Below are 42,762 nucleotides of genomic sequence, written 5' to 3'. Positions count from 1 at the left end.
CCGGGCAGGCATCGCATGCGTCGCCGAACGCGTCGCCATCGGCGTTCGCTTGATTCGCGTTCGAAACAGTCGGGCAGTTGTCGCAGGCGTCACCGCGGCCGTCCCCATCGGTATCCTGCTGACCCGGATTCGCGATCGCCGAGCAGTTGTCGCAAGCGTCGCCGCGGCCGTCGCCGTCCGCGTCGGCCTGGTTCGCATTCGCCACCGTCGGGCAGTTGTCGACGTTCCCGCAGACGCCGTCGCCGTCGACATCATTCAGCGGGTCCGCCGGACAGGCGTCGCACAGATCGCCCAAGGAGTCGCCGTCCTGATCGGCTTGATCGGGATTCGCGACCGACGGGCAGTTGTCGCACACGTCGCCGTGCCCGTCGGCGTCAGTGTCGGCCTGGTTGGCATTCGCCACCGTCGGGCAGTTGTCGCACGCGTCGCCGCGCCCATCGGCGTCGGCGTCGGCCTGATTCGGATTCGCCACCGTCGGGCAGTTGTCCACGTTGTTCGGGATTCCATCTCCGTCGCTGTCAGTCCCACCATTCGCAGCGCTCACGGTGATGACCACGGTGTCCGGGAGGCTGTCGAGGAATCCATCGTTGACGACCAACTGGAACGTCAGCTGCGTGTCCGCCGAAAGCCCGCTCGGTGCCGTGAACGTCGGTCGGGCGGCGGTGGCGTCGGACAAGGCCACCGTAGGACCGCCGGTTTGGCTCCACTGATAATGGAGAACGTCGCCGTTCGGATCCGAGCTCGCCGTGCCGTCGAGCTGCACCGTCGCGCTCTCGGCCACCGTCTGGTCGGAGCCGGCGTTCGCAACCGGTCGCGCGTCGAGGTTGCCCATGACCTGAATCTCGGCCAGGCCGACGTTGGATGTCCCCGGGCTTACGCCGGTGATCGTGAACCGCAGGCTCGTGATGGTCTTCGGCGAGAAGTTATAGGTCGTGGCGGTGGCGTCGTTGTTGAGGGTACCGATCGCAAGGGTCGACCCGTCGCTGAACTGGATCGTTCCTGCCGTGATCTGATCCGACGAGTTCGGACGGTCGTAGAGGATGATGCTATTGACCGAGAACGCGCTGCTCCAGGCCAAGTTGAGCCACGCGCCGGCTCTCTCGCCGTTCGTCGCCCACTCGTGTGATGGGTCACCTGGGGGACCGCTGTCGCGATAGCCGTCGATGTAACCGTCGACGGCTTTGATCGCCAATTGGCCGAACTCCGGCGTTTCCGATGATGCGGTGACTGTGGCGAGCGGGGCGACGTTCGTCGGCACGTCGGGGCTGGAGGCGATGACCGTGACGTTGACCGTGTCCGGGAAACTGTTGTAGTGACCGTCGTTCACGACGAGGCTGAAGGTCAGAATCTGGTTCTGAGCGAGCCCCGTCGGCGCCGTGAAGGTCGGTTGGACCGCGGCCGGATTCGACAGAACGACCTGCGGCCCGGCGGTCTGTGTCCATGTGTACTGGAGCACGTCGTTGTTGGGGTCGTGACTGCCCGAGCCGTCCAGTTGAACGAGGACGCCTTCATTGACCGTCTGGTCCGGGCCGGCGTTTCCCACCGGAGGCAAGTTGCCACCGGGCAGGATCACATCGGGCACCTCGAGCTCGGCCAACCCGATGTTTTCCGTAGCCGGATCGACCTGCGTCACGGTGAAGCGCATCCAAGTGACCGACCGCGGAGTGAACTCGAATCCCGCGTCCCTGCCCCAGTTGTCGAGGGCGCCTATTGGGACGGACGAGCCGTCGCTGAACGTCAGTGTGCCCGCGAGGATGTAGTCGTTCGGGTTCGGGCGGTCGAACAAGATCGCCTTGCCCACCGTCACCGGGGCCGACCACGTCAACTGGATCCAGGCGCCGGCGCCTTCACCCTGAGTCGACCATTCCTTGCTGCCGTCCCCGGGATTCCCGAGGTAACCGTCGGCGACGCCGTCGACCGCTTTCACCGCCTCCTGGCCCGACGACTCCGAGGACGCGCTGACCGTCGCCAAGGGCGCGAGGTTGTCCCCGTAAACCACCTGGTTCGGCGATGTCACCGTGACGTTCACCGCGTCCGGAAGCGTCGTGAATGATCCGTCGCTCACTCTCAGCTCGAAGATCAGGGTGTCGTTCGCTGGGAGATTCGTCGGCGACGTGAACGTCGGGTGCGCCGTGGCAGCGTTGCTCAACGTCACCGGAGTGCCGGCAACCTGCGTCCACACGTAGGTCAGCGTGTTGCCGTCCAGATCGAAGCTTCCCGAGCCGTCGAGCGTCACGGAGGCGTTTTCATCCACCGTCTGATCGAAGCCTGCGTTGACGACGGGCGGTCGATTCGTCCCCTGGCCCTGCTCGACCCAGTAGAACTCATCCTTGTGTACGAACAGACCGAGGAACAATTCCGGACCATTGTGCGATCGGTGCTCCCCGAGCCCTTGGTACTTGTTGTTGCCCGGGTAGAAGCTCGACTGCAGCGCGGGCGCGACATCGAGACTCTCGCGCTGGTTCCACGTAAAACCGGGGAAACAGGTGTCCGGAAGCGCCGCGTAGTACGTCGTGGCGTCGCACGCATTCGGCCAAGACGGCACGCAGTACACCCACACCACCGTCTTTTCGATCGTCGGGTTGTACGTCGGAGAACTCGCGAACACTCCGGTCAGCGCGGACTTGAGCACCTGGTAAGACGTCGTGTGATCTGCGTGACCGTCGAACTCCGCGGTCACCAAGATGTGATCAGGCTGGAACGTCGCGATGATGTCTTGAAGATCCGCGATCATGTTCGGCTTGTTGTAGTTCGCCGGCGCTCCGAAGCGGTACGTGTGGTAATCGGTGTGACCCAACCCACGGGACGCGTAGGTCGTCGACCTTCCGGTGAACGAGCTGGTGAACGCATCGCTAGGCTGCGTGTACTGCTGATAAACGGTCTGAAGATATCCGTCCGGGTATCCGAGGAAGATAAGGTTGTTCTCTGGCACGCCGAGGTGAGCTTGCCCGGCTACCGATTCGTTCTGGCGGGTCGTGCCGATGCCCAGACCTTCGGAATCGCCATTGGTCATGAAGACCACGCGCACCGGCTCGCCGCGTTGAATGGCTTTGTAAATGACGCCGCCGGCCGTCAAGAGGTCGTCGTCAGGATGCGGAGCGATCACCAGGATGTTGGCGCGGAGAGGATCCGCGCCAAGCACCAGGCTGATCAGCAGCAGAAGGAAGGATGCCGCGACGCGCGTCACTTGCGGACGTGGCCTGCTCGACTCCCGAGGAAGAACGGCTGCGGACCAAATGAGCATGTTGTCTTATCCTCTGCACGAGATAGACGTAGACTCATCAGCGTCCCCCCCGCCGCACCAGCGCTCGACTTCTCAGACCCAATCACCCCGTGCGCGCGTAATATACCGCGATCCACCCACAATGCCGGTCGGACTTGTTCGGACTTGTTCCGTCGAGGTTACAGACTTGTCGTCTTTGACGGCGGCGTCCGACCGAACCCCGGAATTGACCTACGAACTCCGCCGCTGAGCCACGTCAGTACGTTTTGGACACCGACAGGGGCGGACCCGCTATCGTCGCGTCAGGATGTGATTTAGGACGGAGACGTAGCCTTCGCCGGTTCGATCCAGGGTGAACCGGTTCATCACGCTGGCGCGCCCGTTCGTTCCCATCCGGTTGCATTCCTCGGGGCGATCGAGCAGTTCCGACATCGCCCGGGCAAGCGCACCAGAGTCGCCAGGGGGTACCAATCGCCCGGAGTGACCGTCCTCGACCGCTTCCGGAAGACCACCTACGCGCGAGGCGACGATCGCCTTGCCGAACAACTGGAACTCCAGCGCGACGCGCCCGAAGCCCTCGTTCCGTGAAGGGATCACGCCGAAGAGTGCGCCCGCATACAGGTCCGGTAGGCTCGAAGGCTCCAGGGTGCCGAGACGGACGACCCGACCTTGAAGCCCGAGCCGTTCAATGCTGTTTCGCAGCTCGTCTTCCATGGGGCCACTCCCCACCATGAGAAGAGAGACATCCGGATACCGATCCTTGATTTCGGCGAACGCGTCGATGGCGACGTCGGGCCCCTTGTCGGGTGTGGCCCACGCGAGCGTCAGAATGTACTTGCCGTGCACACTCGCGTTCGTGCTCTTCGTTCCGTCGCTGAACGACGGGTCGACGCCGATGTGCACGACGCGCCGGAACGCCGGGAGTCGTGCGAAGGTTCGCTCCGCACTTTCCATGAGCGCCTGGGAGCACGCGATAAACCCGTTCGCGCGTTGCACGATGGTCCGGACGGCCCACCGCTTGAGCGGTGGCTCGTCACCGAGCCGATTGACGTCGCTTCCGTGAACACACACGCAGTACGGCAGATCGAACAGGAGCTCGAGTGCGGTGAAGTATGTCTCGTAGCTCGACGGGTAGTTGATGATCGTCACGTCGATCTCGTTGCGATCGATGAAACGCTTCAATTCGACCATCGTCGGAACGAAGTGGACCAAGTACGACACGAGGGCGCGAGCGCGTCCCTTCTCTACGAAACCGGAGCGCATATCGAAGGCGAAAAGCGGCACGCCTTCATCCGACCCAACCTGCTCGATTCTCGGACTTTCCCCAGGCCTCAGCACCCAGACGCGATGACCGCTGCGTACGAGGCTCTGCGCCACGCGCTCAACCGCGAGCACGACCCCACCGATCAGCGGCTTGTACCAGGGCACGACGATCAGAACGTTGATGTGTCCGCTCCTAGATGGAAGCGCGAGCTCGCGGCGGCTAGTCCAGCCCCAGTTCCTTCATCTCCTTGGGATACTTCCATCGGAATGCCTCGGGCACCGTCTCCTCGTAGCGTTCGATCGCGATCGTTTGGAACTTCCCCTCCGCCTTGCAGCTCGCGAAATGCTCCTTGTCTCGGTACCCGATGATCTGCGCGGGATTGCCCAGGACGATCGCGAGCGGGGGGACGCTCTTCGTCACGACGGCGCCCATCCCGACGATCGCGCCTTCGCCGATCTCGACCCCCGGCATGATCATGACGCCCGCTCCCGTCCAAACGAACTCGCGGATGATCACAGGCTTGAGCTCCACGACATTGTCGAACGGAATGCTCCGCGCATTCCGGTAGCGATGTTGTGTCGTGAAGATCGTGCAATCGTATCCGATGCCGGTGTTCTCACCGATGTACAACCCACCGGCAGAGTTGATGAACGATCCGCGATAGATCGAAACACGATCCTTGAGGACCACACGTCCCGGCATCGTGATCCGCACTCCCGGCTCGATGACGACGCCTTGGCCGAATTCTCTGAACTCGTCCGGGCGACGGATCGCCGCCTGCTCCTCCTGATAGCGGCCTACCAGCCACGCCGCGAATCGGTAGGGCGCGGTATTTCCGAACAGTCGCTTCGCGATCTTGCTCATGATGCGCTCCACCTACCTCGCTTTCGTCGCCACCACTCGAACGATGTCGCCCAAGAGTCGCTCCTCGCCTTCGAGCGATAACGCAAGGCGACGACCATTCGCGGCGATCGTGTTCCGCAGCGCGTCGTCCGACCATAGCCGTCGCATCGCATCCGCGAGCGCGGCAGGATCGCCGGGGGGCACCAGAACGACCTCTTCGTCGCTGAACACTCCTCGCGTCGCAGGCCCTTCCGAGACGATGACGCATTTCCCGAGTGCCATGGCGTCCAAGCACGTGCTGATGCCGGCGTTGGAGATCGTGCCGCTCTGGATCGGGACGACCACGAGTCTGGCGTTGGAGATGAACTCCAGCCACGACGACCGCTTTCCGTCGTGCACCTCGTCGCGAACGTTTGCCGGAAGCTTCAGGTCTCGCAGCGGAGTTCCGTGGTACTCGAACACGTCGTTGGATTGGTGAAGGAATACGGCCGGTAATCCCGACTCTTTGCACGCCTCCAGAAAGGTCGGCACGTCCCGAAGCGTACGCCCGCTGAAGAGAATGGTGCTCCCTTCTCGAACAGGATGCGGGGGCGAAGGAAGGGACTCCCACGTGTTGACTTTGAACGGAACGTAGACCGACCGCCGAGGGGAGATGCCGTAGTAGCGCTCGTACCCTCGGAGGTCCTTGAAATACAGGATGAAGAGGTCGACCCGCAGCAACAGTAGCTTCTTGAATACGGCTTTGATCCGTTCGCCGAACGAGCGCGGTCGCAGCAGCAACGTGTCAACGGAGACCAGCCGCACCTTCCGCCACGGCAGTAGGATGAACATCAAGCAAAGGATCATCAGGCGACCCGTATCCGTGTTCACGAGGACGAACTCTCCGCTTTGAGTCCGCCAGGCGTCGCGTACTGAGTCGAAGAATCCAGGCTCCGGTGAAAGCCGGCTGTGAACGACCTTCACGTCCGGAAACGAAAGCTTGTCCAGGCTTGCGAAGTTCGATCGGATCCGAATGACGCTCATCCCGTCGACTCGCGCTGAGCAGCGTCGGGTGACGACGCCCCGAAGCTGCGATGACTCCTCGTTGGATTCCGAAGCCACATCCTCAAGCGCTGCACGCCTCCTTGATGCCGAGCCGTTCGCCACGATAACGCAGGGACACGGCCGACTTTCTCTAGAAATCGCTCTCTCTTGCCCCTATCCTGACTCGGAAGATCATCGAGGCGTGGGGCGACGGCGTGAGAGAGCCATGACGCGTGCGTCAAGAAGTGAAGAACTGGCCGCTGCGCGGAGTCGAATTCGCCGGCGTGTGGTCCCTGACGCGGATTATCACCAAAACAGATATGCGAAAGCCCTCGACGAGTTCGTCCGACCAGGGTGTCGATGGTTGGATCTAGGTGCCGGACATCAGCTCCACGGGGGATGGGTTGGTGCGAGTGAATCCGATCTCGCCCGTCGGGCTGGGCTGCTCGTGGGGTGTGACCTGGAAGCCGACGCGTTGAAGATCAACCCGTCGCTGACCCTCGCGGTGACGGCGAACGCCAAGGCGTTGCCGTTTGCCACCGGGACCTTTGACCTCGTGAGTGCCAATATGGTGGTCGAGCACCTCGACAATCCCGATGCCGGCTTCGCTGAAATTAGGAGAATTCTCGCCCCCGGTGGCGTGTTCGTTTTCGTGACCCCGAACAAGGCCAGCATGGCCGTGGGGACGGCCTCGTTGCTACTTCCCCAGGGAGTGCGAAAGCGGATCGCGGAAGCCATCGAGGGTCGCAGCGAGGCGGATGTCTTCCCCACGTACTATCGGGCCAATACTGCGTCGGCAATCCAGCGGCTCGCTCGCGCAACGGGGTTTCGTATCCGGGTGCTGGACTTTTTCAGTACCTTCCCGATCCCGAACCAACCGCTCACGTTGCTTCGCGTCGAATGCCTCTGGATCCGGATTTTGCGTCTCGACGCGCTCAGTAGGTTTCGGTCGAACGTCGTGTGCTGCCTCGAAGCAGCTTGAACCGGATGGGCGGCTGGATCTGGCGGCGACCGTCAGTGCGCGTCGGTTCGCGTCAAGCCAGTGACCGTCGAAGGGCTTGTCGACGTTTGTGAGCCGCCGTACGCGTTGCAGGTTGGACTGAATGTGCAGCCTATGTTCTCGGTCCCGGTGACGTAGGCCCCCAAGACCGTTGAATACGAACCACCCCGTCCACCGGTGAGTGCGGGACTCCCCGCCTGCAAGCGCCAGTTCTTCGAAGCCGCGTTCACGAAATTCGGATTCGCCCATTTCGACGCGTTCTCGGTAACCGCGGGAAGGGTCGGATATTCACTCGAGAGGCGAGCGGTCCAGGCCGCGAGTGTGTTCCCGACGTTCGCGCCCGCTTCCCACCATTGCGCCGTCGATCCAGCAGGGTCGTAGTAGAGATTGTTGTTGAGGTACGTGAAGTAGCTGGAGAGCGGCGACGATCCGTGAATCGGAAACGTCAGCTGGGGGTAATTGCCCCATCGGATCCAATAGCCCCAATGGCCCATGGAAAGGTTGTTGAAGAACTCGAGGCTGGTGACGCCCGTCCAGGTCGCATCGTCGGCATGCTGAGCGACGTAGTCCCCGGTTCCGGTCGAACGAAAGAACGTGTTGTTGTAGACCTTCGTTCCCGTCGGCCCCTGCGACACCGACCCGGAGACAGGCGCACCCCAGTACCAGATCCCCATCTGCGTGCCGTTCACGACGTTCTGGTAGAACTCATTGCTGCCGCTCTTCGTCAATGTGAGGGTCGACGATGGGTTGTCATACCCCGTGCGGAAGGCCGCCGCGGTGCTCGCGTTGTCCTCGATGTAGTTGTATCGGATCTTGTCGTGACCATCCGAGTTTTTCAGGAAGATAGCCTGCGCCATGGGGACCGACGTGCCAGCCGCGAATCGAAAATCGTTGTTCTCGATGACCCAGTTGTAGGTCGCGTAGAGCGTCATGGTGCCGCTGTGTTCGAAATTGCAGGCTGATGTATGCCAGCTGTAGTCGCAGGTGCTGTCTTCGAGGAAGAGATTCTCGTAGATGTGGCCGTCGTTCGCGGTCGTGCGAGGCTCGGTGTTCGATGAGTCCCCGAGCTGCGTATAGATGTGTGCGTTGTTCGTGCAGTAGTTGTCGCCGATGGTGAGGCACTTGATCGTGCTGTGATGGAGCGCAAAACCCTGCGGAACGTTGTACCCGCCGCCGCTACAGTCGGGACTGCTACAGATGGTGATCTTGCCGTAGATGGTGAGATACGCGAACTGGAGGTAATGCGCGCCGCCTGAATAGCTTCCAGAGGTGCCGCTCCCGCCCTTGACCTGAAGCGTGCCGTTGATGTCCGTGACTGAATTCGGCTTGATGATCGCGACCTCGGATTGGTAGCCACGGATGACACAAGGTGCCGCTGCGGTGCATCCCCGATCTTGGCCGAAACCGAAACCGCCGGCCGGAGCCGTGTACGTCCCCGCCCGCAGGTTGCAATTGTCACCCGCTGACATCTGCCCAAAGCAGTATGTCGGCGTCTTGCACGGCGCGCTGATGTTGGAACAATTCCCCGTGTCCGTCCCCGACGGCGACACGTAACGGTCGGTTGCCATCGCCATCACTGGGAAGAGCCATGCGAGCGCCACGGCAGCGGCGAGGGTCAGTCGCTTCACTCGGCCCGTCGAAACGCTCACTGCCGTCCTCCCCAATCCGAAGAATTCGGCGCCCGCCCCTCTGGACGGAGGTGCCGAGCCCGAGCACTTTTTAGCAATACGCGCGCCACTTACGATACGTCTCAACCTATTCCCAGTCATCGGCTCCACCACGATGGTCTGACGACATCGTAATACTGGCTTCGATTCCGTGACAAATCCCCGTGCGGTGAAAAGTCCAGCAGACGTTGCGTTCACCCGGCCACGTGCATCGGCGGGCTCGTCATAGCGTCGTAGCTTTCGCTATCCGGTCCCTTTTTGACTCGCCATGCGGGAAAACAGGGAGCGAAGTTTCAGGATCCTCCTGTACGGACGAGCCAACGGCACTCCGCGGAACTCGTCGAGGTAGGCCGTCAGATATCTCCCGCCGAGGTGCTCGATGTGCGGTTCCGTCCCGATTTCAGGAGCCCCCCATCGCCGAATCGCGCCAGGGTCTTCTCCCGGCCGATTGCGTAGCTCGGGCTGGTCATGCGAGCTCAGCGAAGATGCTCGGTAGTACTCACGCGCCAGAACGCGGAGCCGATCGTCGTAGCCACCACCAGGCCAGCACAGATAGTTCACAGCCTTCCCGACCTGAGTCTCGATCTTGGTCTTGGAGTCCGCCAGCTCGGCAGTCTGTCGCGCAAGCCGGTCATGATCGCTTTCGAAGACATCCGAAATCCCATGCTGCCTTCTGAACTGGGTCAGGCACTCCGAGAGCTGGGCATTCCAATCAGGCGAGTCGAAGAATCGCTCGTCTCCGCGGGCGTGGACGAACTCCGCGAGCGCTTCCTGCTCCCCAGGCCCGGGGATGTACCTCCGGGCCACGATGGCTTTCGCATTCTCATAGACGGGCGAGCCCCACGGAACCACGCTACGCTCCGGATCCTCGAGGTAGAGCGACTTCTGTCGTGGAGCCACGTTCCAATCCAACCAGTAGTGACCGTCTCCGGGACGATGAAAATCGACAATCTTTGGCCCGACCGGGTACCACGTGTGGGTCGTGAGATGCGACTGCACCGACAGAGTGCCGCGTTCCGAGACTCGGCGAAGCTCCTCCCAGGACATGAAGCCCCGGTTCTGTAGCACGCTCTCGGTGGTGTGACCGGACCATACGTCGCTGAGGGTCGGTCGAACCACGTCCCGGGTGTCCACGAACTCTGTGCTGACGAAGACCGTTCCCGTACAACCGTACTTCTCGAGGAGGGGTGCGACGAACGCCCAGTTGTCGAGATATCCGTCGTCGAAGGTCAGCACGACGCTCTTGGGAGGAAGCGATGCCTGGCCTGCGACGTGCCGGTGAAGGCGCTCCAGATCGACGGTCGCGTATCCGGCGCGTGTGAGCCATTCGAGGTGGTCCGCGAAGACCTCCGTCGGCGTCGTGAGCGAACTCCATCGCCATCGCGGGATGGGCGGTCCCACGCTGTGGTACATGATCACGGGCACCGCTGATGCGCCGCTCAATCGATGCCCATCTGATTGATGACGAACCTGTGTTTGCCGACTTTCGTTCGCGGAATCGACGAGACCACCCGAGCCACGAGCTCGACCTCGTGTCCCATAAGGGAACGAAGGCTTGGAAGTAGCTCGGCGACCAGAACGCCGACCCGATCGCGGCCCGTCCCCGCGTCCACCAACTCGAGGAGCAATTGCACTTGCCCCGGAGATTCCTGCCGGAACTGATACTGACGGATCCAGTCGCGCCCGTAGAGCTGCCGCACAAAGAAAGTCGGATAGATCTTCTTGCCGTTGGGCGCCAGGAAAAAATCGCACTGCCTTCCGGCAATCCCCTCCATGAGCGGGTAGCCGCGGCCGCACGGACAATCCGCGGCGGCGGGCCGGGCAAGGTCCCCCAGGTCGTAGCGGATCAAGGGCTGCGCACGGCGATAGAGCGGCGTGATGAGGATACGACTCGCTCCGTCGCCGTCTTCGGTGGGGCCGGCGTACTCGACGCGGTTGAGATCGGAGAACACATGCAGGTTGCCGGCCTCACACTCGCAGGCCACGGCCGGTGTTTCGCGGCTGCCGTACTGGTTGAAGACCTTGCAGCCGAACGCCTCCTCGATCGTTGTCCGGAACTCGGGCAGCAGCATCTCCGCGGAACAGAAGACGCCTTTCACGCCGGAAGGGCGTTTCCGCTCCGCGAGCAACCATCGCGCGAAGTCGGCGGCAACCGAGGCATACGCGTAGATAACGGTGGGGCGGTACCGCTCCATCGTCTGCCACCAGAATGCCATGGCGCTCTCGTCGTAGGCATAGACAGGGAGGGTCACGTTTCCGGAGAGCTTGGTCTTGAGACGTTCCCGGAGGCCGCTCGAGGGTGAGAGGTTGGCTTTCCCCCCCCACAGCGAGAGGGCCGGCTCCCCGAACCTCCAGCCTGACCAGGAGAACGCCAGGGCGAGGATCGCCTCCGCGACATCGAATTGGACTTGCTCGACCAAGAAGCTCACCGGCTCCCCGGTGGACCCGCCACTCGACATCACGAGCGGGACGCCGCGCACAGGCTCGTTCGAGTACAAGTCCTCCGAGTGCGTGCGAAGGTCTTCCCGCGTTAGGATCGGCAACCGTTCCCAGTCGTCCGGGAGGACCATCGTCTCGGGGACGACGCCGTGCCGTTCGAACAGGTCTCGGTAATAGCTGATCTTCGTCGCTGCGAATGTCGCCAGATCACGGGTCCGCCGGTCCTCGAGCTCCGCCAGCTTCTGCCTCGGCCACCACTGCCGCGCCTCGAGCTCCCGGACGATCCGCACGACGCCCGGTTTACGGACCCGGAAGATCGCGGCGGATACGGTGCGCATGACCCGCGTCAACGGACTCTCCCCGCAAGCGCGCCTTCGTAGAGCTTCTCGTAACGCTCGACCGAGCTGCGGAGCGAGAACCGGTTCACGACGGTTTCCCGTGCCCGCGTTCCGAGCGACGAGCGGAGTGCGGAATCGCTCAGCAGACGACGAACCGCAGCGGCGAGAGCTGCGGGATCCCCGGGCCTGACCAGGAGTCCATTCTCGTCGGTCTTCAATACCTCCGAAATGCCTCCGACATCGGTCGAGACGACGGCGAGCCCAGAAGCCATCGCTTCCAAAATCACGACCGGAAACCCTTCCCGCGCTGATGACAGCACGAAGATGTCGGCTTCTCGGAGAAACCGTTGCGGATCGGTTCGCGCGCCGGCAAGCGTCACAAACGCTCCGAGGTTCCGTCGCGCGATCTCCGCCTCCAGCGACGCCCGGAGCTCTCCGTCACCGACGATGACCAGCTGGACGGACTCTCCGGCTTGCCTCAGGAGATCGACCGCGGCGATGAGGTTGGAATGGTCCTTCGCCTCTGTGAGTCGCCCGACGGTGATCAGCCTGCGTCCGTCCGCGTCATTGCCCACATCTGATGGTGCAGCGCCCGGGTGAAAGAGACCGACATCGACACCGTTCGGGATGACTTCGATCGACTCAGGACGAACCGACAAGTCATCGACAAAGTAGCGTTTCAAGTCTTCCGAGACGGTGACGAAGAAATCCGCGACGTGTGCCGCTCGACGAACCTCGTTCTGGAGGATTGCGGAACGAGAGATCGAGAGCTTCGCATGCTCCGTGCAGCCAATGACCGAGACGCCGGCAAGGCGGGCCGCCCGGTAGACGTCCGCGAACAGCGGAACGTGGTGCACATGGAGAACGTCGAAGCGAAGTCGCCTGAGCTTCGCGGCAAGATAGAGAGGATTCAGCCGCCTCCGGAACCCGAAGTTTCTCAGCCGATGGAACGCAACCCCCTTCTCCTCCAAGTACCTCGGCAGCACCCCGGGGCCGTCGACCATCGAAACCACGGATGCCGCGTAGGAGCGAGAATCGAGCCCCCTGCAGATCTCCGCCGCCACCGCCTCGGAACCACCGAGAATTCGGCAGTAGACGAGGTGGCCGACGCGGACCGGGCGCGCCGATGCGATCCCTGCCGCGGAAGACGGCGAGCCGCTCACTTCGGCTTCCTTTCGGCCAACGCGAGAGTGGCCGCGAACATCGATGTCGTCGACGACATGTTCTGATGCACGTTGATCCTCGGAGTAAGGGCGGGATCCGACCCCGGAGACCACCAGCCTCCTCCCGCCATGACGCTCGCACGGAAGATGCTGCCCGCGAGGGTAGCCGCCTCGAGATTGTGAAGACCGAGAGGGTAAGCGAAGAGTTCACACGGACGCCCGCTCCAGTCCTCGACCGCTGCTTTGGATGATCTCATCTCGACTTCCGCGGAGCCGAGGTCCACTCTGTCGAGCTTCGCGTGTGTCGCGGTGTGCGCGCCGAATTCCATCCCTTCGGTGGCGAGCATCTTGACATCCTTGGGGCCGAGAAACTCGCCGTGGGAGTTCGAACCGGCGGCTACCCATTCCTTGACGAGGAAGATCGTGGCGCGAACGCCGTGATCTCGCAGCACCGGCCACGCGTGCACGAGATTGTCGCGCCAGCCATCGTCGAACGTCAGGACCACCGCGGGCGACGCATCGAGGTCCGGCGGGTGAGCGATGACTTCGCCAAGGGTCCGGATCGGCCACCGCTCCTTGACCCATGCGACCTGTCGCGCAAACGTCGATGCCCGAACATACATTCCGGGCAGGACGCCCGCGGCCGATTCCTGATCGGAGAGCACGCGGTGGTACATGAGGATGGCGACCTGGCCACGGCGTCGATTCAACTCACGCGTCGTCCACCCTCCCGCGAAGAGGGCCTCAGCGCGAGCGCGGTGAAATGTGAGCGCCGCCAGATCTCGTAGCTCGCTCAACATGACTGTGTGACCTCGTCGAGCACTTCCGCGAGTTTCGCGGTCAATCGGCTTCGGTCGAAATCACGCACGAACGCAGCCGTGATCTTGGGCGCGGCGTCCTCGCTCTCCGCGCGGGCCTTCACGATCGCGGCCTTCACATCGGCGACATTTCGGGAGGTGACGACGTACGGATCCGCCGCGTACTCTCGAACGATGTCTGCATTGTCACCCGGCGGACACTCGGCGAGAATCGGCAGGCCGGTCGCCAAGTACTCATAGGTCTTCGCCGCAACCGCCGTGTACTCCCGGACCTTTTCTTCCCACCCTTGCTTGAGATAGAGGAGTGACGCGGTCTTCATGAGCTCGAGCGCCTCTTCCCTCGGCAGGTTCCCAGCATTCTTGACCGTCACGTTGGACAGGTGTTTCGTCTCGAAGGGCGCTCCGACCTGAACGAATTCTATTGTGGGGTCGTCCAGCTGGGCGAGCGCTTCGAGCAGGGTGTCTGGTCCGCGGGAACCGTAGAACGTCCCGACGTGCATGATCACGAAGGGATCTCGACCGGAGCGACTGCGCTTGGGCGCCACGTCGAGGCGGTCATAGCCGTTGGGAATCGCTACCACCTTTTGCCCCCACTCCGGGTAACGCCGTCGGTACAACGATTCCGCGCCGCGGGTGTTCACCACGAGCCGGTCACATGCGGAAACCGCGAAGCGCTCGAGGCGTCGGATCATCGATTCACGGGGGGCAATATCGTTACTGTTGGGGTTGAGATACCACGTGTCGCGGAAGTCGAGAACGAGCGGTTTGCCCGTAAGCCTCTTGATCAACGCGCCACTGACCGCCGAGCTGAAAGGCGAACAACTCGCGTACACGGCGTCACATTCTCTCGCCAGTCTCAATCCTCGTGCGGTTGACCACCATGCGATCTGCGGATCGGGCATGCACAGCATCTGCCTGTAGTAATTTCGGGTCAGATCGACACCGGCAACCTTGAGCAGACGACGGGTGGCGCCGTGGAGAACGTCGACCGTCCGGGAGAGATTCCACTCCGGTGTCCGGACGATCGTCAGGCCCTCGGGCACCACCTCGCCCGTCTCCGTCCATGAGTCTTTGGAGTCTTCGACCGTCAGGATCGTCGGACTCCACCCCATCTCGGCGAGACGCAAGGAGAAGTGAAGGCTTCGGCTACTGCCCGAGGCGCGCAGCGGCGGGAAGTAGTAACAGATCATCATGACCCGCTTCGCGGGCTTCCCGCTTCCACGCGCACCTGCGACTTCAATGTCGGCTGATCGCATGTCGCAACGAGCCCTAGGCGGATGCCCGCGCATTCGCGGCTTCGACGAAGGCGGAACAGATCCTCTGCAGGTCTTGCTCTCGGAGCCCCGGGTAGACGGGAAGCGTCAGAAGTCGATCGGCGAGCGTTCGTGCCCCCGGCGCTCGTTCAGCGGGATTCGCCAGGTGTGGCGCGATCGCGGGGATGTCGAGAATCGTGCCGGGGTACATCGGACTCGCCGACACACCGAGCCGTCGGAGCTCTTTGATGACGCGGTCACGCTCCAGCCTCGATGGCGCGAGTACGGGACAACGGATGGGGCCCTCACCCAGCGCCGGCGCGGGAAGGCGCCATCCTTGGCACGACGACGCGGCCTGCCCGATTCGGGCAGCGGCTCGGCTCCTCGCCTGCGACAATTCTCCCAAGCTCGCCAGGAGATCCGTGCCAAGCGCCCCTTGCCAGTCATGGAACTTCCTCGTGCGATCGAACCCGGGATCGTACTCGGTCGTACCGATGCCGAGCCACGGGATCGCCGAGGGAATCCGATACCACAATGGTCGCGCCATGATGTCGGTGGCAACGAGCTCGGCCGCCCGAATCCACCCACCGGGCCGGGTCGTGCTCGCACTCGGTATCGACGTGCCACGGCGAAGGATCGCCCCACCGCCCCCAAGCGGCAAAGGCTTTCCCCTCGCGAACGAAAGCACCGTTGCGTGGGCCCCGGTATTGATGCGTTCGGGCCACGCCTGGGCGGCATCTTCGATGACGGCCACGTTTCCGCCGAAGCGATCGACGACTCGCTGCATATCGCACGAGCGTGCGAACAGATGCGCTCCGACCACCGCCACGAGACCTTCTGAATTCACGCGATCGAGAGACGCCTGGTCGAAGTCCAGAGAGTCCGGGTCAACGTCCACCGTCCGGACCCTCAAGCCTGCGCTCACAACCGCCGCGGGGACGCTCCAGCACGTGTAGGCCGGAACCAGGACGTCTCCCGCGCGGCCGCGAACGACGTCCCGCAGAACGCTCGCGAGAGCAGCCTTCCCGCTCCCGTGGAGCGAGACATGCGATGCATCCGTCGAGCGCGCGATCGCCTCCGCCAATTCGCGGCATGAATCGGGGCCCGCGCGCATCAGATGGCGCAAGACGCCCATCCTCCCGGCCGGAACGGCGACTGGCGGAATGAGGCGAAAGGCCATCGTCTCAGGTCTGGGGGACGACGACGCCGTGGGCGGCCACGGGGATCCCGTCGGGCACTCGAGTCAGCCGGATGCCTCTTCCTTCCCCTTCGAGCATCAACCTGGCCCACAACTCGCAATTGGCGAGCGACCAAAGGACCTCGGAATGATCCACTCCCGAGCGATGCTCCTCAACGATCCTCAGAAGCGCTGCCCGATCCCACCAGCCCCTTTCGAGTGTTCGAGGCTCGCAGAGCATCTCCAAGAGGTGGGAGAGCGAGCCGTTTCCCCGCATCCACTCGCCAACCGGCACACCGAACCCTGACTTCGAGCGGCTCACGTTCGTCGGCGGCACGAGCGCCGCCGCGGCATCGCGAACCACGGCCTTGTTTCTGAGGAACGGCATCAACACCGGCGTCGGTAACCTCAACGCGAACTCGACGATTCGGTGATCGAGGAATGGGACTCTCGCCTCCAAGCCCGCCGACATGGTCATCTTGTCCATGCGCTCGAGAACGTTGTGAAGATACGTCTCGATCTCGAAAACTCGGAGCCGGGTCATGAGATCCCTGCCGTTCGGCGCGCGCGACATTCGCTCCCCGAGAGCGGTCCCGCCGCAGACCGCATGAACGTCGAGGTCGGGGGTGTACCGGGCGTTGTCGGCGAGGAGGTGCGCGTCGGACCGTCCGAGGGACGACCGAATCAGGTCGGCTTTGCGCCCCCGGGAGAATACGAGCGGCAGTGCGACCAGCCGCTCGAGGCCAGTGCCCCAGCGCCGGATCTTCTCGAGACCCCTCACAAGGCGATACCGCGGATACCCACCGAACAGCTCGTCGGACCCTTCCCCGGTCAGCACGACCGTGACCTTCTCCTTGGCGAACCGACTGAGCAGTGCAATGAATACGGAGTTGGCGTGATTCAGGGGCTCGTCGTGGTGCCAGATCGACAGCGGAAGATCGCGTGCGAACTCCTGTGGGTCTCCGACGATCTCTTCCTGCACCGCTCCGACGTGCGACGCCAACCTTCGGGCGTGCGGACGCTCGTCGTAGGATTCCTCCGCGAACCCGACCGAGAATGAGCGCAGGATCCCCGGCACGTGACGCTTCGCGAGAGCGGTCACCACGCTCGAGTCGAGGCCGCCGCTGTTGAAGGTCCCGAGCGGCACGTCGGAAACGAGCTGCATTTCGACCGAGCTTTCGATCAGCGAGCGGAAGTCGGTCGCGGAACGCTGCGGCGTCGTGGAAACGCTCGGATCGGCCACCGCGCCGGGACTCCAGTATCGGATCACCTTCGACCCGTCGGGCCCAAGCACCCTGAGACTCCCCGGCGTCATCGCCTCGATCCCGTCGAACATCGTCCGATATCCACTGAGCTGCCGGAACGCGACGTACTCGGCCAGCGCCTCCTCCCGCGGTCGGTTCGGCGCACCTGGGTGGAGGAGGATCGCCTTGATCTCCGACGCTGCGATCAACGTTTCGGGACCGTCCCAGACGTAGAGCGGCTTGATCCCGAGGCGATCGCGCCCAAGAACGAGAGAGCCGTTGCGCTGGTCGAGAATCGCGAACGCGAACATTCCATTCAGACGGTCGACAAACTCGAGGCCGAACACCTCGTAGCTCGCAAGCACGACTTCGGTATCGGACGTGGTCTTGAATCGAACGCCCCTGCTGACGAGCTCCTTTCGGATCTCTCTATAGTTGTAGACCTCGCCGTTGTAGGCGATCCAGGTCGCACCCGAAGGCCCCGCCATCGGTTGAAGGCCGAGCTCAAGATCGAGAACCGAAAGGCGGCGATGGCCGAGACCTATCGGACCGTCCACGAGGATCGCGCCCTGGTCCGGTCCGCGGTGCCTCAGGATTTCCGTCATCGCGGCAAGCCGGGTCGGATCCACGGGGCGCCCGCGATCCTTGTTGAACGTAGCGACAATCCCGCACATGTCGGAACCTCTACGCCGAACGGCGTCCGCCGCGCAACATTTTGTCGGGAGACAACTTAGTTCCTGGGACGATTCTAGGCTGCGCGTAGACCGCGCGACGGCCGCCGCTCACTAAGAGTTGGTCGCCGAAAGGGGATCCCGTATCACCGTGTTCTTTTCGCGGAGCGACCGTAAGTGTTGCGGTGTCAGGAAGAAGTAGTTCACGCTCCGATCGCCGCGCCCGCGCTTCCGCAGGGCGGTTCCATCGAACCAGAACATCTCATAACCGCTCTCCTTCAAGACACCCACCAGCGCGGCGGCCGCGGAATCCTGCGCATCGGGATCCCCCGAGACTTCGATCAGCCATGCCGGCCTGCTGCGTCCAATCGTTTCGGTCGCCCCTCGAATGCAGCTCAGCTCGTGCCCCTCGACGTCGCACTTCACGAACGAGGGTGGACGGCCGAGGGAGGACACGAGCGAATCCAGCGTTACCGCCTCCACATGGACTCGCCTGAGGGAAGAAGACGGTGCATCCGTCACGATCCTTGCCTGGTAAAAGTTCTCCCCGCCCTCGTCGTAGGGGGGAACCTCCATCGTCAGAGTCGCCGCCGCATCCGAGATCGCTCGGTTGCAAATCTGAACGTTTTGGAGACGAAGCGCCTTCACGCAGTATTCCAAGATGAAGAAGGTCGGCTGGACCGGCTCGATGCTGAGCACATGACCCGTCTCACCGACGAATTCCGAAAGGCACTTCGTGTAGGCCCCGACGTTCGCGCCGATGTCGACGACCTGATCCCCTTCTTTGACCAGCCTCGAAACGATCTCGAGATCCCTTTCTTCGAGATGTGAGAACGTCCTCAACGTGCGGGCGTAATGCCGCTTCTTGATACCGAGCAACAATCGCTCCGGCAGCAATGACAACGCAAGGTGCTTTGCGCGAATCGTCATGACGGGGTCTCGAGAATGATTTGGCGCGTGGACTGTAGCCCGACGCGAGCCATTACGGCAACGCCCTGCCTCGATCACGACTCGCGCGGAGCGCCGCGTCGTACGCCATCCTCAGACGCTCCCCGATGTGCGGCCAGCCGAACCGCTGGACGACGAAGTCACGCCCTGCATCGGCCAGAGACCGCGCTCGATCCCGGTCCTCGAGGAGTTTCACCACCGCTTCTGCGAACGCCACCGGCTCGTCCGCCAAGAGCGCGTGTACGCCGTCCTGCAGAGGAATGCCCTCCACGGCCATCCGGGTGGCGACGAGCGGCTTCCCCTGCGCGAGCGCGTCCAGAATCTTCAGGCGCGTGCCGCCGCCATCTTGCATGGGGCAGACGTAGACGTCGGACTCGGATACGAAAGGACGAATGTCGTCCACCTCGCCGGTGAGCCGAACGGCGCCGATCGCTTCTGCTGCGCGAGCGATGTCGGCCGGCGGATCCTTTCCCACGACCGTGAGAACGCACGCAGGGACCCGCGCGCGAATGCGCGGGTAAATCTCGTCCAGAAACCATCGGACCGCTCGGCTGTTGGGATACCAGTTCAGCCCTCCAACGAACACGAGCGAGGGCGTGCGGTTCTGTCGATCGACGTGCCGTGGCGCGAAGTAATCGACGTCGACCCCATTGGGCACGACCACCACGCTTGCCCCGGGAGCAACCTCACGGAGACGCGTCGCGTCGAGATCCGACACCGTGAGGTGGGCGTCGAAGCTCGAGGCGGTCCGCCTCTCGAGGTTGAGGAGTCGCCGGGCCTGAAGCGCGAGAACCCTCCGCTTCGGACTCGATGACTCGTTGTCCGCCCGACGGGACATCATCTGCGATTCGATGTTGTGGTGGTTCAGCACCCGTCCCTCGTGATTCATCTCGTCCAAGTACTGCGCCAGCCCGACCGTATCGAAGTGCACGACGTCCGGCTGGAATGTGCCCTGTTCCTCACGGATCGTACGGCGCATGCCTTTCGAGGCCATCCACGCCTCGTCGTAGCTTCCCGTAATCAGGCTTCTCAACGCTGCGCGCTCCTGTGCCAGCGGCCAGCGCTCACTCTCCATCGGCAGGATGGCGACGCGGGAGCAGTGCTTCGCCAGCTCTTGCCTCGCCTCCTCGATCTGTTCCCGGCTACCGAGCAGTGCACGCTGGTTCAGGCCGACGAACGACAATTCGTTTCCGCGACATGCTTCCCGCACGAGGTGGTGGCTGCGAATGAGGGATCCGCCGCGAAGCGGCCAGGGAACGAAATGACCGATCCAGAGGATTCTCACCGCATGTCGCCTGAGGTCGTCATCCTATCGAAGCGCTTTCTCGCCGACTTGATGGTCGCCTCGCACTCTACAAATCACCCAGCGGAACTTACCGCTCGCTTCGTGCTCGATCCTCTCTTCCCTCTTGAGTGTGATCGAGACCGAGTCGCCCATCCTCTCCCGTAGCGCGGCGAGAAGAGAACGCTCTTGTTCGGCATCGAATGCTTCGTTCGCCTCGAGGCGAACGATGACGGACGAAATCGTCTCCTGGACGATCTGCGAGCGAATGACGCCCTTCAGCGGCTTGAAAGGGTGCGTCAAGATCGCCGGGCTGACGAAGCGGCCTTCCGGCGTCACCAACATGTCCTCGCACTTGCTCCTCACCGGTGCCAATCGCCGGCTTGTCAGGCCGCACGCGCAAGGCGCATCGATCACGTGGGTATCATCCGCGATCAGGTACCGGAACAGGGGCATGCCACGATTGGTCAGGCCCGTCGCCACGATCCCCTTGGGGGCGTCGCCCGCTTGGCCGCGATCCGGCTCGACGTAGCCGAACCCCTCGACGAGATGGAGCCCGTCGTGTTTGCCACACTCCATCGCGAAGGCAACACGCTCGGCACATCCGTAGTAGTCGAAAACTTCGGCCTGAAACGTCTCCTGGATGATGTCCCGCTGGAACGGGAAGAGGGTCTCGGTGGTCGTCAGCACCCGCCGAAGACGTACGGGCAGGTTCAAACGTCTGGCCTGGAGAGCGAGTACGTAGGCGACCGTCGGGTAGGTCTCCAGCGCAACCGCTCCGAACTCGCTGATCCGCTCCAGATACTGCTGGGCGGTCGCGGGTGAGAGGTGGAACGCAGACAACCACAGCTCTCTGTCGGGCAGGTTCACCATCCAGAATGGTGGCCGCGTCCGAGCGCGCGGCGCGAGCCTCCTGCCCCAGATCACGGCGACTCGCTCATCGAGACGCAGGCCCGCCCGTAACCGCACGAGCTTCTCAGCGGCCCGGCTCCACACGCGCTGTCGCCGGTCGTACCGCAGCTGGAGCGGGCTTCCCGTGCTTCCGCTCGTTCGGCCGGGGTAGAGCCGGATGCCGCGAGCGAACATCGCAGTGCCTGCGGCCCGCACGGACGGCTTTGAGCACGAGGGGAGCGTGGCAAGATCCGAGAGGGATTCGATTCTCTCCGGCAGCTTTCGTTCTGTCTCGGCCTCTTCGGCGACGTACGGAACGCGCGTCCTGGCCCACTTCAAGAGGTCGTTGATCCTGGTGAGCTGAAAGGCATCCACCGAGGCCCGATCCGCCCGGTCCAACCGGTCGAGAACTTCCAGGCATTCGGCGAGCTCACGCCCCTCGCGCAGCCATCGCAAGTAGAAGGCGTACACATTGAATGCGGCCGTCCGGACCGCGTGCGGGCTCGCCAGAAAGAGGGTTTCTTTGATGTCGCTCATGATTCACTCGCGCTTGTGTCGGCTTCGGCGCGGCCGCCTCCCAATCTCGCGCGGACGCTGGCGATCTGGCGACCGACGAGAGCAACCGCTTCGCGTGCCTCCTCCCGTGTCAGCGTCCCGATGACGACGAGCCCCGGGAACCACAGCAGCATCAGCGCGACGCGGACGGCCACGTGATCCACTCCCACCATTGGCAATCCCCAGCCGCCGGCCCACACGATCGCCGAGGACATCGCGACCATTCGGATCACCTTTCCCCACTCGTAACCGACGCGCACGAACCTGTTGCTATCGACAAGATTGAGGACAGCGGAGAGAAGATAGGTCAACGCGGTGGCAATGGCAGCCCCGTGCCCGCCGAGAAACGGGATCAGCGCGAAATTCGCCGCAACGTTCGTGACGGCCGCGATGATCCGATTACGTGCGATGAGGCCGGTGCGCTTGACGTTCAACAGCACCTGCACGACGAACTGCGATATCGCCAAGCAGAACATCCCGAGCAAGAGCACCGGGACCATCCCTCCGGCCCTGGCGTACTCGGGGGCGGCGATCAGCTTCACGATATCGACGGCGAAGAGAGCGAGCGAGGTCCCGGCACAGCACCAAACGACCATGAAATACCGGAAGACATCCTTGACGGGACCGTACTCTCCATCCTCGTGCAGCTCGAAGCCCTTCGTCGCCCAATACGTCGAAAAGGGGCCCGTCAGCATCGAACCGAGTCCGAGCGCCAGTTTGTAAGCGAGACCGTAGATTCCGATCTCGGTCAGTCCCGAGAAGATTCGCAGCACATAACGATCGCCGAACTGTAAGGCGAAACTGCCCAAGCCATTGAACGCGAGGGGGAACGCGTAGCCGAACATCCTTCTCGCGAGTGCCTTGTCGTAGCCGAATCCCGTCGAACGCCAGGTCACGACCGTCAGCATCACCGCCATGATCGACTGGGTGATGACACCACTGTAGAGAACCCCGTAGATGCCCAGATGCCGAAAGACGACGAGGTAGATGTTCAGGCTCAGACCGAGCGTCGTCGAGACGAGCGTCCAAGCGACGAATCGCGCTGGTTGTTTCGCCGCCCTGTACCGGATCAGCGCCGCTTCGACAATGCCGGAGGCCGCGGTCGTCAGGAAGACGATTCGAAAATACCCCGCGCTTTCGGATCCCCCCAACAGAACGATCGCCAGCGCCGGCGAGAGCAGCCAACCGACCGCGAGCAAAGCGCTGCTGGCCGCCGCGGAGAGCACGAAGCCCGAACCCATCACCTTCGAGACGTCGTTGTTGCTTTCCTTGTCGTAGTAGAAGCGCAAGATTGCGCCGCTCATCTGCATCGAAAAGAACGTGGCCAGCAGATCCGCCGTGAGCACGACCATGTCGATCGTGCCGTATTCCGACGGCTTCAGGTAATGCGTGTAGACCGGGACCATCAGAAAGCCGACGAATCGGTTGAGAAGGATGCCGAGACCGTAAATGACGGAGTGCCCGACGGCCTCCTTGAAGATGGATTTCATTCGGATCATCGTCGTCCCCGAAACCGCGAGGCAGACAGCAACCGTCCGAACGGAACTTCCTCACGACGCCGCTGCAAGCTCGCTCTCCCGCTCGGTTCCGGAAACCGCGTCCAGTGACGCGAATAGAGCTACGAGGACCCAGACGATGGGGTAATAGAGGGACGACAGAAAAATACTCGACACCATGAACCCAACCAGGCCTGCGACGATTCCAGATCCCAAGAGCGCGCTGGATCGCCGGCGAGGATCCGTCGGTGCTTCCTTCCACGCTCGAAGCAGCCGTCGATGGGCCTTGACAACCCAGCCGAGCATCAGAAGAACCAACGATGTTCCGACGAGGCCGTGCTCCGCGAGAAGCGTGATGGGAAACGAATGGGCGGCGCGCCCCCACGCATGGTCGCCATTCTGAGCGCGGCGCTTGTCTTCGTACATGTATACCTGGATCGGGAAGTTTCGCGTTCCAACCCCGATGACCGGATTATCGAGAAACATCTTCCAGCCAAGTCCCCAGTAGTAGAGCCGCTCCTCGCCCGTATCACCGACCTGGTCGGCAGTCTTGATGGAATCTACCTCGTGCCAGAACGTCGGCCCTGCGAAAAGGACCAGCACGATGGCGAACCCGGCGACCGCGGCGAGCGCGACGCCACGTTTGGGACTGAACACGACAAGGTAGGCGCCCATGGTCGCGAGTCCGACGAACCCCCCCCGGGAAATCGTGGAAACGACGCCGGTCACCATGACCGCCATGGACGCGAGGATGAGGAACCTGCGTCCCGCGCTCTGAGCCTCCATCGCGAGATACATCCCCACCCCGAGGGCCGCATTCAATCCGAGGGCCAGGTCGTTTTCGTCGGCGATCCATCCCCCTGCCCCGGTGCCCTCATACATGAGCCCGTGGATCGCCATCGGGACATGCAGGAAGAAATAGAAAGTCATCAACTTACGCACGGAGTCGACGTTGCCCGGAAGCACCGCGAGGGGCAGCACACACCCGAGGATGAAAATGGCGTGTTCTTCGAATCCCCAGAATGCCCACGCGTTGTTCTTCGCCCAGGGGACGCCCCAGGCCATCGCCAGGAGGAATGCGATCATGTACCACATGGGTTTGGGAATCGGTCGCTTACGAGAGCTGATCGACGCGGCGAAGCCCCAGAACGCGGCGACCATCCCGAGTCGCAGATACTCCAGGGCCGGGATCCAGTCCATCGGCCTGCCGAAGTCGACGATCAGATAGAGCAGGCAGGCGCCATAGCCCGTCGCGCGAGCGGTGGGCGTTTGTCGAGCTCCATCGCCGTTTCCCCGCGCGGCCGGCTTCGACGCAGTCGAGCCCATCACCGTCGTGTTTGGACCCCTCATGCCCTCGGACCCTCAGAGCCACCGGGAGAGGCCGTTTCCACCTCGGCGGTCTTCCGAGCCCGACTTGCCAACATGTCGCGGTAGATCGCATGTGTCCGATGGATGAGCATCGACATGTCGAACTTCGCTTCGACGTGCCGCCTGGCCGCCATCGCCCTGTCCTTCGCGTCGCCGCGTCGCCTGAGCGCATCAGAGATCGCCGTTGCGAGTGCCTCGGCATCGCCCGAAGGCACGAGCCACCCTGTCTCTCCATTGCGAACCAACTCGGGAGTCCCGCCTACGGCAGTCGCCACCACGGGGACTCCCAGAGCCATCGCCTCCAGCACCACGTTCGGCAATCCTTCGGTGAAGGAGCTGAGCACCAGGAGATCGAGGCCGCCGAATACCTCGCGGATTTCGTTGCGGTGCCCCAAGAAATGGACCACGGGCTCGAGCCCGAGCGCCGTCACCCGATCGCGGAGGTATCGCTCGTCAGGGCCGTCCCCTGCGAATGCGAGACGCGCTGCCGGCACGCGCTCGAGAACTTTCGGAAAGGCCTCGAGAAGGACTCGCTGTCCCTTCTCTTCGCTGAGTCGTCCGATGCATCCGATCACGAGGTCGGAAGCCTGGAGGCCTGATCCCGCCTTGAGCGCCTCGGAGCGATACCCAAAGGGATAAGCATCGAGGACGATGCTGTTCCGGACAATATCGATGTTTCGATCATCGATGGACTGGCGAAGCAGGAATTGCCGGGTGGCGTCGGAAACGACAAAGACCCGCTTCATCCTTCGGAGGAGCGAGAGATGGGCCTTGGCGTAGATTCGCGATTTCGGTCCCAGGACGATGAATCCGTGGACCGTCGTGATGGGAACCGTGTGCGAAAGCGCTGAGGCAAGGATCGTCACGGCATCGGTCTTGAAATCGTGCGCGTGAACGATCGATACCCCGTGGCGGTGGATCCACCGGGCCAATTCGAGGGCCGCCAGCGGCATGAGAGTCCGATTTCCCGGGAGGCGAAACGTCTCACAGAGATTCGACGCCTCCTGAAGAAACAAGTTCCCATCGAACGAGCCAAACGCCCCGACCGAGTAACGGATGTCGGGGTCCCGGTTGTTCCGGATGGTTTCGAGAATCGTCTTGCCTGGGCCGCAGATCCTCACGGTGTCACGAAGATGAAGAACGTGGATGACGCTCTCGGATGGCGCCGTCTCGTTCTCCATCCGGATGACCTCGTGCACGGCGTCGACCTCCGTCCTTCGCCTCGGAGCCTGTCTGCGCGGCAAGAGCTTAGCCGCTGTACACGTGCCTCGGCACGCCTCGCCACTCACACGAGCCTTGGAGCACCCAGAAAGGCGCTCAATCAATGTAATGTTCGCCAAACCGGAGGCCACCTTGGGGATTCGATTGGCAGAAGGGCTTGCGTGGGCAGGGGTTCTCTGGACTGCCTATGTCTATGCCGGCTATCCCCTTCTTCTCTTATTCCTCGCCCGTCTCCGCGGACGACCGGTGCGGACGGTGACCGTTCCCTCTCCCGAGGTCACGGTGATCGTCACCGTCCACAACGGGTCTTCAGGAATCCGGCGCAAGCTCGACAACCTGATCGATCAGGACTACCCGCGTGACCGCTTCGAGATCGTCGTGGCCGACGACGCTTCCACGGATGGCACGGACCGGATCGTCGAGACCGAATATGGGAATCGAGGGGTGCGCCTCGTCCGCCTCGAGATACGCGGCGGCAAGGAGCGCGCACAGCAAGCGGCCGTCTCGAGCAGCCGCGGTGAGATCCTCGTCTTCACGGACGTCGGCACCCTGCTCGACCCAGGAGGCATCGCTGCGATCGTTCGGCCTTTCTCGGATTCCCTGGTGGGCGCGGTGAGCTCGGTCGACCGCTTCGTCACACACGACGGATCGCCCGCCGGAGAAGGGCTCTACGTCAGGTACGAGATGGCTCTCCGCAGCCTCGAATCGAGGGTCGGGTCTCTCGTCGGCCTGAGCGGCTCGTTGTTCGCTGCAAGGCGCGCGGTGTGCGTGGATTTCTCGGATCAGCTCGCGAGCGACTTTCGTACCGCGCTCGTCGCCGTGCGCCTCGGCTACCGAGCGGTCAGTGACGACGCCGTCCACGGGTACTACACGGACCTGGCACGCCGCGGCGGCGAATTCGATAGAAAGGTGCGGACCGTCATCCGGGGCCTGACGGTCCTGTTCGCCGAACGCGAGCTCATGAACCCTTTGCGCCACGGGATATTCGCGTGGCAGCTCCTATCCCACAAGGTCGGGCGGTGGACCGTCCCACTCGCCCTGATCGTCACGCTCGTGGGCAGCGCTCTCGCCACTCCCGTGTCTCTCAGCGCGGCGCTGCTTCTCGGCCTTCAGCTCATGGCCTACGCCGGGGCTGTTGTCGCGGCCGCCGTGCCGTTACTCGGCGAGACGGGCCCCGGCCGCCTTCTGAGGTACTTCGTGGAAGTCAACGCCTCCATCGTCGTGGCATGGACCCGGTTCCTTCGAGGTGAACGCATCGTCGCCTGGAGCCCGAGTCGCCGCTGACCGCGAGACGAAGACGTGACGAAGCTAGGCCTTCTCCGTCCGGTCGAATGCGCTACCGGCACCCGCGAGACCCTTGAACGGCGCGAGGTCCTGGAATGGGATGACCGATGGGCCGCCCAGCCCCGACAACACCGTGGACAGGGGAGCGAAGGGAAACTCTCGAAGCAGAAGGCGCAACCTGCCCGCTGTCTTCCCGATGTTCAGTCGGTGACGCAGGTTCTGGAGCGTCTTCGCCGGAACTCGAGGTTGACCGGGATCGAGCTCCCATGGGTGCACGTAGACCAGAGCAGCGCGCCCTTCGACACCGTTGATGCGACGGATGGCCGTACGCGTGAGGGCCAGTGGCAGCGCGCGCAAATAGCCACCCCCGGCGCAAGGCAGGTTTGCCCCGAACAATCGGACCGCGGAAGGTGGGAACTCGACGAACTGAGGTTGATGTCGTAACGGTCGGTACGGGCCGAGCGGGGCACCGGACATCCCGTACCGATCGTGCGTGATCGGATAGATGCTGCTGTCGATGAGGATCCCTTCCTCGGCCAGGATGTCGAGCGCCCAGAGACTCGCCGGGGTGATCGAGTAGCTCGGAGCTCGGTACAACGTCGATGCGACACCGCAAGCGTCACGGATGGCGGAGAGCGCCGCTCTCAAATCATTGCGAAACGCTTCGGGCGTCATCGTGTAGACGAGTCGATGCTCGAGACTGTGGCATCCGATTTCGTGTCCGGCCTCCGCGATGGCCCGCACGAGGTCCGGGCGCTGGCGCGCAAGCCAGCCCAAGATGTAGAAGGTTCCCTTGACCTGGGCTTCGGCCGCGATCTCCAGCAGCGCCCTGACGCCAGCGTCGACGCGCAACTCCACCTGTCCCCACTGCTCGCGCGGAAACAGCGCTTCGAACGCCGAGACCTGGAAGTAGTCCTCGACGTCGACGGTGAATGCGTTGAGCTTCCGCTCAGTCAAGGATCACGCTCCCGACACCGTCGCTCGGCCTTGGAGCTTCCGGCGCACGAACGCAGCCGCGCTGCGGATCGAGTCGAGATTGTCGGGGACCAACTCTTCATCCAGCACTTTGAGGCCGTATGTGCTTTCCAGGAAACCGACGAATTCAAGGACACCGGTCGAATCTAAGACCCCCTTGTCCATCAGCGAATCCTCGTCGCCAAGACGGCCGTCGTCGGAGAACAAGAAGTTCTTCGTGATGAACGCCCGCACCATCTCTTCCTCGGTCATCCACTCCTCCTGCAGTCAGTTCCATCGAAATTCAACGCGCGCGCTCTCTTCCCGAGGTCGAGAGCCCGACGGCCAGGGCCAGCTTATCGATCTTGCCCGAAGCATTCCTGGGCAACTCGGCGACGATGTCGATCCGCCCCGGGACCTTGTGAAGCGGGAGCTTCCGCCGGCACCAGTCGGTCAGGACGTCGGATCGAGCGTCCACGGTCCCCGGCCTCGGCGTCACGAATGCCATGATCGCCTCACCCAGGATCTCGTCCTCCACCCCCAACACGGCCGCCTCGTCCACCGCCGGATGCTCCACGAGCGTCTCTTCGATCTCCTTCGGTGAGATGCGGTGGGCGCCCGACTTGATCATCTCCCGCTTGCGGCCGACGACGTAGAGGTCTCCTTCGTCATCGCGCCGTCCGAGATCGCCGGTGTGATAACCGTGCGTATCGAGCACGGCCGCGGTCTCGACCGGGTCGTTCCAGTATCCCTCCATGAGGTTCGGTCCCCGCGCCACGATCTCGCCGACCTCGCCCACTTCCGTCTCGGTGCCGTCCTCGCGGAGGATCTTCAGCTCGACCCCCGGAATCGCTTTGCCGATGCTGCCGACCTTGCGGGGCAACGCCTGTGGATCGAGATACGAGAGCCTGGCGGCAGCTTCGGTCGCACCGTACATGATGAAGATCTGCTTGCCGGGAAGCGCCGCCATCAGCCGGCGGGTCAGCTCGGGCGCCATCGCCCCGCCGGCCTGCGTCACATACCGCAGGTCGGGCCAGGGCCGCGACGCGAAGTTCGACTTGTTGAGCAGAATGGCGAACGTCGACGGAACGCCGGAGAGCCCCGTCGCGCGCTCGCTCTCGAGACGATCGAGCGCCCGCTGCGGGTAGAGGAATTGGTTCTCGAGAACGACCGACGCTCCGACAGCCACGTGGGTATTGAGGATCGACTTCCCATAGACGTAGTGGAAGGGCAGTACGACAAAAGCGCGATCCTCCTTGGTCAGACGGAGATACGCGACGATCGACCTGATGTTCGCGACGAGGTTCGCGTGGCGAAGCACGACACCCCGTGGCTTCCGAGTGCTACCGGAGGTGTAGACGATCGCGGCGCGCTCGTGATCGCCGATGGTCAGCGGCGGTCGCGGTTCCGACACCGCGACCGCGGCATCGAGATCGACCAGTCTGGGCCCTCTCGCGCTGGAGCGGGCGGCGGCGCAAAGATCCCCGGGAGCGAAGATCGCCTCCAGGTGCGGCGCCGTGACGAGCGTGGCCAGGGCGCGCCGTTGCCGCGGTCCGACGATCGCCACCTTCGCGCCGCAATCGCTCAGTGGCTCGCGAAGGGTATCTCCCTCGGACGCCGGGCTCAGCGCGACCACGATGGCGCCCGCTTTCAGAATCCCGTAATACGCGACGACGTACGCGATCGAATTCTCGGCCACCAGGCCCACGCGGTCCCCGCGCGCGACACCTTCTTCGGCCAACGCGGCCGCAACGCGCGAGGAGGCGTCGTCGATCCCGCCGTACGTCCCCCTCTCGGTTCCGTCGATGGCGAGAAGGGCCTCCGGATGGTGGGCCGCCGACCGGATGAGCAAGTCATGGACGAGCGGACCCATCATGGGCCCGCGCTCACTTTTTCCCGTCGCGGTTGTAATAGGCCTGATAGTACTTGTCGTAGTAATGGCCTCGATCGGCGAGGGAGTAGGTGGAATCGTTGAGGACGGAACCGAGCACACGCACCGAGGTGAGCATCCCGACGGCCCTACGGTAGTGGTTCTTCGGAGTCGAGCCTTGCCGGACGACGAAGAGCGCGCCGTCCGCGTTCCGTCCGATGACGTCCGCGTCGGTGAACGGGAGCGCCGGTGGGGTGTCCACGATGATCCGTTCGTAGCGAGTCCGGAGCTGCGCGAAAAGATTCGCGCAGACCTGCGAGCCGAGAAGCTCGACCGGCTCTTTCGCGCTCTTCCCGGCAGGCAGCACTTCGAGCGACGTGTCCTTGAGGTGGAGGACCGTGTGCTGGAGCGGGACCTTCTCTTCCAGGAGGTCCGAGAGGCCGAGCGTGGGCTCGGGCGTGATGTAGCGGTCGAGCGCGGGCCTCCGCAGGTCGGCGTCGATGAGCAGCGTACTGGTTTCGCCGTCGGCTGCGAATGCGAGCGCGAGGTTCATCGCGACGAACGATTTCCCGTCGCCCGGTATGGCGCTGGTGACGATGATGACCTGCGGCGCGGCGGCGACGTCCGTCGTGAGGACGGTTCTCAGGCGGCGGAAGCGCTCGGCAGCCGGCGACGTGGCATTACCGCGGAAGAGGAGATCCGGCGTCTCGATGAGCTTACGCGGCACGATGCGCGCGAGCGGAACGCCGACGGCCAGCTTCTCCGCCGGCTGTTCGGCCTTCTCTGGCGTCTTGCGGCCCTCGGCGCTCGTCCATCGGAATTTCATCGTCGGCGGCCTCCGGCACTCAGCGGTACATGATCGACGCGATGATCAGGATGACGACCGAGACCGCGGATGCGGCGATGTTGCGTGTCAGGCCGGCACGAAGGGACCGCGCGAGGTCATCGGTCATGAGGCGCGGAATGGCGACCAAGACCGGCACCTCGGCGGCCTCGCGGAGCCCGGTCTCGGAGGAGATGAGCGGCTCGAGAAGTGCCAGGACGAGGAGGGGTCCGACGAAGAGCACGAGGCCACCGATCGCACCGGCCGCGTAAATCATCATCGGGACGGGGCGCACGGGAATCGCAGGCGGCAAGGCCCTCTCGATCACCTCGAACCGCTCGCCCTTCTGAGTCTCCTCTATCTTCTGCGCGCCCCGCGCTTCCTCGACGCTTCCTGCGCGACGGTTGTACTGCTCGACGAGGACGGAATACCCCTTCATCAGATCTTGGAGCTGCGCCTCGTACTTCGGCGTCGCCTCGAGACGACGCTTGAACTCCGCGATGTCCTTTCTGATCTGAAGCTCGTCGGCCTGCAGCCTCTGCACCTCGCGCTCGGCAGAGCGAATTCCCGCCTGAAGCGGGCTCACCGCCGCATCGCCGGGGGTCGTCCCGGTCGCCGGCATCTGCGCCTTGAGGTTCTCGATCTCATGGCGCTTCGCGATCACTTCCGGATGGGTATCCGTGTACCTGTTGCGGAGATTCACCAGCTCGCCCTCGGCCTTCGTCAGGGGATCCGCTTCCAAGGCAGTCCCCGGCGAGTGGCTGAGCACGGACTGTTGAGCCTTGAGCGAAGAAAGCCGGTCTTGAGCGGCGGCCAGCGCGACGGCGTTCGTGTTGAGATCCTGCTGGCGGCCTTGGAGTTGCGACACGTTGGAGTTCTGCTGGTCCGCGATCTCGTAGAGGTGCTCGCGCCGGAACTCGGTGATCAGCTTTTGCTGCGCCTCGAGCCTCGCAGAGACGTCGCCGGCCAATCCTTCGACCGTCTTCGTCGTGCCTTCCGCCTGCGCGGTCCGCGACGAGAGGTTTTGCGCGATATAAGAATCCGCCAGCGCGTTGACCATCGCGGCGGCGCGCTTCGAATCGCTGTCGTAGTAGCTCAAGCGGAAGGTGCCGCCGGTCTTCCCAGAGCCACTCATCGCGACCCCGATGACGTCGACCTCGACGCGCGAACGGATGTCGTTGACGCGCATCTCGAGCTTCACCGGATCGTCCGTGTGGCCCAGGTAATCGTTGGCGAGCTGTTCGAGGTACGGCCGGCTGAGCACCGACTCCTTGAGCGACTGCAGACGCATCGACATGTCGTCGGTGACCGTGCTGCGCACGAATTCCTGCGGCACCGATTGCGGGGCGACGAAGATGAGCGTGCTGGCCTTGAACGTGCGAGGAAGGTAGTGCAAGGTCGCAACAGAGCACGCGAGCCCGACGCAGAGTCCGGCCACGACGGTCCACCACGACTTCCGTAGCCTGTCGACCACCTCGAGGACGATGGTCGCGTTCGATCCGGAGCTCATCGATTCATCCTCGCGCCTGTGCCGCCCGCTCGATCGATCTTCTCGCCGTCACAGCGTCGCCGCCATCGAATCGTGACCAGGGGTTTGACGCTTGCCGCCCTGCCCACGACGCGCCACTGACGTGTCTCATTGTGGACGATTCTGACTCCGTGCCCGCTGACGTCGACGCATGCTAACTGATACCTTTGACCGTGAACCGGGTCAAGCGGAAGGAACGACGAACGACGAACGAGATCGGCTGATTTCGGCGCTCTACGGCGAAGCGGGATTTGGGTAGCGTGACGACAGGTCGAACGATGATTCGTGTAATCGGCTGCGCTGCCGACAACCACGACAGCATCATCTAAGTCATTAATATAACAATAGCTTAACCGTCGCCTTGCCGTGGAGATTTCGTTGACCTGGATCGGTCACCTTCGTAAACTTTGAACGTACGGTCGAACATAACCGCAATGCGCTTGTACTTGGTCTGAGACGCGCCAGTTCGCTTTGGCTCGGGGTGGAGTTCTAAGACGATGAGTCTGATCAGGCTGGGTAGGCCTCGTATCCTGGTGTCTCTTGCGTTCGAGGCCCTCCTTGTGACCGCCGTGATGTGGTTGGTCATGATTCTCAACTCGCAGGTGCTCGCCGCGCTCAACTCACAACTGCTCTTGGGCGGCGGCGGCGACGCGGAGCTCCGCGGGTACCTTCTTGGCGTCGGCATCGTCTTTCTCGTCTCGGTGATCGGCATGCGCCGAGTGCTACTCGGGGGCGAGCCGAGCCTCCGCCGCGAGATCGGTGTGATGATCGTTCTCTCGCTCTGCCTCGGCGGAATTGCCGTGCTCATCGCTCTGGCCGCATTCCCTCAGTACCGTTGGTCGCTCCTTCCCATGGTGCTCGTGCAGGGCGCACTCGCGATCCCGATCACGATGACCGGCTGGCGCTATGTCGCCACGCATTTCGAGGTTCTCGATGCGTACCGCGAGCGCGTGCTCGTCGTCGGGTCGGGACAGCTCGCGCGGCAGTCCGGCCGATGGCTCGCGGAGCATCTTCGCAGCGACTACCGGCTCGTCGGGTTCGCCGACGAAGACCGCGCCCGCGTCGGCGAGGTCGTCGTCATGGGCGCCCGGATTCAAACCGGCTTCGACGGCATGTCCGAATATTGCGCCTCCCATGTCGATCGGATCCTCGTCGCTCTCGATGAGAAGCGCGGAAAGCTGCCGATCCGCACGCTGATGGAGCTTCGCCTCCGCGGCGTCGAGATCGAAGACGTCACCTCCTTCTTCGAGCGCACCACCGGGAAGATCAACATCGAGGGGATGTTCCCGTCGTGGCTCATCTTCTCGGACGGCTTCAAAACATCGCCATGGCGCAGTTTTCGGAAGCGGGCCATGGATATCACCTTGTCGCTCCTCCTGTTGCTCCTTGCCGCTCCGGCGATGCTCTTGATCGCGATTGCGATCCGTCTCGACTCGCGGGGTCCCGTCATCTACCGGCAGCGCCGCATGGGCCTGAACGGGCGCGAATTCGACATCCTCAAGTTCCGGTCGATGGCCGAGGACGCCGAGAAGCACAGCGGGCCGACCTGGGCGGGCGACAACGACTCCCGTATCAGCCGCGTCGGGCGAATCTTGCGCAAGCTGCGTCTCGACGAGCTGCCCCAGCTCATAAACGTCCTGCGTGGAGAGATGAGCTTCGTCGGACCGCGCCCCGAACGGGCGCACTTCGTGGAGCAGCTCGAGAAGCAGATCCCGTACTACACGCTGCGCATGGTCGTGCGCCCCGGCGTCACCGGATGGGCTCAGGTCTGCTACCAGTACGGCGCGACGGTGGAAGATGCCCTCGAGAAGCTGAAGTACGACTTGTTCTACATCAAGAACTCCAGCGTGTTGCTCGACCTGTGGATCGTGCTCAAGACGGTCCGCGTCGTGACCTTCACGTCGGGGGCCCGGTAGCGCCAACCGACAGAACCGCGTCACGCGAACCCTTCCGCCCACGGTGGCCCCGAGCTTGTTGGTCTTGTGGTCAGCAAGAACCGGACTGCTCCGATCCGTTGATCGTGCTCGAGTGAGTTCTTGTAAGTTCAGGCGGCATGACGGAGCCTGAGAGCCGGCATTGAGGGCGTCCAGCGCCTCCAGTAGAGCGCGCGGGCAGACTTCGAGAGCTGCTCTCGCGCCGGGAACAGCCGCGGGGTGAGGATCCGGTCCCACTCCCAACGTTCACTTGCGAGTCCGAGGCGCATGGCAGGCGTCGAGCGGTCCGGTCGCCTCTCGGTTCGTCGCTTGATGAAGTTCTTCCACACAGCGACGAAATTCGCCCGTCCGATGATCGACTCCAGCCGCCGTCCGAATGCGATCGTCTCGCGCTTGTGATCAGGTGTGACGGATGAGCTGGTGCAGCTGATCGACGGGGAACATGGCCCCGTCGCGGAGCATGGCTTCGGCGGATCGCGGTGACCCCGTCGGTCCCAGCTTCGGGTTCGGGTAGACGCTCAAGCGGACTCTCGAAGCGAGAGTTCCCATGACGGCGGCCGGGTAGTCGACCCGTCCGTCGACGCGGCAATGAAGTCGCTCCGAGGCGGAAACCTTCGGAAGAAGCGACTGAATCGTGCGGCGGATGCTGCGAACGTACGCCTGGTTCGGGCGTAGCAGCGTCACCGGCTTCCGGTCGGGCCGCCTTCCACTCCCGAGGTGAAGAGCCGGGTCGATGTCGTAGATGAACCACGAGTCGGCTCCGACTGCGGTCCCGATGCCGAGTGCCTGGTCCTGCCTCCCGATGAACGTCTCGAAGTGGTCGTGGACGATCGACTCGGAAATCCGATCGAGCTCACTAAGACAGCGCGCGTGAAACAAGATCGCGTGGCGTCCGAGCCGATCGGCCATCCGACTGACGGTCGTCTTCGCACACTTCTCCGAGCGAGAGATCTGGCGGTGGCCCGAGCCGGCGACGAGGCCCGAAGCGACTCGGCCGAGGAGCTCCGGCCGTTTCAAGTAGTAGGTCGCCGAGAACGTCTTGCGAGAGCACGTGCGACCGCAGGCTTTGCATGTGTACCGCGGGATCCGCGTCGGGTCATCTTTCAGGCGGTACGTCCCCGCCTTCGGAAATCCCTTCGACGGTCCCCGATGCGCGGAGCAATCAGGCCACTGGCAGAACGGCGGACGGAACCGCGAATGACGTACCGATTCTGCGGGATGTTTCGGCCAGCGCACGAACCGACGAAGAGCACGGCCGATACCAGTCGTGATCGCGCGTCAATCCGCTATTTTGGTGTCCGATGACCGTCCGCGTCGTCCGCTCAGGCGGCCGCGTGAAACAACAAGCTCGCGGCCACCGTGGGGGCGGTTATTCGTTCTTGCCAGGGGGTAGGGAGTTAGCCAGCGTGGCGGATTGAGCGCAGACGCTTGCCGTGACCGTACTTCGCTTGCATAGCCGACCATACGAACGGAACGAGGGAGCGTTGATCGTTATGGGGCGACCAGCCGCCAGCCGCCAATGCTCACCGGGTTTTGGACGTTGGCAGTCAAATCCGATTCTGATCCAGCCATCTGAGGATCTCGGAGCGCTTGTAGCGGAGTCCCGATGTTCGGCCTTCCCCGACGCGGTAAGCCGGAATCATGTTCCGCTTCGTGAGATCCCAGAGCTTGGTCCTTCCGATCTTCAGGAGGCGCCGCGCCTCCTCGCTCGTGAGAATCTCGTCTTCTCGCACCCGGCTCTGTTCCATGTCTGTGTCTCCCCCGACCAAGAATCGCCGTTCGGCTCGCGAATCCATGTGACGTCCCCCGTTTCTCAAATGGCCCAAGTGTCGGGCGGTCGAGCACTTGCGACCCTGCCGCGATGCTCGCCGCGGCCGAGCACGATGCCGATGAGCGCCTCCGCCAACCGCGCCGGATCGTGTCGGATCTTTCCGTCATCGTTCACGACCGGCGCCTCGATGAACCGTTCTCGCCGGCCCGCCAGACCCTCCCGCGTGACCAGCTCAACCGACTGCTCCGCATAGGGCCGGAGCCTCGCCTCGGAAATCGGCGTGGAATTCAGCAGGACCGTGTCGACGAGTCCGGCACCCACGTGGCGATCGAGCGCCTCGAGGTGGTCGGCCATCGACATGCCGAGCGTTTCGCCCGGCTGGGTCATGAGATTACCCACCAAGATCCGGACGGCGTGCGAAGCTCGAACCGCGTCGGCCACGCCATCGACGAGCAGGACCGCGAGAACGCTCGTGAAGTGGCTTCCCGGCCCGATGACCACGAGGTCCGCCTCGTGAAGAGCCTGGAGCACGCCGTCGGCGGGACGAACACCCTGCGGCTCGCACCAGAGCCGGCGGATCGCCGCCGGTGCGGAACCGATCCGCGACTCGCCCGACAACCGGTCGCCGGTGATCGTCTCCCCTTCGAGTCGCGGCGCCTCTTCGGTCACCGGCAGCACACGTCCGCGCGCTTGGAGCATCCGTCCGGCCGCGGCAACCGCGGCGACGTAGGATCCGTGCTGCTCGGCCAGCGCCGTGAGGAGCAGATTCCCGAGAGAATGTCCGGCGAGGTCTCCCTCTCCGGAGTAGCGATGGCGAAACAGGCGGGCGAACGGGCCGTCGGCCGCCTGCGAGAGCGCGAGAAGGCACCGGCGCAGATCCCCCGGCGGCAACCCGCCGTGGTCCCGGCGAATCCGGCCTGAGCTGCCGCCGTCGTCGGCGGTCGCAACGATGGCCGTGATGGCAAGCGGGAGACCGCGACCCGCGAGATCCGCGAGCCCCTGAAGGGCCGAGGGAATCCCATTCCCTCCGCCCAAGACCGCGCACCGAAGCGGCGCCTTGGTCGAGGTCATGGCTGTGGCCTTTCTCCACCCTGCGGCGCTTGCTGCGACCCTTGCGCTTTCGTGTGGGAGGTACGGCGCACGTCGCCGAGAATCGACCAACGCAAATAGGCACCGTAGCTCCCGAACTGGGTGTTGAGCGCGTTCTGCGAGGATGTTTGATCCGAATAGGCGTAGTTGGCGTTCAGGGAAAGGTACTGGTTGAAGTTCCAACCAAAGTAGAGGTTGGCGCTGAGCGTGTCGGTGCTGACCGCGTTCGCCGAAGCCGAGATCGAAAGCGGATCGCGCTTCCAGTAGCCTGCCGTGACCCCGCCGTTCGCCCCGCGGTGAAGGGGGCTGTAGGCGTAGTTCACGTACGCGCCCTGGTCCAGGGAGGCCCCGCCGATTCCGGACCCTTGGGAAACCCATCGGCGAGCGCCGGCCGAGAGCGTTGTGGTCTCACTCGTGGCGCGGCTCAATGTGACATCGCCCACCGGCTCCGTGTCGCTTTCGTTGCCGGACCCGGCGAAGGCGGCCCCAGCGATGTACGTCATCGAGAGGGTGCGCGAGAAGGTGTGCGCACCCACGACGCCGAGCGATTCCACGTAGGCCGTCGGCAGGCCGTCGAACGTATACACCTGTGCATCGAGACCGAGGCCAAGGGAGCTCCGCTCCGTGAGGGCGTAGCGCCAAGAGGCGCTGGCGCCCGCTCCCGTGCTGTCTTGGAGATGGCAGGCAGGGTTGCTCTGATCCAAGCCGTGCTGGCAGACGTTGTTGACGCAGGAATCGATCGTGCAGACGTCGCCGTCGTCGCAGTCGGCACTGACCGTACATGAGACGGCGGTCGTATGGCCGACGGCATTCGGTGCGGAGAATCGGTCCATGCTGGCCCGGACCTCCCAGCCGATCAGGTTGCGCCGCCCGGTGTGGTCGCCGCGGATCACCGCCGACGCGTTGGTTTGCGTCGTCCGCGGGACGAACGTGACCGCCGTCTGCGGGTCCGTCGAACGGACGCCCTGGTGGTCGGTCCGCACCGCGTCGAGGTCGAACGAGTAGCTCGAAGTCTTCGAGGGGGTGAGGCCGTACATCAGGTGGGCCTGCTGGCCGAGATAATTGAGATCGCTGTTGTTCTGATAGGCGACGTACGTCGGCTCGTAACGGAACCGAAGCTGCGAGTTGGGCGTGCGACGCTCGACCGGCAACGCGACTGAGATCGCTGCGGCGTCATCGCCGCTGGACGTGTCGCCGATCACGGCGACATTCCCCTCGTGGAACAGGCCGAAGCTCAAGACCGGCCGGAAATCGACCTCCGCCGCCCGCGCCCGGGACATGGAGAACATCAAGGAGGCCAGCACCAGGAGCCGGCCGCGCCTCCCATGCTGGGACCATTCGTCAATTGACAATGAGGATGTCTCCGGGCTTCAGAAACATGTTCAGCTCGGGCCGCTCGCCCGAGAGGACCTTCCGGTAGTCGACTCGCGTCCGGTTCTCTTTGCCGTTGTCGAAGCGCACGAGTACGACGTTCGACTTGTCCGCGTACTGGGACAGCCCACCGGAGAGCGCGATCGCTTCGAGGAGGCGCGTCCGGCGTCGTAGCGTGAGGACACCCTGCGTCGTCACTTCGCCGACGACCGCCACTTTGAAGCTGTTGATCTCGTCGACCGTCACGGTGACGGTGGGATCTTTGATCTTCTTGGTGAGCTGCGTCGTCAGATCGTCGGTGAGCTGTTTGGGGGTGCGGCCGGCGGCCTGGATGTCGCCGACGAGCGGGAAGGTGATCTTCCCGTCGGGCCGGATGATGATCACCCGGGTGGCGTTGGAGAGCTGGGGCTCATTCCAGACCGAGATCGAAAGGTGGTCCTCGACGCCGAGGACGTAGTCTTCGCTGGAGTTGGCGCCACCCTCTTCCGCTCGGGCAGGACCGAGGAGGAGACAGGCGCCGGCGAGCGCCGGCAGGACGAGCGTACGAAAATGAAATGCACTCTTCACGTCTGAACCTCATCGAGTTCTGCGCGCGAAGCGAGTGAGTCGCGAAACGTTTTTCTGTCGTGATGAACCGTGCCGGACCGCTGAACTTATACCCAGCGTATTTTGCGGTGTCAAGAAGAGAAACGAACAAGATCGCAAAGGAATGAAGTCAAGAGAGCGCCGATTTCAGCGACTTCGCCGACGCGACACGGAAGGGCGGCGCCGCGCGGGGTGTCGGCGGCCCGCCGTGACGAGCGATCTTTGGGTGCGACCGATCAGGCGCTGGCGGCTTGACCCCGCGACGCCTCGTTGAGGAGGCGGAGCACCTCGAGGCGGAAGTGCTCGAACTGGATCGGCTTCATCAGGCAGAGGTCGGCACCGGCGTCGTACATCTTGCGAATGGCGTCGTGCTCGGGGAAGGCGGTGATCGCGAGCACCTTGATCGAGCGAGTGTCGGGGTTCTCTCGAATCGAGCGGCACAGCGAGAGACCGTCGACCCGCGGCATCATCACGTCCATGATCACGAGGTCGGGCTGCATCGCGCCGATCTTGATTCCAGCTTCGTAACCGTCGGAAGCCTCCTCGATGCGGAGGTTCGGCTCCATCTCCTTGAGCACGCGGCGCACGATCTCCCGGATGTCGGCCTCGTCGTCGACGACGAGAACCGATCGCGCCTTCGTCGAGCCCGTGAAGAACGCCTCGTCGATCGGGATATCGTATTTCTGTAAGAATTCTCGAAAATCTTCTGCGCTGACGCGGTAGTGTCCGCCGGGGGTCGAAAACGCGCGGAGCTTTCCCGACTTGATCCACTTCAGCACGCCGTCGTTGGTCACCGCGCAATAGCGCGCGACCTCGGACGTCGTGAAGAATCGGCGATTGCCTTCCGTCTGATCCGTCATGACGACCCCCAAACTGGCGCAGCCTTGGAGCTTTCTTGTTTTTCCGCCCTGTCGTGGCTCGAATATAGGTAGGAAAGCTGGAGGTGCAACCTGGGCTGGGCAGGCGATGCGTTGACTTTGGAAAGACCCGAGTGCTACGATCCGCGCTCGTTTTTTTGTTGGGTCGACGACCTCTTTTTGCTTAGCCTGGCTCCCCACGGACCGTAGCTCAGCTGGATAGAGCGACTGGCTACGAACCAGTAGGTCGGGGGTTCGAGTCCCTCCGGTCCGACCATGGCGCGGCGAAGTGTGTCGTCGGGGAGACCGGGATGAACGCGGTCGAGCACGAGCGGTTCATGCGGGCGGCCTTGGACGAGGCCTGGCTTGCGCGCGTCGCCGGAGAGGTCCCCGTCGGGGCGGTCGTCGTGGCGGACGGCGAGATCATCGGCCGGGGTCACAACGCGTCGCTCGCCCTCAACGACCCGTCCGCTCACGCCGAGGTCCTCGCCATGCGCGATGCGGCGCACCGCCTCGGCAACTACCGGTTGGTCGCGACCACGCTCTACTGCACGGTCGAGCCGTGCCTGATGTGCCTCGGGACGGCGATCCACGCGCGGGTCGGAAGGCTCGTGTACGGAGCGACGGACTTCAAGGTGGGGGCGGTCGGCCGGCTCGAGACGTTGCGTGTGCTCGGAGCCGAGTTCAATCATCGTGTCGAGTCGGAAGGGGGCGTCCTCGCGGAAGAGGCGTCCTCTCTCCTGTTGGAGTTCTTCCGCGAGCGACGTGTCGGTGCGCAAGCGGATGAAGGTGAAAGCGTTTCGGAGAGGTACCGAAGTGGCCGTAACGGGGGCGCCTCGAAAGCGCTTTGTCTGGGTGACCAGGCACGTGGGTTCGAATCCCACCCTCTCCGCCATCGTTCCGAATCGTCGGCGGTCCATGATCGGCGTTGGCCGGTCCCGATCGAACGTAAGGCTCGCCGCCGAGCCATGGAGAGATGACCGAGTGGCTGAAGGTGCACGCTTGGAAAGCGTGTGTACGGGAAACCGTACCGAGGGTTCGAATCCCTCTCTCTCCGCCACCCGGCGCGTGTCACGGCGATAGCTAGGTTGCGGGGCCCGAGCCCTGTGCGGTGCGTCACCGCGAACCCCGCCAGGCCCGGAAGGGAGCAACGGTAAGCGGACCGGCGCAGGCGCCGCAGGACAACTTGGGCCCCATCAGTTCGAGGTCGTCATGTATCAGGTTCTCGCGCGCAAGTGGCGGCCCCAGACTCTCGACGACCTGGTGGGTCAGGCGCACGTCGCCCGGACCCTGCGGAACGCGCTCACGGCGAGGCGCATTGCCCATGCGTACGTCTTCGCCGGCGTCCGAGGCACCGGCAAGACCACGGTCGCGCGCATCCTGGCGAAGAGCCTGAACTGCGCCGAAGGACCGACCGCGACACCGTGCAACCGCTGCGTCTCCTGCACTGAGATCACCGAAGGCCGCTCGCTCGATGTCATGGAGCTCGACGCGGCGTCGCGGACCGGCGTCGACAACATTCGCGAGCTGCAGGAGGTCGTGTCGTACGCCCCCGTGCGCGACCGCTACCGCGTGCTGATCATCGACGAAGCGCACATGCTCAGCAAGGCGGCGTTCAACGCGCTGCTCAAGACCCTCGAAGAGCCTCCACCGCAGGTGGTGTTCGTCCTCGCGACCACCGAGATGCAGAAGCTCCTACCCACGATCCTCTCCCGGTGCCAAGTCTTCGAGTTCCATCGTGTCTCGACACGGGACGTCTCGCAGCACCTTCGCCGCATCGCGGATGCGGAAGGCGTCACGATCTCGGACCGGACCCTCGACCGCGTCGCGCGCGCCGGTGAGGGCTCGATGCGCGATGCGCTTTCGGTTCTCGAGCGGGTGCTCGCCTTCTGCGGGTCGGAGGTGGGTGACGACGACGCCATGCAGGTCCTGGGCTCGGTCAGGACGGATCTGCTCGCGACGTTCATCCGTGGGTTCGCCGGTCACGATCCGGGCGCGCTCCTCCAGGCGCTCGACGCGCTCGTCGACGAGGGGCACGACTTCGTTCACTTCTGGGCCGAGTTGATCGGCGTGGTGCGGGATCTCATGCTCGTCCAGGCGTGGCCCGAGGGCCGCGGCGTCCTCGCGCGCGCGCCGGAAGAGAGCGCGATCCTGAGCGACGCCGCGGAAGGTCTTTCGCTCGAGGACCTCACGCGCATCTTCCAGATCCTCGCGGCGCTCGAGCACCCGCTCAAGAGCTCGAGCCAGCCTCGATTCCTCTTCGAGGGCGCGCTGATCCGCATCGCGAGCCTCGGCTCGGTACGACCGATCGAGGAGATCCTCGCGTCGCTCGAGGGCAAAGCCCCGATGGCGGGCAAGCCGGCGACGCAGGTTCCGCCCCGGCTGCCTTCGGCGCCGCAGACCCCGCCGCCAAAAAAAAAAACTGATGAGCCGGCGGCGGCTTCGTTCCCGCCCGTTCAGGCCGATCTGCGCGGAGCGCTTCTCACGGCGGTGACGGCCGCCCGGCCGATGCTCGGCGCGATGCTCGACCAAGCCTCGTCCGTCGTCGTCGACGGGGGCTCGCTGCGAATCGCGTTCGGCGCCGGCGACGACGGTCTCCGCCGGATGCTGGCGAACGACGAGAACACCCGGGCCATCGAGCGGATCGCCACGGAGACGCTCGGCCGGAACCTCACCCTCCGAATCTCGGGGGCCGCAGACGGCGCGGCGCCGCCGGAGCCGAGCACGGCGGCCCCGTCTGTTCCGTCCGAGTCGCGCCAGCAGCTCATCGAGCGCGCGGGCCGTGATCCGGAGGTCCGGCGCCTGCTCCGCG

General features: G+C 63.8%; 32 protein-coding genes, 3 tRNA genes, 1 other RNA gene and 2 pseudogenes (1 of these 38 running past the window's edge). 8 read left to right on the top strand and 30 right to left on the bottom strand.

Going from position 1 to position 42,762, the window contains the following annotated elements; translation table 11 throughout:
- The 6 genes and pseudogenes from VFV19_11280 to VFV19_11255 form a co-directional block, all read right to left on the bottom strand.
- Positions 1-403, bottom strand: a 403-nt coding sequence (locus VFV19_11280) for a thrombospondin type 3 repeat-containing protein (protein HEX4824885.1), incomplete at its 3' end; no start/stop codon positions are given.
- 6 nt (positions 404-409) lie between these two features.
- Positions 410-523, bottom strand: a pseudogene (locus VFV19_11275) (thrombospondin type 3 repeat-containing protein).
- A gap of 232 nt (positions 524-755) precedes the next feature.
- Positions 756-3,244, bottom strand: a pseudogene (locus tag VFV19_11270) (PIG-L family deacetylase).
- Between the two features lie 270 nt (positions 3,245-3,514).
- Complete coding sequence (locus VFV19_11265) at positions 3,515-4,651, bottom strand: glycosyltransferase family 4 protein (protein HEX4824884.1); 1,137 nt, start codon at positions 4,649-4,651, stop codon at positions 3,515-3,517.
- A gap of 55 nt (positions 4,652-4,706) precedes the next feature.
- Positions 4,707-5,351 carry an acyltransferase gene (locus VFV19_11260; GenBank protein ID HEX4824883.1) on the bottom strand — a complete coding sequence of 215 codons (645 nt, stop codon included), beginning with the start codon at positions 5,349-5,351 and terminating at the stop codon, positions 4,707-4,709.
- Between the two features lie 12 nt (positions 5,352-5,363).
- On the bottom strand, positions 5,364-6,353 hold the full coding sequence (locus VFV19_11255; protein ID HEX4824882.1) for a glycosyltransferase: 990 nt from the start codon (positions 6,351-6,353) through the stop codon (positions 5,364-5,366).
- On the opposite strand from VFV19_11255, the gene VFV19_11250 reads away from it, so the two are divergent.
- Positions 6,343-7,335, top strand: coding sequence for a class I SAM-dependent methyltransferase (locus VFV19_11250; GenBank protein ID HEX4824881.1), 993 nt, complete (start codon positions 6,343-6,345; stop codon positions 7,333-7,335). The two genes, VFV19_11255 and VFV19_11250, sit on opposite strands and share 11 nt — an antisense overlap.
- 32 nt (positions 7,336-7,367) lie before the next feature.
- On the opposite strand, the gene VFV19_11245 is transcribed toward VFV19_11250, so the two are convergent.
- The 13 genes from VFV19_11245 to VFV19_11185 form a co-directional block, all read right to left on the bottom strand.
- On the bottom strand, positions 7,368-9,002 hold the full coding sequence (locus tag VFV19_11245; protein HEX4824880.1) for a hypothetical protein: 1,635 nt from the start codon (positions 9,000-9,002) through the stop codon (positions 7,368-7,370).
- Between the two features lie 261 nt (positions 9,003-9,263).
- Entirely contained in the window at positions 9,264-10,421 is a 1,158-nt protein-coding gene (locus tag VFV19_11240) for a polysaccharide deacetylase family protein (protein ID HEX4824879.1), read from the bottom strand.
- A 38-nt stretch (positions 10,422-10,459) separates the two neighbouring features.
- Positions 10,460-11,809 carry an AMP-binding protein gene (locus tag VFV19_11235; GenBank protein HEX4824878.1) on the bottom strand — a complete coding sequence of 450 codons (1,350 nt, stop codon included), beginning with the start codon at positions 11,807-11,809 and terminating at the stop codon, positions 10,460-10,462.
- Positions 11,806-12,960 carry a glycosyltransferase gene (locus VFV19_11230; GenBank protein HEX4824877.1) on the bottom strand — a complete coding sequence of 385 codons (1,155 nt, stop codon included), beginning with the start codon at positions 12,958-12,960 and terminating at the stop codon, positions 11,806-11,808. Before VFV19_11230 ends, VFV19_11235 begins: the two co-directional genes overlap by 4 nt.
- Positions 12,957-13,670, bottom strand: coding sequence for a polysaccharide deacetylase family protein (locus tag VFV19_11225; GenBank protein HEX4824876.1), 714 nt, complete (start codon positions 13,668-13,670; stop codon positions 12,957-12,959). The genes VFV19_11230 and VFV19_11225 overlap by 4 nt, the downstream gene beginning before the upstream one ends.
- Positions 13,671-13,753: 83 nt before the next feature.
- On the bottom strand, positions 13,754-14,971 hold the full coding sequence (locus VFV19_11220) for a glycosyltransferase family 4 protein (GenBank protein HEX4824875.1): 1,218 nt from the start codon (positions 14,969-14,971) through the stop codon (positions 13,754-13,756).
- Positions 14,972-16,215: 1,244 nt separating this feature from the next.
- Positions 16,216-18,126 carry an asparagine synthase (glutamine-hydrolyzing) gene (gene asnB, locus VFV19_11215; GenBank protein ID HEX4824874.1) on the bottom strand — a complete coding sequence of 637 codons (1,911 nt, stop codon included), beginning with the start codon at positions 18,124-18,126 and terminating at the stop codon, positions 16,216-16,218.
- A 111-nt stretch (positions 18,127-18,237) separates the two neighbouring features.
- Entirely contained in the window at positions 18,238-19,053 is an 816-nt protein-coding gene (locus tag VFV19_11210) for an FkbM family methyltransferase (GenBank protein ID HEX4824873.1), read from the bottom strand.
- A gap of 52 nt (positions 19,054-19,105) precedes the next feature.
- On the bottom strand, positions 19,106-20,254 hold the full coding sequence (locus tag VFV19_11205; protein ID HEX4824872.1) for a glycosyltransferase: 1,149 nt from the start codon (positions 20,252-20,254) through the stop codon (positions 19,106-19,108).
- Between the two features lie 126 nt (positions 20,255-20,380).
- Positions 20,381-21,781 carry a hypothetical protein gene (locus VFV19_11200; protein HEX4824871.1) on the bottom strand — a complete coding sequence of 467 codons (1,401 nt, stop codon included), beginning with the start codon at positions 21,779-21,781 and terminating at the stop codon, positions 20,381-20,383.
- Positions 21,778-23,289 (bottom strand): oligosaccharide flippase family protein, encoded by a 1,512-nt coding sequence (locus VFV19_11195; protein HEX4824870.1) that lies wholly within the window; start codon positions 23,287-23,289, stop codon positions 21,778-21,780. Before VFV19_11195 ends, VFV19_11200 begins: the two co-directional genes overlap by 4 nt.
- A gap of 60 nt (positions 23,290-23,349) precedes the next feature.
- Complete coding sequence (locus VFV19_11190) at positions 23,350-24,621, bottom strand: O-antigen ligase family protein (GenBank protein ID HEX4824869.1); 1,272 nt, start codon at positions 24,619-24,621, stop codon at positions 23,350-23,352.
- A gap of 20 nt (positions 24,622-24,641) precedes the next feature.
- On the bottom strand, positions 24,642-25,862 hold the full coding sequence (locus tag VFV19_11185; protein ID HEX4824868.1) for a glycosyltransferase family 4 protein: 1,221 nt from the start codon (positions 25,860-25,862) through the stop codon (positions 24,642-24,644).
- Positions 25,863-26,130: 268 nt separating this feature from the next.
- Between VFV19_11185 and VFV19_11180 the strand changes: the two genes are divergently transcribed.
- Positions 26,131-27,168, top strand: a complete 1,038-nt coding sequence (locus tag VFV19_11180; protein HEX4824867.1) for a glycosyltransferase — start codon at positions 26,131-26,133, stop codon at positions 27,166-27,168.
- 24 nt (positions 27,169-27,192) lie between these two features.
- On the opposite strand, the gene VFV19_11175 is transcribed toward VFV19_11180, so the two are convergent.
- Genes VFV19_11175 through VFV19_11155 form a run of 5 tightly spaced genes read right to left on the bottom strand, consistent with a single transcriptional unit; the run spans position 27,193 to position 32,325 of the window.
- Positions 27,193-28,125, bottom strand: a complete 933-nt coding sequence (locus VFV19_11175; GenBank protein ID HEX4824866.1) for an XrtA system polysaccharide deacetylase — start codon at positions 28,123-28,125, stop codon at positions 27,193-27,195.
- A gap of 3 nt (positions 28,126-28,128) precedes the next feature.
- A complete protein-coding gene (locus VFV19_11170) occupies positions 28,129-28,395 on the bottom strand; it encodes an acyl carrier protein (GenBank protein HEX4824865.1) in 267 nt (88 codons plus the stop codon).
- Positions 28,396-28,426: 31 nt separating this feature from the next.
- Positions 28,427-29,998, bottom strand: coding sequence for a class I adenylate-forming enzyme family protein (locus VFV19_11165; GenBank protein HEX4824864.1), 1,572 nt, complete (start codon positions 29,996-29,998; stop codon positions 28,427-28,429).
- Positions 29,999-30,008: 10 nt separating this feature from the next.
- Positions 30,009-30,818 carry a CpsD/CapB family tyrosine-protein kinase gene (locus VFV19_11160; GenBank protein HEX4824863.1) on the bottom strand — a complete coding sequence of 270 codons (810 nt, stop codon included), beginning with the start codon at positions 30,816-30,818 and terminating at the stop codon, positions 30,009-30,011.
- Between the two features lie 19 nt (positions 30,819-30,837).
- Complete coding sequence (locus tag VFV19_11155; GenBank protein HEX4824862.1) at positions 30,838-32,325, bottom strand: hypothetical protein; 1,488 nt, start codon at positions 32,323-32,325, stop codon at positions 30,838-30,840.
- Positions 32,326-32,927: 602 nt separating this feature from the next.
- Between VFV19_11155 and VFV19_11150 the strand changes: the two genes are divergently transcribed.
- Positions 32,928-34,259: a TIGR03013 family XrtA/PEP-CTERM system glycosyltransferase gene (locus VFV19_11150; protein HEX4824861.1), complete on the top strand. Its 1,332-nt coding sequence runs from the start codon at positions 32,928-32,930 to the stop codon at positions 34,257-34,259.
- A gap of 417 nt (positions 34,260-34,676) precedes the next feature.
- Here VFV19_11150 and VFV19_11145 read toward each other — a convergent pair whose 3' ends face one another.
- From VFV19_11145 to VFV19_11120, 6 genes are all read right to left on the bottom strand, one after another.
- Entirely contained in the window at positions 34,677-35,186 is a 510-nt protein-coding gene (locus VFV19_11145) for a hypothetical protein (GenBank protein ID HEX4824860.1), read from the bottom strand.
- 638 nt (positions 35,187-35,824) lie between these two features.
- The gene (locus tag VFV19_11140) at positions 35,825-36,025 is read right to left on the bottom strand and encodes a helix-turn-helix domain-containing protein (protein HEX4824859.1); all 201 of its coding nucleotides are present in this window, start codon (positions 36,023-36,025) and stop codon (positions 35,825-35,827) included.
- 65 nt (positions 36,026-36,090) lie between these two features.
- A complete protein-coding gene (locus VFV19_11135) occupies positions 36,091-37,119 on the bottom strand; it encodes a gluconeogenesis factor YvcK family protein (protein ID HEX4824858.1) in 1,029 nt (342 codons plus the stop codon).
- Positions 37,116-38,375: a hypothetical protein gene (locus tag VFV19_11130; protein ID HEX4824857.1), complete on the bottom strand. Its 1,260-nt coding sequence runs from the start codon at positions 38,373-38,375 to the stop codon at positions 37,116-37,118. Before VFV19_11130 ends, VFV19_11135 begins: the two co-directional genes overlap by 4 nt.
- Before the next feature lie 103 nt (positions 38,376-38,478).
- Entirely contained in the window at positions 38,479-39,075 is a 597-nt protein-coding gene (locus tag VFV19_11125; protein HEX4824856.1) for a polysaccharide biosynthesis/export family protein, read from the bottom strand.
- A gap of 254 nt (positions 39,076-39,329) precedes the next feature.
- Positions 39,330-39,953, bottom strand: coding sequence for a response regulator (locus VFV19_11120; protein HEX4824855.1), 624 nt, complete (start codon positions 39,951-39,953; stop codon positions 39,330-39,332).
- A gap of 197 nt (positions 39,954-40,150) precedes the next feature.
- Here VFV19_11120 and VFV19_11115 point away from each other — a divergent pair.
- The 5 genes from VFV19_11115 to dnaX all read left to right on the top strand — a co-directional run.
- A tRNA-Arg gene (locus VFV19_11115) sits at positions 40,151-40,227 on the top strand.
- A 525-nt stretch (positions 40,228-40,752) separates the two neighbouring features.
- Positions 40,753-40,845: transfer RNA gene (locus VFV19_11110), tRNA-Ser, on the top strand.
- Positions 40,846-40,920: 75 nt separating this feature from the next.
- Positions 40,921-41,010 (top strand) — tRNA-Ser (locus tag VFV19_11105).
- A 40-nt stretch (positions 41,011-41,050) separates the two neighbouring features.
- An RNA gene (ffs, locus tag VFV19_11100) (signal recognition particle sRNA small type) lies at positions 41,051-41,137 on the top strand.
- A 25-nt stretch (positions 41,138-41,162) separates the two neighbouring features.
- A protein-coding gene (gene dnaX / locus VFV19_11095) for a DNA polymerase III subunit gamma/tau (protein HEX4824854.1) crosses the window boundary here: on the top strand, positions 41,163-42,762 show its 5' portion. The gene runs 86 nt beyond the window's last position; the window shows 1,600 of its 1,686 coding nt (coding positions 1-1,600); it begins with the start codon at positions 41,163-41,165; its stop codon lies beyond the right edge, outside the window.

It is taken from the genome of Candidatus Polarisedimenticolaceae bacterium (assembly GCA_036275915.1).
Taxonomy (GTDB): domain Bacteria; phylum Acidobacteriota; class Polarisedimenticolia; order Polarisedimenticolales; family DASRJG01; genus DASRJG01.
This window is presented reverse-complemented; position numbering and strand designations above follow the sequence as displayed.

Bases quoted from the DNA above. Each gene is read 5' to 3' on its own strand.
- VFV19_11260 (HEX4824883.1), bottom strand. From the start codon at position 5,351: ATGAGCAAGATCGCGAAGCGACTGTTCGGAAATACCGCGCCCTACCGA.
- VFV19_11250 (HEX4824881.1), top strand. From the start codon at position 6,343: ATGACGCTCATCCCGTCGACTCGCGCTGAGCAGCGTCGGGTGACGACG.
- VFV19_11255 (HEX4824882.1), bottom strand. From the start codon at position 6,353: ATGAGCGTCATTCGGATCCGATCGAACTTCGCAAGCCTGGACAAGCTT.
- VFV19_11220 (HEX4824875.1), bottom strand. From the start codon at position 14,971: ATGATGATCTGTTACTACTTCCCGCCGCTGCGCGCCTCGGGCAGTAGC.
- asnB (HEX4824874.1), bottom strand. From the start codon at position 18,126: ATGTGCGGGATTGTCGCTACGTTCAACAAGGATCGCGGGCGCCCCGTG.
- VFV19_11210 (HEX4824873.1), bottom strand. From the start codon at position 19,053: ATGACGATTCGCGCAAAGCACCTTGCGTTGTCATTGCTGCCGGAGCGA.
- VFV19_11200 (HEX4824871.1), bottom strand. From the start codon at position 21,781: ATGAGCGACATCAAAGAAACCCTCTTTCTGGCGAGCCCGCACGCGGTC.
- VFV19_11195 (HEX4824870.1), bottom strand. From the start codon at position 23,289: ATGAAATCCATCTTCAAGGAGGCCGTCGGGCACTCCGTCATTTACGGT.
- VFV19_11190 (HEX4824869.1), bottom strand. From the start codon at position 24,621: ATGGGCTCGACTGCGTCGAAGCCGGCCGCGCGGGGAAACGGCGATGGA.
- VFV19_11170 (HEX4824865.1), bottom strand. From the start codon at position 28,395: ATGACCGAGGAAGAGATGGTGCGGGCGTTCATCACGAAGAACTTCTTG.
- VFV19_11165 (HEX4824864.1), bottom strand. From the start codon at position 29,998: ATGATGGGTCCGCTCGTCCATGACTTGCTCATCCGGTCGGCGGCCCAC.
- VFV19_11160 (HEX4824863.1), bottom strand. From the start codon at position 30,818: ATGAAATTCCGATGGACGAGCGCCGAGGGCCGCAAGACGCCAGAGAAG.
- VFV19_11155 (HEX4824862.1), bottom strand. From the start codon at position 32,325: ATGAGCTCCGGATCGAACGCGACCATCGTCCTCGAGGTGGTCGACAGG.
- VFV19_11150 (HEX4824861.1), top strand. From the start codon at position 32,928: ATGATTCTCAACTCGCAGGTGCTCGCCGCGCTCAACTCACAACTGCTC.
- VFV19_11145 (HEX4824860.1), bottom strand. From the start codon at position 35,186: ATGGCCGATCGGCTCGGACGCCACGCGATCTTGTTTCACGCGCGCTGT.
- VFV19_11140 (HEX4824859.1), bottom strand. From the start codon at position 36,025: ATGGAACAGAGCCGGGTGCGAGAAGACGAGATTCTCACGAGCGAGGAG.
- VFV19_11135 (HEX4824858.1), bottom strand. From the start codon at position 37,119: ATGACCTCGACCAAGGCGCCGCTTCGGTGCGCGGTCTTGGGCGGAGGG.
- VFV19_11120 (HEX4824855.1), bottom strand. From the start codon at position 39,953: ATGACGGATCAGACGGAAGGCAATCGCCGATTCTTCACGACGTCCGAG.